The sequence below is a fragment of the Flavobacterium proteolyticum genome, assembly GCF_015223105.1.
GTDB lineage: Bacteria > Bacteroidota > Bacteroidia > Flavobacteriales > Flavobacteriaceae > Flavobacterium > Flavobacterium proteolyticum.
Window position 1 is genome coordinate 115,344 of the sequence record NZ_JADFTZ010000005.1, and the last position, 57,671, is coordinate 173,014.

54 protein-coding genes (2 of these 54 cut by a window edge) are annotated in these 57,671 nt (G+C 33.5%); 23 read left to right on the forward strand and 31 right to left on the reverse strand.

Annotation, left to right across the window (positions count from 1 at the left end):
* Positions 1 to 366: the 5' portion of a D-alanine--D-alanine ligase gene (locus tag IM755_RS10580; protein WP_194096609.1), read on the reverse strand. It extends 609 nt beyond the left edge of the window; the window shows 366 of its 975 coding nt (coding positions 1-366); its start codon is at positions 364 to 366; its stop codon lies off the left edge, out of view.
* A 179-nt stretch (positions 367 to 545) separates the two neighbouring features.
* On the opposite strand from IM755_RS10580, the gene IM755_RS10585 reads away from it, so the two are divergent.
* The 3 genes from IM755_RS10585 to yaaA all read left to right on the forward strand — a co-directional run bounded on the left by IM755_RS10585 (position 546) and on the right by yaaA (position 3,127).
* A complete protein-coding gene (locus IM755_RS10585) occupies positions 546 to 1,205 on the forward strand; it encodes a PASTA domain-containing protein (RefSeq protein WP_194096611.1) in 660 nt (219 codons plus the stop codon).
* Positions 1,192 to 2,229 carry an RluA family pseudouridine synthase gene (locus IM755_RS10590; RefSeq protein ID WP_194096613.1) on the forward strand — a complete coding sequence of 346 codons (1,038 nt, stop codon included), beginning with the start codon at positions 1,192 to 1,194 and terminating at the stop codon, positions 2,227 to 2,229. Before IM755_RS10585 ends, IM755_RS10590 begins: the two co-directional genes overlap by 14 nt.
* A 139-nt stretch (positions 2,230 to 2,368) precedes the next feature.
* The gene (yaaA, locus tag IM755_RS10595; protein ID WP_194096615.1) at positions 2,369 to 3,127 is read left to right on the forward strand and encodes a peroxide stress protein YaaA; all 759 of its coding nucleotides are present in this window, start codon (positions 2,369 to 2,371) and stop codon (positions 3,125 to 3,127) included.
* Between the two features lie 59 nt (positions 3,128 to 3,186).
* Here the strand turns inward: yaaA and IM755_RS10600 are convergent, their stop codons facing one another.
* From IM755_RS10600 to IM755_RS10650, 11 genes are all read right to left on the reverse strand, one after another.
* Positions 3,187 to 4,710, reverse strand: coding sequence for a flotillin family protein (locus IM755_RS10600; protein WP_194096616.1), 1,524 nt, complete (start codon positions 4,708 to 4,710; stop codon positions 3,187 to 3,189).
* Positions 4,711 to 4,722: 12 nt separating this feature from the next.
* Positions 4,723 to 5,280 (reverse strand): NfeD family protein, encoded by a 558-nt coding sequence (locus IM755_RS10605; protein WP_194096618.1) that lies wholly within the window; start codon positions 5,278 to 5,280, stop codon positions 4,723 to 4,725.
* A gap of 84 nt (positions 5,281 to 5,364) precedes the next feature.
* A complete protein-coding gene (trpA, locus tag IM755_RS10610; RefSeq protein WP_194096619.1) occupies positions 5,365 to 6,126 on the reverse strand; it encodes a tryptophan synthase subunit alpha in 762 nt (253 codons plus the stop codon).
* Between the two features lie 153 nt (positions 6,127 to 6,279).
* The gene (gene trpB / locus IM755_RS10615) at positions 6,280 to 7,467 is read right to left on the reverse strand and encodes a tryptophan synthase subunit beta (RefSeq protein WP_194096621.1); all 1,188 of its coding nucleotides are present in this window, start codon (positions 7,465 to 7,467) and stop codon (positions 6,280 to 6,282) included.
* Positions 7,457 to 8,092, reverse strand: a complete 636-nt coding sequence (locus IM755_RS10620) for a phosphoribosylanthranilate isomerase (RefSeq protein ID WP_194096622.1) — start codon at positions 8,090 to 8,092, stop codon at positions 7,457 to 7,459. Before IM755_RS10620 ends, trpB begins: the two co-directional genes overlap by 11 nt.
* On the reverse strand, positions 8,089 to 8,874 hold the full coding sequence (gene trpC, locus IM755_RS10625) for an indole-3-glycerol phosphate synthase TrpC (RefSeq protein ID WP_194096624.1): 786 nt from the start codon (positions 8,872 to 8,874) through the stop codon (positions 8,089 to 8,091). Before trpC ends, IM755_RS10620 begins: the two co-directional genes overlap by 4 nt.
* A 2-nt stretch (positions 8,875 to 8,876) precedes the next feature.
* Positions 8,877 to 9,869, reverse strand: a complete 993-nt coding sequence (gene trpD, locus IM755_RS10630; protein ID WP_194096626.1) for an anthranilate phosphoribosyltransferase — start codon at positions 9,867 to 9,869, stop codon at positions 8,877 to 8,879.
* A 92-nt stretch (positions 9,870 to 9,961) separates the two neighbouring features.
* Complete coding sequence (locus IM755_RS10635) at positions 9,962 to 10,528, reverse strand: anthranilate synthase component II (RefSeq protein ID WP_194096810.1); 567 nt, start codon at positions 10,526 to 10,528, stop codon at positions 9,962 to 9,964.
* Between the two features lie 9 nt (positions 10,529 to 10,537).
* Positions 10,538 to 11,938, reverse strand: coding sequence for an anthranilate synthase component I family protein (locus IM755_RS10640; protein WP_194096628.1), 1,401 nt, complete (start codon positions 11,936 to 11,938; stop codon positions 10,538 to 10,540).
* Between the two features lie 207 nt (positions 11,939 to 12,145).
* Positions 12,146 to 14,548: an alpha-ketoacid dehydrogenase subunit alpha/beta gene (locus tag IM755_RS10645; protein WP_194096630.1), complete on the reverse strand. Its 2,403-nt coding sequence runs from the start codon at positions 14,546 to 14,548 to the stop codon at positions 12,146 to 12,148.
* 183 nt (positions 14,549 to 14,731) lie between these two features.
* Positions 14,732 to 17,482, reverse strand: coding sequence for a gluzincin family metallopeptidase (locus IM755_RS10650; RefSeq protein ID WP_194096632.1), 2,751 nt, complete (start codon positions 17,480 to 17,482; stop codon positions 14,732 to 14,734).
* Between the two features lie 244 nt (positions 17,483 to 17,726).
* On the opposite strand from IM755_RS10650, the gene IM755_RS10655 reads away from it, so the two are divergent.
* Positions 17,727 to 19,727 carry an endonuclease gene (locus tag IM755_RS10655; protein WP_194096633.1) on the forward strand — a complete coding sequence of 667 codons (2,001 nt, stop codon included), beginning with the start codon at positions 17,727 to 17,729 and terminating at the stop codon, positions 19,725 to 19,727.
* 109 nt (positions 19,728 to 19,836) lie between these two features.
* Entirely contained in the window at positions 19,837 to 20,265 is a 429-nt protein-coding gene (locus IM755_RS10660) for a hypothetical protein (protein ID WP_194096635.1), read from the forward strand.
* 35 nt (positions 20,266 to 20,300) lie between these two features.
* On the opposite strand, the gene glmM is transcribed toward IM755_RS10660, so the two are convergent.
* Entirely contained in the window at positions 20,301 to 21,689 is a 1,389-nt protein-coding gene (gene glmM, locus IM755_RS10665) for a phosphoglucosamine mutase (RefSeq protein ID WP_194096637.1), read from the reverse strand.
* Positions 21,690 to 21,789: 100 nt separating this feature from the next.
* Between glmM and IM755_RS10670 the strand changes: the two genes are divergently transcribed.
* From IM755_RS10670 to IM755_RS10695, 6 genes are all read left to right on the forward strand, one after another.
* Positions 21,790 to 22,386, forward strand: coding sequence for an acyl carrier protein phosphodiesterase (locus tag IM755_RS10670; protein ID WP_194096639.1), 597 nt, complete (start codon positions 21,790 to 21,792; stop codon positions 22,384 to 22,386).
* Positions 22,373 to 23,038: a DNA alkylation repair protein gene (locus IM755_RS10675; protein ID WP_194096641.1), complete on the forward strand. Its 666-nt coding sequence runs from the start codon at positions 22,373 to 22,375 to the stop codon at positions 23,036 to 23,038. Before IM755_RS10670 ends, IM755_RS10675 begins: the two co-directional genes overlap by 14 nt.
* Before the next feature lie 53 nt (positions 23,039 to 23,091).
* Entirely contained in the window at positions 23,092 to 24,909 is a 1,818-nt protein-coding gene (locus tag IM755_RS10680) for a chloride channel protein (RefSeq protein ID WP_194096643.1), read from the forward strand.
* Between the two features lie 14 nt (positions 24,910 to 24,923).
* Entirely contained in the window at positions 24,924 to 25,364 is a 441-nt protein-coding gene (locus IM755_RS10685) for an acyl-CoA thioesterase (protein WP_194096645.1), read from the forward strand.
* Positions 25,365 to 25,435: 71 nt separating this feature from the next.
* Positions 25,436 to 28,267: an excinuclease ABC subunit UvrA gene (gene uvrA, locus IM755_RS10690; RefSeq protein WP_194096647.1), complete on the forward strand. Its 2,832-nt coding sequence runs from the start codon at positions 25,436 to 25,438 to the stop codon at positions 28,265 to 28,267.
* Between the two features lie 88 nt (positions 28,268 to 28,355).
* Entirely contained in the window at positions 28,356 to 29,081 is a 726-nt protein-coding gene (locus IM755_RS10695; RefSeq protein WP_194096649.1) for an LOG family protein, read from the forward strand.
* A 37-nt stretch (positions 29,082 to 29,118) separates the two neighbouring features.
* On the opposite strand, the gene IM755_RS10700 is transcribed toward IM755_RS10695, so the two are convergent.
* Positions 29,119 to 29,982 (reverse strand): alpha/beta hydrolase, encoded by an 864-nt coding sequence (locus IM755_RS10700; protein WP_194096651.1) that lies wholly within the window; start codon positions 29,980 to 29,982, stop codon positions 29,119 to 29,121.
* A gap of 154 nt (positions 29,983 to 30,136) precedes the next feature.
* Here IM755_RS10700 and IM755_RS10705 point away from each other — a divergent pair, with 154 nt between their 5' ends.
* From IM755_RS10705 to IM755_RS10730, 6 genes are all read left to right on the forward strand, one after another.
* Positions 30,137 to 30,949, forward strand: coding sequence for a M48 family metallopeptidase (locus IM755_RS10705; protein WP_194096812.1), 813 nt, complete (start codon positions 30,137 to 30,139; stop codon positions 30,947 to 30,949).
* A gap of 65 nt (positions 30,950 to 31,014) precedes the next feature.
* The gene (locus IM755_RS10710; RefSeq protein WP_194096653.1) at positions 31,015 to 32,310 is read left to right on the forward strand and encodes an MFS transporter; all 1,296 of its coding nucleotides are present in this window, start codon (positions 31,015 to 31,017) and stop codon (positions 32,308 to 32,310) included.
* 150 nt (positions 32,311 to 32,460) lie between these two features.
* On the forward strand, positions 32,461 to 34,923 hold the full coding sequence (lon, locus tag IM755_RS10715; RefSeq protein WP_194096655.1) for an endopeptidase La: 2,463 nt from the start codon (positions 32,461 to 32,463) through the stop codon (positions 34,921 to 34,923).
* A gap of 120 nt (positions 34,924 to 35,043) precedes the next feature.
* Positions 35,044 to 36,063, forward strand: coding sequence for a type IX secretion system protein PorQ (gene porQ / locus IM755_RS10720; protein WP_194096657.1), 1,020 nt, complete (start codon positions 35,044 to 35,046; stop codon positions 36,061 to 36,063).
* Positions 36,064 to 36,222: 159 nt separating this feature from the next.
* Positions 36,223 to 36,906: a (d)CMP kinase gene (gene cmk, locus IM755_RS10725; protein ID WP_194096659.1), complete on the forward strand. Its 684-nt coding sequence runs from the start codon at positions 36,223 to 36,225 to the stop codon at positions 36,904 to 36,906.
* Positions 36,907 to 36,927: 21 nt separating this feature from the next.
* Positions 36,928 to 37,392: a hypothetical protein gene (locus IM755_RS10730; protein ID WP_194096662.1), complete on the forward strand. Its 465-nt coding sequence runs from the start codon at positions 36,928 to 36,930 to the stop codon at positions 37,390 to 37,392.
* 46 nt (positions 37,393 to 37,438) lie between these two features.
* Here the strand turns inward: IM755_RS10730 and IM755_RS10735 are convergent, their stop codons facing one another.
* The 8 genes from IM755_RS10735 to truA all read right to left on the reverse strand — a co-directional run bounded on the left by IM755_RS10735 (position 37,439) and on the right by truA (position 45,566).
* Complete coding sequence (locus IM755_RS10735) at positions 37,439 to 38,410, reverse strand: MlaD family protein (protein WP_194096664.1); 972 nt, start codon at positions 38,408 to 38,410, stop codon at positions 37,439 to 37,441.
* Positions 38,411 to 38,418: 8 nt separating this feature from the next.
* Positions 38,419 to 39,165, reverse strand: a complete 747-nt coding sequence (locus tag IM755_RS10740) for an ABC transporter ATP-binding protein (RefSeq protein WP_194096665.1) — start codon at positions 39,163 to 39,165, stop codon at positions 38,419 to 38,421.
* Positions 39,166 to 39,167: 2 nt separating this feature from the next.
* Positions 39,168 to 39,953 (reverse strand): MlaE family ABC transporter permease, encoded by a 786-nt coding sequence (locus tag IM755_RS10745; RefSeq protein WP_073583580.1) that lies wholly within the window; start codon positions 39,951 to 39,953, stop codon positions 39,168 to 39,170.
* Positions 39,954 to 40,091: 138 nt separating this feature from the next.
* Positions 40,092 to 40,232, reverse strand: coding sequence for a hypothetical protein (locus IM755_RS10750; RefSeq protein ID WP_194096667.1), 141 nt, complete (start codon positions 40,230 to 40,232; stop codon positions 40,092 to 40,094).
* A 33-nt stretch (positions 40,233 to 40,265) separates the two neighbouring features.
* Positions 40,266 to 41,207: a toll/interleukin-1 receptor domain-containing protein gene (locus IM755_RS10755; RefSeq protein WP_228063938.1), complete on the reverse strand. Its 942-nt coding sequence runs from the start codon at positions 41,205 to 41,207 to the stop codon at positions 40,266 to 40,268.
* A gap of 205 nt (positions 41,208 to 41,412) precedes the next feature.
* A complete protein-coding gene (lpdA, locus tag IM755_RS10760; protein WP_194096670.1) occupies positions 41,413 to 42,801 on the reverse strand; it encodes a dihydrolipoyl dehydrogenase in 1,389 nt (462 codons plus the stop codon).
* A 227-nt stretch (positions 42,802 to 43,028) separates the two neighbouring features.
* The gene (locus IM755_RS10765) at positions 43,029 to 44,780 is read right to left on the reverse strand and encodes an ABC transporter ATP-binding protein (RefSeq protein ID WP_194096672.1); all 1,752 of its coding nucleotides are present in this window, start codon (positions 44,778 to 44,780) and stop codon (positions 43,029 to 43,031) included.
* A gap of 39 nt (positions 44,781 to 44,819) precedes the next feature.
* The gene (gene truA / locus IM755_RS10770; RefSeq protein WP_194096674.1) at positions 44,820 to 45,566 is read right to left on the reverse strand and encodes a tRNA pseudouridine(38-40) synthase TruA; all 747 of its coding nucleotides are present in this window, start codon (positions 45,564 to 45,566) and stop codon (positions 44,820 to 44,822) included.
* A 97-nt stretch (positions 45,567 to 45,663) separates the two neighbouring features.
* On the opposite strand from truA, the gene IM755_RS10775 reads away from it, so the two are divergent.
* The gene (locus IM755_RS10775) at positions 45,664 to 46,158 is read left to right on the forward strand and encodes a metallophosphoesterase family protein (RefSeq protein WP_194096676.1); all 495 of its coding nucleotides are present in this window, start codon (positions 45,664 to 45,666) and stop codon (positions 46,156 to 46,158) included.
* 121 nt (positions 46,159 to 46,279) lie between these two features.
* On the opposite strand, the gene IM755_RS10780 is transcribed toward IM755_RS10775, so the two are convergent.
* The gene (locus IM755_RS10780; protein ID WP_111567593.1) at positions 46,280 to 46,690 is read right to left on the reverse strand and encodes a DUF4293 domain-containing protein; all 411 of its coding nucleotides are present in this window, start codon (positions 46,688 to 46,690) and stop codon (positions 46,280 to 46,282) included.
* A 187-nt stretch (positions 46,691 to 46,877) separates the two neighbouring features.
* On the opposite strand from IM755_RS10780, the gene rho reads away from it, so the two are divergent.
* Positions 46,878 to 48,629, forward strand: coding sequence for a transcription termination factor Rho (gene rho, locus IM755_RS10785; protein WP_194096678.1), 1,752 nt, complete (start codon positions 46,878 to 46,880; stop codon positions 48,627 to 48,629).
* Positions 48,630 to 48,690: 61 nt separating this feature from the next.
* Here the strand turns inward: rho and IM755_RS10790 are convergent, their stop codons facing one another.
* The 6 genes from IM755_RS10790 to IM755_RS10815 form a co-directional block, all read right to left on the reverse strand.
* Positions 48,691 to 49,179, reverse strand: a complete 489-nt coding sequence (locus IM755_RS10790) for a hypothetical protein (RefSeq protein WP_194096681.1) — start codon at positions 49,177 to 49,179, stop codon at positions 48,691 to 48,693.
* 22 nt (positions 49,180 to 49,201) lie between these two features.
* Positions 49,202 to 49,594, reverse strand: a complete 393-nt coding sequence (locus tag IM755_RS10795; protein WP_194096683.1) for a DUF1801 domain-containing protein — start codon at positions 49,592 to 49,594, stop codon at positions 49,202 to 49,204.
* Between the two features lie 139 nt (positions 49,595 to 49,733).
* The gene (gene tpiA / locus IM755_RS10800; protein WP_194096686.1) at positions 49,734 to 50,483 is read right to left on the reverse strand and encodes a triose-phosphate isomerase; all 750 of its coding nucleotides are present in this window, start codon (positions 50,481 to 50,483) and stop codon (positions 49,734 to 49,736) included.
* Between the two features lie 110 nt (positions 50,484 to 50,593).
* Complete coding sequence (locus IM755_RS10805) at positions 50,594 to 51,097, reverse strand: TlpA family protein disulfide reductase (RefSeq protein ID WP_228063939.1); 504 nt, start codon at positions 51,095 to 51,097, stop codon at positions 50,594 to 50,596.
* Between the two features lie 147 nt (positions 51,098 to 51,244).
* A complete protein-coding gene (locus IM755_RS10810) occupies positions 51,245 to 52,318 on the reverse strand; it encodes a DoxX family protein (protein WP_194096688.1) in 1,074 nt (357 codons plus the stop codon).
* 60 nt (positions 52,319 to 52,378) lie between these two features.
* A complete protein-coding gene (locus tag IM755_RS10815) occupies positions 52,379 to 52,918 on the reverse strand; it encodes a DUF1599 domain-containing protein (RefSeq protein ID WP_194096690.1) in 540 nt (179 codons plus the stop codon).
* 89 nt (positions 52,919 to 53,007) lie between these two features.
* Between IM755_RS10815 and folP the strand changes: the two genes are divergently transcribed.
* The 3 genes from folP to IM755_RS10830 are packed head-to-tail and all read left to right on the forward strand — an operon-like array spanning position 53,008 to position 55,096.
* Positions 53,008 to 53,829, forward strand: coding sequence for a dihydropteroate synthase (gene folP / locus IM755_RS10820; RefSeq protein WP_194096692.1), 822 nt, complete (start codon positions 53,008 to 53,010; stop codon positions 53,827 to 53,829).
* 3 nt (positions 53,830 to 53,832) lie between these two features.
* Positions 53,833 to 54,570, forward strand: coding sequence for a hypothetical protein (locus tag IM755_RS10825; protein ID WP_194096694.1), 738 nt, complete (start codon positions 53,833 to 53,835; stop codon positions 54,568 to 54,570).
* 55 nt (positions 54,571 to 54,625) lie between these two features.
* The gene (locus IM755_RS10830) at positions 54,626 to 55,096 is read left to right on the forward strand and encodes a hypothetical protein (protein ID WP_194096696.1); all 471 of its coding nucleotides are present in this window, start codon (positions 54,626 to 54,628) and stop codon (positions 55,094 to 55,096) included.
* A 127-nt stretch (positions 55,097 to 55,223) separates the two neighbouring features.
* Here IM755_RS10830 and rlmH read toward each other — a convergent pair whose 3' ends face one another.
* Together rlmH and IM755_RS10840 are read right to left on the reverse strand one after the other, a co-directional pair.
* Positions 55,224 to 55,697 carry a 23S rRNA (pseudouridine(1915)-N(3))-methyltransferase RlmH gene (gene rlmH, locus IM755_RS10835; RefSeq protein ID WP_194096698.1) on the reverse strand — a complete coding sequence of 158 codons (474 nt, stop codon included), beginning with the start codon at positions 55,695 to 55,697 and terminating at the stop codon, positions 55,224 to 55,226.
* Between the two features lie 53 nt (positions 55,698 to 55,750).
* Entirely contained in the window at positions 55,751 to 57,226 is a 1,476-nt protein-coding gene (locus IM755_RS10840) for a TonB-dependent receptor (RefSeq protein ID WP_194096818.1), read from the reverse strand.
* Positions 57,227 to 57,342: 116 nt separating this feature from the next.
* Here IM755_RS10840 and IM755_RS10845 point away from each other — a divergent pair, with 116 nt between their 5' ends.
* Positions 57,343 to 57,671, forward strand: partial view of an MBL fold metallo-hydrolase gene (locus IM755_RS10845; protein ID WP_194096700.1) — the 5' portion only. The gene runs 436 nt beyond the window's last position; the window shows 329 of its 765 coding nt (coding positions 1-329); its start codon is at positions 57,343 to 57,345; its stop codon lies beyond the right edge, outside the window.

Here is a 57,671-nt window from a genome sequence, read left to right on the forward strand (position 1 = left end):
AACCGATAACATATCGCGTTTATTGAATGTTAATGCTGCTTGATAATAATCGCAAGAAGTTTGAGGAATATTTAGTAATTCAAAATATGCTTGCATCAAACCATCTTCACCTGGAGTTCCGTGAATTGCATTAAAAACGACATCAAAATTGATTTTTGAGCCATTAACCGTTACAGAAAAATCGTTTTTATCCATTGGGAATTCGGCATCATTTTCGTCCACATAAACCCATTTTTCTTTAAAAATATGAATACGATACGGATTAAATTTAGCACGATTAATATTGTTAAACACAACATTTCCGCTAGTTAACGAAATTTTGTACTCGCTAGAGTAACCTCCCATGATAATGGCAACGTTTTTCATTTTGAAATTCTAAAAGTGATACACAAAATTACATTATTTATTGAGATTTTACGTTCTTTTATTCGATTACCAAAGAAATATTTTTGCAATTCATTCGTTTTAAAAGGGTGAAGAAATCAAAATGAATTGCTTCGTAATTTCTTTTTGAATTTTATATCTTTGTCAAAATATCATTTTGTATGAGTTTATTTAAATATTTAACTAGTAGAACATTTTTTACTCAAGCTTTTTTAGCCGCTGCAATAGTTGTGGGTTTTACTTTTTTAGTGATTCAGTTTTTAGATTTTAGAACCAATCATGGTCAGGAAATCAAAGTGCCTGATTTATCTAAAATGAAACTAGAAGTAGCTGAAGAAAAACTAAACGAATTGGATTTAGAGGTTTTCTTGTTAGATACAGTTGAATTTAATGCTGATTTTCCTCCTTTTACGATTTTAGAACAAGATCCAAAAGCAGGAAGTTTAGTAAAAGATGGTCGTAAAGTTTATGTAAAATTAAATGCAGGTGAATTTACTGATATCACGATTCCTGAATTTAAAGATAAAACGTTCCGACAAATTTCGGCTACGATAAAATCATTAACCTTGAAAGAAGGAAAAATTACATATAAACCGCACATTGCTAAGGATATCGTATTGCAAATTTATCAAAATGGAAGACGCTTGAGAGCAGGAGATAAGGTTAAGAAAAGTTCAACTTTAGATTTTGTATTAGGTGATGGAAAAGAAGTGTTTAATGAAGAAACATTTAGTTCAGAAGAACCAGCAGATACTTTACCACCTGCAGAAGAAGGAGTAACGGAACCAGTAGAATTTAAAGATACAGATGGCGGATTATAATGTAGGAACCGAACTCGAAGACGAGTTATACGAACATCATCGTTTTGAAGCAAGTAAAGGACAATCGGCTTTACGTGTGGATAAATTTTTGATGAACATGATTGAAAATACCACCAGAAATAAAATACAACAAGCAGCAGAAAATGGTTCCATTTTAGTGAACGATGTTGCGGTAAAATCCAATTACAAAGTAAAAGCTGGTGATGTGGTTCGTTTAGTTTTAGCACATCCAACTTATGAGCAATTGCTAACACCTGAAAACATTCCATTGGATATTGTGTATGAAGATGATCAATTGTTGGTGATAAACAAACCAGCTGGAATGGTGGTACATCCGGGTCATGGAAATTATTCGGGAACTTTGGTTAATGCATTAGCGTATCATTTTAAGAATTTACCGATGAATAGTTCGGAAAGACCAGGTTTAGTTCACAGAATCGATAAAGATACCACAGGTTTGCTAGTAGTAGCTAAAACCGAACACGCAATGGCATATTTGACCAAACAATTTGCTGAGAAAACTTCGGAAAGAGAATATATCGCTTTAGTTTGGGGAAATATCGAAGAAGACGAAGGAACTGTGGAAGGGAATATCGGTCGTCATGATACGAATCGCATGCAAATGGCGGTTCATTCTGATGAAGAAAAAGGAAAACCAGCGGTTACACATTATAAAGTTCTAGAGCGATTTGGTTATGTGACTTTAGTTTCATGCCAATTAGAAACAGGAAGAACACATCAGATTCGTGTGCATATGAAACATATTGGTCATACTCTTTTTAATGACGAACGCTATGGAGGTGATTCCATCTTAAAAGGAACGACGTTTACAAAATACAAGCAGTTTGTTGAGAATTGTTTTAAAGTTTTGCCAAGACAAGCGCTTCACGCAAAAACATTAGGATTTGAACATCCCATCACAAAAGAATTTTTACGATTTGATTCTCCAATTCCACAAGATTTACAAGAATGTATTGATAAATGGAGGGTTTATTCAAAAGCGCAAACATTTACTGAAGAATAAAAGTTAATTTATGATATCATAGCCTCCAAGAATAGATAGTTTTTGGAGGTTTTTTTATAGTGTTATAACTATTTCTTATAAAACATCTCAACCAACATTTGTATATTTTCGTATTTTTGAAAAAAAGAAAGAATAAATTATGAAAATTGTTATATCACCTGCTAAGTCTTTAAATTACGAAAGTCCGTTACCAATTTCAAACTATACCGAACCTGCTTTTTTATCAAAATCGGAAACTATTCAAAAAACGTTGAAAAAGAAAAAACCTAAGCAACTTATGGAGCTTATGGATATTTCTGAAAAGTTAGCCGAATTAAATTGGCAACGTAATCAAGATTGGAGCGTTCCTTTTACTCCTGAAAATGCGCGTCCAGCAGTTTATGCTTTTGATGGTGATGTTTATACAGGATTAGACGTATATTCGTTACCAACCGAAAAAGTAGCTATTTTACAAGAAAAATTACGCATACTCTCAGGTTTGTACGGACTTCTAAAACCATTAGATTTGATGCAACCGTATCGCTTAGAAATGGGAACTTCTATTGCTATTGGAACCAAGAAAAACCTTTACGAATTCTGGAAAAAAAACATAACGGATGCTTTAAATAAAGAACTTACTAAAGATGAATTGTTTCTAAATTTAGCTAGTAATGAATATTTTAGTGCGGTTGACACAAAAGCATTAAAAGTTCCAGTAATTACTCCTGAATTCAAAGATTACAAAGATGGAAAACTAAAAATGATTAGTTTCTTCGCTAAAAAAGCAAGAGGTTTAATGGTACGCTACATTATTGATACGAATGCTGAAACCATTGAAGATTTAAAAGGGTTTAACTACGAAGGGTATGCTTTTGATGCCAATTTAAGTAAAGGGAATACCTTGGTTTTTACGAGATAAATAAAAAAAAATCCCAAATTCATTACAAATTTGGGATTTAATAATATAAATTCTAAAAATTATTTCACTTCTTCGGTCGTCGGTGTAACTTCTGTAGAACTTGAAGCATCTTTTGGCATATCTTCACCTTTTAAATACGTTGGTAAATTCAAACCAGCCATATTGAATAAATCATTTAATGGAGGAACGGTTTTCATCATTCCTGAAACGAAATTCGCAGTCGAACCATTACCATCTGTATTATTTCCAGAATCCCAAACCGTGATTTTATCAATCTTGATATTCTTAACAGCTTCCACCTGAGTTTTAACCAATTCTGGTAATTTCTCGATTAATAATAATTGGAATGCTTTTGTTGGATCACCACCAGCAGCTCCAACTACTTCACGGTAACCTTCTGCTTGTTTCGTTAAGATTTCATACAAACCTTTTGCCTCTGCTTCCATTTTTGCAAAGATTGCATCAGCTTCTCCTTTTGCTTGCACTCTAATTCTCTCTGCTTCAGCTTGTGCATCGATAACTGCTTTTTGTTTTGCAATTTCAGCCGGAATTACAATGTTAGCATTTTGTGTTGAACGTTCTCTTTCAGCACGTGCAGCTTCCGCTTTTTGTTCTGCTTGATACGCTTCTTCCAATGCTTTTGCTTGTTGTACTTTTTCCGAAGCTAACGCAATACGTAATGCTTCTGCTTCTTTTTCACGTCTTGCTGCTTCTGATTGCGCAATGGCAATTTTAGCCTCATTTTCTCCTTGAATTGCAATCGCATTTGCCTCTGATGTTGCTACACGCGTATCTCTTTGTGCTTCTGCTTTTCCAATGCTTTCATCTCTAAAAGCAGCAGCAATACTTACTTCTCTATCTTTGTTCGTAACCGCAATTTTAACATCACGATCTCTGTGAGTTTCTGCAATTTGAACGTCTTTTTCTCTATCAGCCACTGCTTTTCCAGTTTCCCCAATTTTCTCTTGTTCCGCAACCGAAATTTTAGCTTCGTTTATCGCTTTTGCAGCAGCTTCTTTTCCTAAAGCTTCAATGTAACCTGATTCATCTTTAATATCGGTAACGTTAACGTTAATTAATTTTAATCCGATTTTCTTCAATTCAGAATCTACGTTTTTCGAAATGTTATCTAAAAATTTATCTCTATCCGAGTTGATTTCCTCAATCGTCATTGTTGCAATAACCAAACGCAATTGTCCAAATAAAATATCTTTCGCCAATTCCTGAATTTGCTCTGGCGCTAAACCTAATAAACGCTCAGCAGCCGTATTCATACTGTCTGTTTCAGTAGAAATTGCGATAGTAAATCGACACGGAACATCCACACGAATATTTTGACGAGAAAGCGCATTAGTTAAATTCGCCTCAATAGAAATAGGTTTTAAATCTAAAAATGAATAATCCTGAATTACAGGCCAAATAAAAGCACCACCACCGTGAACACACTTAGCCGATGTGCCACCAGTTTTTCCATAAATAACTAAAATTTTGTCAGAAGGACATCTTTTGTAACGCGAAATTAAGGTCACGAAAGTAACGAATAGCACAAAAGCGGCTACAACAATAATGATAATTTGTGTCATATAAATAAAGGATTAGATTTTTTCTACGATAACTAAATTGTGCTCCACAGCAACTACTTTTACAGCGCTTCCTGAAGTTAATTTTTCTGGTGAATTAGTAATTGCGTCCAATTCGTGAAAAGAACCATTCACGCTGATTTGAATTTTTCCTTTTCCAGATTTTGCTTCGGGAATGGTCAAATATACTTCAGCTGTTTTATTGATAGTGTTTTCAATTTTGAAACTATTATCTTCTGAAAGTTTCATTATTTGTTTGATAATTAAAAAGAAAACACCCACAAAAAGAATTCCAACTAATACCGAAATTCCAATTAGAATCGTTTTGTTTTCGATTGATTGATAAAACGAAATTCCTGTCCAACTAAATCCCAATAAAAAGTTGATTAAGTTACGAAGGGTAAATAATTCAAACGGCATATCACCATCGCCGCCATCAGTATCGGTATCGGTTTCAGAACCGCTTAATCCAATGAAAGTGGAAATGGTTTGTAATAGGAAAAAGATACTCACCGGTAACGCAATGTACCAAAAAGCCTTGAGTAGTGGCTCGTAATGTTCAAGAAAGTTCATAGTTGTCAGTTAGTTTTGTAATTATACGATTACATTTACAAAAAGTTACAATTTACAAAAAAAATACTATGAACTTTCCTAATTTTATTTGATTTTATTGACAAATTTAGAAATGTCTGAAATCGGATTATGTTTTAAAAAGTTGATAAAAGCACTTCCAATAATCGCTCCTTTTTGATATTGTGTAGCTTGTTGAAACGTTTCTTCATCTTTAATTCCAAAACCAACAATTTGTGGGTTTTTCAAGTTGAAATCAGCAATTCGTTTGAAGTAATCCATTTGTTCTGAACCAAATCCTGATTGACTTCCTGTAACCGCAGCCGAACTCACCATATAAATAAAACTATCGGAAATGGCATCGATTTCTTGGATTCTTTCTTCCGAAGTTTGTGGCGAAATCAAAAAGATGTTTTTCAAACGGTATTTTTCGAAAATCGATTTGTATTCGGTTTCGTAAACGAATAATGGTAAATCAGGAATAATTAAACCATCAATCCCAACTTCTGCACACTTTTGACAAAATTTCTCTATTCCGAATTGCATCATCGGGTTAAAATAACCCATTATGATTAAAGGAATTTGAACAGTTTTCCGAATATCTTTCAATTGTTCAAATAGGAGTGAAGTCGTCATGCCGTTTTCAATCGCAATAGTAGAACTTTCTTGAATGGTTGGTCCATCGGCTAACGGATCGGAAAAAGGCAACCCAATTTCAATCATATCTACACCGTTTTTTTCCAATTCTTGAATAATGGAAACGGTATCGTTCAATTTCGGAAATCCTGATGTAAAATAAATGGAAAGCAGTTTTTTATCTTCTTGTAATTTTTGGTTGATTCTGTTCATTTTTTTTTTGGTTTAAACGCTAAGACGCAAAGTTTTTCGCAAAGTGCGTAATGATTTTATTTAACATATAAGTCATATAAGATGATATATTAACTTTTTATAAAGTTTTTGAAAGTTCATGTAAGTTTTTAGCTAATCACTATTCACTAATTACTATTCACTAAACTTAAAATAATCAATATACGTATTCAAATCTTTGTCACCTCTTCCTGATAAGTTGATGATTACAATATCATTAGGTTGGAATTGTTTTTTATCCAAAACCGAAAAAGCATGAGCCGTTTCAATGGCTGGAATAATTCCTTCTGTTTTTGATACTTCTAATCCAGATTGCATGGCTTCGGAATCTGTTATTGCGATAAATTCTGCTCGTTTTGTATCATGTAAATGCGCGTGAAGCGGACCAACTCCAGGATAATCCAATCCAGCGGAAATAGAGTAAGGTTCGGTAATTTGTCCGTCTTCGGTTTGCATTAATAAAGTTTTACTTCCGTGAATAATTCCAATTTTTCCTAAAACTGAAGTCGCAGCACTTTCTCCAGAATCTACTCCATGTCCAGCAGCTTCCACAGCAATTAATTTCACCGATTCTTCATCTAAAAATTCGTAAAAAGCCCCAGCAGCATTGCTACCGCCACCTACACAAGCTATTACGTAATCTGGATTTTCTCTGCCTTCTTGTTTTAAAAGTTGGGATTTAATTTCTTTGGAAATCACACTTTGAAAGCGTGCCACCATATCTGGATAAGGATGAGGTCCAACCACAGAACCAATAATGTAAAACGTATCAATTGGGTTATTAATCCAATCGCGAATTGCTTCATTTGTAGCATCTTTCAAGGTTTTAGAACCCGAAGTTGCCGCTCGAACTTCTGCGCCCAACATTTTCATGCGAGCTACATTTGGTGCTTGTCTTTTAATATCGACTTCACCCATGTACACGATACATTCTAATCCCATCAAAGCACAAACCGTTGCCGTTGCCACGCCGTGTTGACCTGCACCAGTTTCAGCAATGATTCGGGTTTTACCTAAACGTTTTGCCACTAAAATTTGTCCGATAGTATTGTTGATTTTGTGTGCTCCTGTGTGACACAAATCTTCTCGCTTTAAGTAGATTTTGGTGTTGTATTTTTCGGATAATCGTTTGGCAAAATACAAAGGCGTTGGACGACCTACAAATTGTTGCAATAAGTCTTTAAACTCTTCTTGAAAAGAAGGTTCGGCCATTATTTTAAGATAGTTTTCTTTTAATTCTTCCACATTTGGGTATAGCATTTCAGGAATAAAAGCGCCTCCAAATTGGCCGTAAAATCCATTTTCATCAACATTATATTTCATATAGCAATTTTTTAAATTTTTGTAATTTGATTTTATTTTTGATTCCAGGTTTTTTCTCAAAACGACTGTTAACATCAATTGCGTAGCATTTTTTTGCAGCGGGTGATTTTAGAAATTCTTTTAATCCGTCAATTTCTGTAGTTCCAATTCCACCACTTAAAAAGTAAGGAACATTAAAGTGATAGTTTTCCAAGACATTCCAATCGAAAGTAATGCCATTTCCTCCCGGTAATTTTCCTTTGGTATCAAAAAGAAAATAATCGACAGCTAATACATATTCTTTAACCACAGAAAAATTGAAATTCGAATCCATAGAAAAAACTTTGATGACTTCGACACCCAATTTTTTTACGTTTTTACAAAAAATAACCGACTCATTTCCGTGTAATTGAATGATATCTAATTGATATTGGTTTATTTTAGAAGCAATTTCTTGTATGGACGCATTTACAAAAACCCCAACTCTTTTTGTAGTTTCATGAAGTTCAGGAATCGAATCCAAAGTCATATTTCGTTTTGATTTTCCCCAAAAGATAAAACCAAGATAATCAGGATTTAAAGCCGATATTTCCTTAATATTTTCGGTTTCTTTCATGCCACAAATTTTTAGTTTTATGTTTTTCATATCACTAATTTTTGAATGAATTTTTGAGCTTCCAAACCAGGATTTTCGGTTTTCATAAAATGTTCGCCCATTAAAAATCCTTGATATCCAAATTGTTGTAATTCTTTCACTGCTTCAATTCTATTAATTCCACTTTCAGATACTTTTACAAATTCATCTGGAATTTTAGTAGCTAATTCTTTGCTGTAATCTAAACTCACTTCAAAAGTTTTTAAATTGCGATTGTTTACGCCAATCATATCTAAGCTTGGCATAATTGATTTTTCCAATTCTTCCAAATTGTGAACTTCTAACAATACTTCTAAACCTAAACTTTGTGCAAATTCTGAAAGTTGCTTTATTTCTTCTCGAGTCAAAACCGCTGCGATTAGTAATATTACATCGGCTCCATGCGCTTTAGCCTCCAAAATTTGGTATTCGTCAACAATGAATTCTTTTCGTAACAAAGGAATATTTACCGAAGCTTTTGCTAATAACAAATCATCCAAACTTCCACCAAAATATTTCGCATCCGTCAAAACTGAAATTCCGCAAACACCAGCATTTTGGTACCCTAAAACAACATCTTCAATGGAATGATTATTATTGATAACCGATTTCGATGGCGAACGACGTTTATGCTCCGCAATAATTCCAGAAGCGCTGTTTCTTAACAATTTACTCATAGAATACGTGCGAGAATTGAATAAAACCGAAGCTTCCAATTGCGAAACAAGAATTATGTTTTTCTTTAATTCGACTTCACGCTTTTTGTCGGTGATGATTTTATCTAAAATGTTCATGATTAATTACTTATTGCGATTAATTTTTTTAATTTTTCCAATGCTTTTCCGCTGGCTAAACTTTCTTGTGCTTTGGATAAAGCTTCATCATAATTCGATTTTTCAACGGTTTGAATAGCGATAGCAGCATTTGCACAAACTACATTGTTTTGCGCCGAAGTTCCTTTTCCAGAAATGACATCAAAGAAAATTTTAGCTGATTCATCAACAGTTGTTCCGCCTTTGATGGTTTCTAGTTTGCATTCAGGTAATTTGAAATCGGATGGTTTTAAAATTTGTTCGGATGCATTCGAAATGAATTTCACTTCATCGGTTAAGGAAACTTCATCAAATCCGCTTAACCCATGTAAAATGGAATAGTTAGTAGCAGTGTTTTGATATAAATAGGCATACATTCGGGCTAATTCCAAACTAAAAACGCCTACCATTTGATTTTTGGGAAACGATGGATTTACCATAGGTCCCAACATATTAAAAAACGTTTTCACGCCTAATTCTTTTCGAATCGGACCCACATTTTTCATAGCAGGGTGGAAGAGCGGAGCGTGTAAAATAGCGATATTTGTTTCTTCAATAGATTTGGTTAAGAAATCAGAATCATTAGTGAATTTTACACCCATTTTTTCCATCACATTGCTTGAACCTGAAATTGAAGAAACACCATAATTTCCGTGTTTTGCGACTTTAATTCCTGCTCCAGCTACGATAAATGAGGCAAGAGTAGAAATATTGAAAGTATCTTTTCCATCGCCACCTGTTCCACACAAATCAATCGTGTTGTATGCGGAAAAATCAATTGGAATACACAATTCTAATAAAGCTTCACGAAAGCCTGCTAATTCTTCAATCGTAATGCTTCGCATCATGTAAACCGTCATGAAAGCTGCAATTTGACTTGGATTATAACTTCCCGAAGAAATATTGACCAAAACATCTTTAGCTTCTTCTTTATTTAGGATTTCGTGTTGGATTAAACGATTTAATATATTTTTCATTTCATTTATTTTTAAATTGGACATAAGTTGGGCTGTACTTCACTGATTTTGTGTTAGTGAAGCAAGAAATTAAGCGTGTATGTTGTTTCTAATTAATGGCTAAGCCAATTTTCTAGAATTTTTTTTCCGTAAGGAGTTAAAACACTTTCAGGATGATATTGAACGCCTCGAATATCAAAATGCGCGTGTTTCATTGACATAATTTGACCGTTTTCATCTGTAGAAGTTACGATTAAATCAGTAGGAAGGTTTTCATTGGAAATGACCCAAGAATGGTAGCGTCCTACTTCGAATTCGTTTGGTAAATCTTTGAAAATAAAGTCGTCTTCGGTTTTGATAACTTTAGTAGCGACACCGTGATACACTTTTTCTAAGTTGGTTAAATTTCCACCAAAAACTTCTCCGATAGCTTGCAAACCTAGACAAACTCCGAAAATACTTTTTGTTGAAGCATATTTTTTGATAACGTCTTTCAATAAACCTGCTTCATCTGGAATTCCTGGTCCTGGCGAAAGTAGAATTTTATCGAATTTTTCTAACTCATTCAATTCAAACTCGTCGTTTCTGAAAACAGTTACTTTAGCGTTCAAATCCTCTAAATAGTGGACTAAATTGTACGTAAAACTATCGTAATTGTCTATAACTGCTATTTTCATGATGTCTTCTGTTTAAATGTTTTCTGCTAAATCTAAAGCTTTTTGCAAAGCGCCTAACTTGTTGTACACTTCTTGCATTTCGTTTTCTTCGGATGAACTTTCTACAATTCCGGCTCCAGCTTGAAAGTGTAAGGTGTGATTTTTACTCAAAAAGGAACGAATCATAATGGCATGATTAAAATTGCCTTCAAAATCTAATACTCCGATGGCGCCACCGTAGAAACTTCGGTTGGTTTTTTCGATGTTTTCGATCAATTGCATGGCTTTTACTTTTGGTGCTCCTGTTAATGTCCCTGCTGGGAAAGTCTTCGCGACTAATTCCATAAAAGTATGATTTTCTTTTAATTTTCCTGATACTTTTGACACCAAATGAATCACGTGAGAGAAAAATTGGACTTCCTTGTATTTGTCTACTTTTACTTCGTGACAACTTCGGCTTAAATCATTTCTTGCTAAATCGACTAGCATGACGTGTTCGCTATTTTCTTTAGTGTCTTCGCCTAATTTTTTGGCTAATTCAGCATCTTGTTCGTCGTTTCCTGTGCGTTTGAATGTGCCTGCTATTGGATGAATTTCGGCAAAATTGTTTTTGATAACCAATTGTGCTTCTGGTGATGAACCGAATATTTTGAAATTTCCATAATCAAAATAGAACAAATAGGGAGAAGGATTGATGCTTCGTAAAGCGCGATATACATTGAATTCATCACCTTTAAACCCTTGGGAAAATCTTCTAGAAAGTACTAATTGAAATACATCGCCACGTAAACAATGTTTTTTAGCTAACGAAACGTAGTTTTTGAATTCGTCATCACTTAAGTTAGAAGTTCCGTTTCCTGATTTTTGAAACGAAAAAGAAGCAAAGTTTTTCGCTTGTAATAATTGTTCAATTTCAGCGATATTATTGCTTCCGTCAAAACTATGACAAAATAAATACGCTTCGTTTTTGAAATGATTAATAGCGATAATGTTTTGATAAACAGCGTAAAAGATTTCGGGAATTTCGTTTTCCGTTGATTTTTTTGCAATCGAAACTTTTTCAAAGTATTGAATGGCATCGTAAGCTAAATAACCAAATGATCCTTGTGTAATAAATTTAAAATCTGACTTTTCTGTTTCAAATTGATTTGAAAAGTTTTCGATTTCTTTTGTAACATTGACATCAGTATCAATTGGAATAATTTCTGAAAACCCATCTGGAAAATTCGTTTCAATTTTTTGATTTTCTACTTTTATAGAAGCAATCGGATTGAAACAGATGTATGAAAAACTGTTGTCATTCGCATGATAATCAGAACTTTCTAGCAAAATGCTATTCGGAAATTTATCACGAATTTTCAAGTAAACACTCACTGGCGTAATGGTGTCGGCAAGAATTTGTTTGTAGTTGGTATGTAATTTATATTTTTTCATTTGATTTTGAATTTTTGGCAATAAAAAAAGGCTTGTCGTGATTGACAAGCCTTTTCTATGTATTTGGTTTTAAATGATACTATAGCAGGTTTCGCTCACGAAGTTCGACGTAAGTTAGACCACCACCAAGTATTATTTAAAATTGAAATCATGTTCTTAATTGTAAGTTGCAAATATTTCTAATTAATTTTCGAATAAACAAATTTTTTAATATAAACTTGGATATTTTGTTGGATTTGCCTCATTCATAATCGCATATACTTTCTCAAAAATGTCTTCTGTTGAAGGTTTTGAGAAGTAATCACCATCGGTTCCATAAGCAGGTCTGTGCGCTTTTGAAGCTAATGTTTGAGGTGCGCTATCTAAATGTTTGTAAGCATTTTGATTCTCCACAATTTCTTGTAAAATGTATGCACTTGCTCCACCAGGAACGTCTTCGTCAATTACTAATAAACGATTGGTTTTCGCTACCGATTTCACAATATCGTGATTGATATCGAAAGGTAATAACGATTGAATATCAATGATTTCTGCACTAATTCCAACCGATTCTAACTCATTTGCTGCTTGTTCAACCAAACGTAAAGTTGAGCCATAAGAAACTAAAGTAATGTCAGTTCCAGTTTTAATCGTTTCAACTACTCCGATTGGTGTTTTGAATTCGCCTAAATTCGTTGGCATTTTTTCTTTTAAACGGTAACCGTTCAAACATTCAACCACTAATGCAGGTTCGTCAGTTTCTAACAAAGTGTTATAAAAACCAGCGGCTTTGGTCATGTTTCTTGGAACTAAAACGTGAATTCCTCTGATGGCATTGATAATCATTCCCATTGGTGAACCTGAATGCCAAACGCCTTCTAAACGGTGACCACGAGTTCTGATGATTAACGGTGCTTTTTGGCGACCTGCTGTTCTATATTGTAATGTTGCTAAATCATCACTCATGATTTGAATAGCGTACAACAAATAATCTAAATATTGAATTTCGGCAATTGGACGTAATCCTCGCATTGCCATTCCGATTCCTTGACCTAAAATTGTAGCTTCACGAATTCCTACATCGGCAACACGTAATTCTCCGTATTTCTCTTGCATGCCTTCCAAACCTTGGTTTACGTCACCAATGTTTCCTGAATCTTCACCAAAAATTAACGTTTCTGGATATTTTGAGAAGATAGCATCGAAGTTGTCTCTTAATACTAAACGTGCATCCACATCTTCTGCAGTTGCATCGTAAGTTGGAGCTACTTCTTTGGTTTTTAAAACCGTTTTATCCGATTGCGAAAATAAGTGAGAACTGAATTTCGGTTGAATTTTCTCCGTATAATTTTCAATCCAAGTTGCTAAAGTAGCACGAGAATTTTCTTTAATAATCATGCGCAACACTTTACGAGCTGCTACTAAAATATCTTTACGAATTGGTTCTTTTATTGAAGCAACATCATTAGCGATTTTCTCAATAAAAACTTTGTTTTCACTTTGTGAAGCGATGGTATTTAGCAAACCAACTAATTCTTGTTGTTCTGTTTTGATTGGAGCAGTAAAGTTTGTCCAAGCGGCTTTTTTGCCTTCTAAAACGTCTTTTTTAGCTTGGCTGTCAATCTCATCTAATTCTTCTGAAGTAGCGATATTGTTATCAATTAACCAAGTTTTCATTTTAGCTACACAGTCAAATTCTGCTTCCCAAGCCAAACGTTCTGCATTTTTGTAACGCTCATGACTTCCCGAAGTTGAATGACCTTGCGGCTGCGTTAATTCGCTTACGTGAACTAAAACAGGAACGTGTTCTTCACGTGCAATTTGCGATGCTTTTTGGTACGTTTCTACTAAAGCTGGGTAATCCCAACCTTTAACGCGTAAGATTTCGTAACCGTTATTTTCTTCATCACGTTGGAAACCTTTTAAGATTTCAGAGATGTTTTCTTTTGTTGTTTGATGACGAGCGTGAACTGAAATTCCGTATTCGTCATCCCAAACGCTCATTACCATTGGCACTTGTAAAACACCAGCAGCATTGATAGTTTCAAAGAACAAACCTTCAGAAGTAGAAGCATTTCCGATTGTTCCCCAAGCCACTTCGTTTCCGTTTTCAGAAAAATTAGTTTGGTTGATGCCTGAAACATTTCTATATATTTTTGAAGCTTGAGCTAATCCTAACAAACGCGGCATTTGCCCAGCAGTAGGAGAGATGTCAGAACTCGAATTTTTTTGTTGGGTTAAGTTTTTCCAATTTCCGTTTTCGTCTAATGAATGGGTTGCAAAGTGTCCGCCCATTTGACGTCCAGCACTCATTGGATCAAAATTAATATCGGTATGGCCATATAATCCAGCGAAGAATTGCTCGATATTCATAGCGCCAATTGCCATCATAAAGGTTTGGTCACGGTAATATCCTGAACGGAAATCTCCATTTTGAAACGCTTTTGCTAAAGCTAATTGAGGTACTTCTTTACCATCGCCAAAAATTCCGAATTTAGCTTTACCTGTAAGCACTTCTTTTCTTCCAAGAAGACTACATTCTCTACTAATTCGGGCGATTTTATAATCGTTAATGACTTCTTTTTTGAAATCTTCAAAAGAAACTACTTCCGATGTTGTTGCTGTTTTCATAAGCCGTTTGTACGAAATTGATAATTCAACAAATTTAATTAAAACGACTTATAAAACAATACAGGAAGTGATATTTTTTTAATTATTATTAAATTATCAATAGTTTTGATTTGAAAAACGCAATGAATTCATTAAAAAATGATTTTTAATTATTGAATTATCAAATAAATAGATAAAAATCTGTTAAAACCATTTTCTAGTAAATAAAGAAACTAATATTTTTGGACTTAAGGTTACTACAAAACGAATTTTTTCACCATATTTATTTGAGTTTAACTCCAATCCATTTGAAGAATAAACAGGTAAAAAAAGTTCAAAATAATCGGGAACTAAGTTTAGATGTAATCCAGAATCGTAAACAAATTTCGCACTTGAATATTGATTTTTAAACATTCCGGCATCACCATATATTTGTATCCAGTTCCAAATATTGAAGGTTCCGTTAACAGTTGTCATCCATTGGTTTGCAAATCTTGTATCTAGTTTAGATTTGAATCCACCTTCAGCATAAACGTATTGTTGGCTGTATATTCCAGTTGTTTCGCTTCGTCCAAGTAAATTATAATCGAACATATAATCATTTGGTCTGTCTAGTCCAAAACTAAAAAAATCGGTATTTACACTTCTGTACATAAATGCTCCAGCGAAGAAACGAAAGCTAATTTGTCTGTTGTTTTCAAATAATTTTCGATAATGAATTTCGGTAGAAATTTTGCCAAATGAATTGGCAATTTGCAAATCATTTAATAATGAAAAATGCTTCGTTCCTTCCGATTGATAATTTCCGTATTTAGCATTGAAAATATTATAGTTTTGTGTGTTTAAGTCTGTTACAAAAGGGGATTTTTCTCTGTTTACATAAACCTGTCTAAGTTGAACAAATTCATTTTTGTTAACTCTAAAATTTTCATCTCTGAATCGAAATTGAACTACAGGTATAAAATTTGTATAAAAAGCATCTTTAGTGTAATGAAATCGACTTCCTGTTACCATATATCGGATGTTATATAACTTGCCTTTTTCGCGAATATTATCATCAATAATAGCAGAAAATTTACCAACAATTGAGCCTGTATTACTAGAATACATAGGAGTTACGCTGAATGTAAATGGTTTATTCAATATAGATTTATTATTGATTCGCATTCCTAATGCAATACCATCATAGATATTAAATTCTACTTCAGGAACATAGAAGATTTGATTGTAATAAGGTTCTTCCAAATCTCTGAAAAATATTAGTTTTAAAGGACGATTATTAAAGAAGAAACCTTTTAAAGATTTCCAGTTGTTTCTTAAGTTGTATTCTGGAACTTCGTTGTTATAATTTAGTGTTATTTTATCAGCGTCCAATCTTGGTAATACAATAGTTGAATCAGTTTTGATTTCTGTCAACCACAGTTTATTAACCACTTCATTATTTTTTAATTGGTATAAAGAAATTGGAACATTAGTGTTTGTTTTGTTGATGATATTAACAGAAATAGAATCTTTTGTTTTGGTAACTTTTCCAAATTTATAATCGATTAAATCGCGTGTTTCAATTACCGTTCTAAAGAACCAATTGATGTCTTTGGGACTATTTTTTACCAAAACAGTCTCAAACTGACGAGAATTTGTTCCAAAAAACTGATTTTCTTGAATGTATTCTTGAATACTTTTATGAACAATATCGTTTCCTAAATAACTGTCTAAATATTTTAAACTTAAGCCAGCTCTGTATTTGCTTGCAATTTGTTCATTGAATTTTATCAAGCGATTTTTTGGCTCGTTCAAAGGTTGATCTAAATTTTTACGCGCCATCAACATATATAAATAGTTGTATTGTTGGTTGAAATCAAGATTGATAAAATGATACGGTTTTAAAATTTTTAGGTGGGCAACATTTCCAGTCATTTTTAATTCAGGAAAATACTCATCAGCATATTGCATCATTAAGAACATTTGAATTCCATCTGCAATCCAATAATCACGTCTTTGATTAAGATTAAGATTCTCTTTTAAGTAATTGTTTAAATAGGTTTTTAAAAATTTCAACTCAAACATTAATTCATTAGAAAACGGACTCAAAAAGCTAGGCAATTGATTTAAGCCATAAAACGGTTGACGCGCATAGTCTTCCTGAGTAATTATAATTTTAGAAGTTAGAGGCAATCCTAATTTTGAAGCTGTAAAACGGCTTACTTTATCAAAAATTATTGCTTTGTCAATTTCTTTTACTCTAGCATCTTCAATTCCACAACTTACTTCAATAATTTCATTTCGGTAAGTTTGATAGGTACTTTTAGGTTCTATTGTAATGACAACTTCATTTTTGTTTTTAGAATTTAGGAGAACTTTTTTAGTATCAATAAGTTCAACAGAATTAATTTCTTGAAGGTTACTAGATAAAGTATAATCTTTTGGAAGTTCAAATTCAATTTCAAAATCAGAAAAAGCATTTGGAATATCATCTAAATTTTCATTGCTGTATTGTATGAATTTTTTATGCTCAAATCGAGCGGGATTTAAATACCAGTTTTTTAATACAATTCGTCCATCATTATTGTAGCCGTATTTGGTAAATTTTGAATCTGGAATTTTAACAATATAAACCAATGTGAAAGTTTGTTTCGAACAAGGTAAAATAGGCTGATTAAGTTCAAGTTTTATTAAATCTACTTTGCCCTTAGGTCGGTTCCAATTTATTGCTTGAAAATCGTTGTCTACTATGGTTTTAATTTCTGTGAAACCTCTTTCTTTTTCTGTTGCTAAATGAAAAGCTCTCACAAATTCATCAGAATATTTTTTTGCTAATGCAGAAGATTTTGAAGAAAAAGCATTGTTCCAATCATTAAGAATGATATGATTTAAGGTGTCATTACTAGTGTTATTGTATGTTAAAATTTGTTTAATCAATAGCGTTTTTTCTTCTGTGTTAACTCTAACTGTCATTCTAGTAGAATGTTGCGAGATAACAAGAATTGGAAATAAAAGAAAGATTATTTTAAATATAAATTTCAAAATAGATTAATCAGTTTATTGTTAGATGACAAAAAATTCAAAAAGTTGCTTAATGACTGCAAAATATAAAAATACTCGTACAATAGCCTTAAAAAACACTTAAAATTAATGCATGTTGTTAAAAAATACAGGTATTTTCGCTTTTATATTCGTATTTTTGATAAAAATAGTTTTTATGCCCCTTAAAATTTACACTTTTTTCTTCCTGTTTTTAGGATTGTTTTCTTATTCTCAAGTATTCATTAATGAAATAGATGCCGATACACCTAGTACAGACCAGCTTGAGTTTGTTGAACTAAAATCAGTAACACCGAACTTTTCTTTGGATGGTTACGTTTTGGTTTTTTTTAATGCAGGAAGTACATCTCCTTACTCAAACTCTGTTAGTTATTACGCAATTGATTTGGATGGATATGAAACAGATTTCAACGGAATTTTTCATATAGGAAATAATCAAGTTTCTCCAGCTCCATTGAAAATTTTCCCAAATGCAACAGTTCAAAACGGACCTGATGTTGTGGCTCTTTACTTAGGGAACGACTCCGATTTTCCTCTAAATACATTGGCATCAACTACAAATTTAGTTAATGCTTTAGCATATACAGGAAATGCATCACAACAACCAACCGCTATGATGACGACTTTAGGAATTACGGTATGTACTAATGAAAACGCAAATGGCTTAGTGACTTCGCAATCTATTCAAAGAAAAAACGATGGAACTTATGAGGTAAAATCGCCAACTCCTGGGATGAATAATGATGGTAGTGGTATCACGCCAAATTATATAACCGTTTCATTTCCACAAACCAGTTTTAATGAAGGTGATAGTTTTAATATTACTTTCACAACTAGTCAGCCGGTTCAGAATGAAAACTTAATTATGAATTTCACATTGGCTAATGGAAACTTTACTAATCTTGATTTTTCTGGAGGTTTAACTGTTATGATTCCTGTTGGACAAACAACAACTCAAAATGGTATAATTATCTCTAATGATGGATTTGATGAAGGTGATGAAGAAATGAAATTTGTTTTACAGCCTTTACCAATTGGTTACGTGTCTTATAACAATAACATGATCTTTAGGGTTAATGATGCTAATTTTACAACTGATCCATGGGGAACACCCTTAAACCCAACATACACTGTTGTTGCTCCAACTACACCTCCAGGTTATTACAGTTCTTTAGAGGGTTTATCAGGAAATGCATTAAAGCAAGAATTACAAAATATTATTGCAAATCCAGCCGTAGTAAGATTACATAGTTACGCTGATATTTGGGAGATTTTAAGAACATCCGACCGAAATCCTCTAAATAACAATCAAGTTTGGTGTATGTATATTGAAGCTCCTATGGCAAAATTGGATCAGCAAAATACAAGCAGTATTATTGGTAAATGGAATAGAGAACATATTTTTCCGCAATCAAGAGGGGGATTCAGTGTTGCTGAAGGCGATATTGCTGATGGAATAAATGTTTGGCTTCCAACAAACGCCACAGCTACCGTTGATGGAGTTTCTGATGCACATCATATTAGAGCCGAGAATGGTCAAGAAAATTCATCCAGAAATAATAAAAATTTTGGAACGGTTAATTCATCTACTGTTTATGCCGGACCAACGGGAACTCAAGGCTCTTGGCGTGGTGATGTTGCTAGAGCTTTATTTTACATGGCAGTTCGATTTGAAAGTTTAAATGTGGTAAACGGCGATCCAGTAGAATTGAGCAGTGGTAATCCATCTTATCAAATAGGAGATTTAGCTACTTTATTATCATGGAATACAACCGACCCAAGAGATGATTTTGAAATGAATCGCAACAATTACATCTACACTTGGCAAATGAATCGTAATCCGTTTATTGATCATCCTAGTTTAGCAGATTATATTTTTGGAGCGAATTTTGGGCAACCTTGGTCAGCTACTTTATCAACTCAAACTCCAATTGATAATAGAGTAGCGGTTTATCCTAATCCTGCTTCAGATTATTTAATTGTTTCTGGTTTAGAAGGAACTTCAAAAATTGAAATTTATACGGTTACGGGTCAATTGGTGCAAACAGAAAATTTCGAAAACGAAACTCGTATCAATTTAGATTTGAATGCAGGAATTTACTTGGTTAAGGTTACAAATGGAGTTCAAAGTACCACCAAAAAAATCATTATGAAATAGTCTTTTTTCTGTTTTGAAAAAATGTTAAAATGAGTTAAAAATTACTAATAACATAATTTTTGGCAGTATTATTGGTTTAATAAATAAATAACTATTAAATTTAATGAATATGGAAACTATTAAGAACAGAATAGCAACGCTTTTTGGGGTATTAATTTTAGTATTTATGTTGGTTGTGCCAACAGACGTTTTTTCACAAGGACCACCACCTTGGGCGCCGGCTCATGGATATAGAGCAAAAACAAGACATATTTACTTTCCTGACCAAAATATGTATTATGACATTCAAAGAGGAACTTACATTTATTTTAGTAATGGGAAATGGTCGGTAAGTGTAAAAGTGCCTTCAATTTTTGTAGGTATTAATTTAGGTAGAAGTACTCAAATAGAATTAGATTTTTATGGAGATAGACCACAACGCTATAATTACTCGCACAAAACAAAATATAAAGTAAAAAAACACTACCATCAAAACCATAAACACAATAAAGGTAATGGTCACCCAGGAAAAGGCCATGGAAAAGGCCACGGTAAATAATAAAAAAAGCCAGAGTAAAACTCTGGCTTTAATATTTAAATTCCTGCTATTTTTTTTAATTCTTTAACGAATCTTTCAGCTAAAACATCCGCTTCATTTTGTGTTGGAGCTTCTGTATAAATTCTGATGATTGGCTCTGTGTTTGATTTTCTTAAATGCACCCATTCTGTTGGGAAATCAATTTTTACTCCATCAATTGTAGAAATATTTTCCGATTTGTATTTTTCGGTTAACGTAGCTAAAACAGTATCAACATCAATTTGAGGAGTTAATTCAATTTTGTTTTTACTCATAAAATATTGAGGAAAGCTAGCTCTAATTTCAGCAACCGTTTTATTTTGGTTAGCTAAATACGTTAAAAATAAAGCCGCACCCACGATACTATCTCTACCATAATGCGATGAAGGATAGATAATTCCACCATTACCTTCACCACCAATGATTGCGTTAGTTTTCTTCATTAACTCTACCACATTTACTTCTCCAACAGCACTTGCTTGATAAGTTCCACCATGTTTTTCAGTAATATCGCGTAAAGCACGAGAAGACGACATATTAGAAACTGTATTTCCTGGAGTTTTCGATAAAACATAATCCGCAACAGCAACTAAAGTATATTCTTCACCAAACATTTCACCATCATTTGAAATGAAAGCCAAACGATCTACATCAGGGTCAACAACAATTCCGAAATCAGCTTTTTCTTCTACAACCAATTTACAAATATCACCCAAATGTTCTTTTAAAGGTTCTGGGTTGTGAGGAAAATGCCCGTTTGGTTCGCAGTATAATTTTACCACTTCAACGCCCATTTGTTCTAATAAATTTGGGATAATAATTCCACCCGAAGAATTTACACCATCAACAACTACTTTGAATTTCTTAGTTTTTACCAAATCAGCATCAACCAAAGGCAATTCTAAAACTTCATCAATGTGAATATCCATGTAAGCATGGTTTTCAGTAACTTCTCCTAATGCATCTACATCAGCAAAGTCAAAGGCTTCTGCTTCTGCAATTTCTAGAATTTTTGCTCCATCGGCACCACTTAAAAATTCGCCTTTTGCATTCAATAATTTAAGAGCATTCCATTGTTTTGGATTGTGAGAAGCCGTCAGGATAATTCCACCATCTGCTTTTTCCATTGGAACAGCAATTTCAACTGTTGGGGTAGTGGACAAGCCTAAATCGATAACGTCAATTCCTAATCCAACTAAGGTATTTACAACCAAATTATGAATCATAGGACCCGAAATTCTCGCATCTCGACCAATTACTACTTTTAGTTTATCTTTTGCTGTGTTTTGTTTTAGAAAGGTTCCGTAGGCAGAAGCAAATTTAACTGCATCTACTGGGGTTAAATTATCACCTACTTTTCCGCCAATGGTTCCGCGAATTCCTGATATCGATTTTATTAATGTCATGATGAATTGAAATTTGAAATACAAATATATTAAGATGTAGTTCGCAAAGTCGCAAAGTCGCAAAATATTTTTTTATATATTTACGAAAATAACTTACAAAATGAATTTTCTAGCTCATATCTATTTGTCGGGTGAAGATGATTTTGTCAAAATTGGCAATTTCATGGCAGATAGTATTCGAGGTTCTCAGTATTTAGATTATCCAGAAGCTATTCAAAAAGGTATTTTATTGCACCGTCATATTGATAGTTTTACGGATGCGCATCCCATATACAGAAAAAGCAAACATCGTTTGCACGAAAAATACGGACATTATTCGGGTGTGATTATGGATATTGCTTACGATCATTTCTTGGCAAAAAATTGGAGTAAATATTCTAATGAAAAGTTAGAAGATTATGCCGCTGATTTTTACCGATTGATGCAAGATAACTATGAAATTCTAACCGAAAGAGTAAAAGGAATGTTGCCTTATATGATTGGACGAAATTGGTTGGTAAGTTATGCAACAATTGCAGGTTTAGAAATGATTTTTTTTCAAATGGATTATCGAACCAAACATCGAGCACACATGCAAGAAGCAATTGTGGAAATTCAAGATTTTTATACTGAATTTGAATCGGAATTTTTTCAGTTTTTTGAGGAATTAGTACTTTCGTGCCAACAAAAATTAAAGGAACTCAATGAAATTTTGTAGTGATTTAGAAGCTGATTTTCGAAAAGCATCCAATAGAGAATTAGCAATTCCTATGGAAAATTACATGAAGAATAATTTCTCGTTTTTAGGAATCAAAACGGAGCAAAGACGAGCGATTTTCAAATCAAACTATGAACAAAATAAAGCTGAAGTCAAATCAAACTTTAGAGCAATTGCTTGGGAATTGTTCCAAATGAAAGAACGCGAATTTCATCAAACAGCAATAGATTTATTGGTAAAAGAGTTCAAGAAAAATTTTGTTTTGGAAGATATTCGATTGATTGAAAAAATAATTATTACCAATTCTTGGTGGGATTCAGTTGATACGATTGCGAAATATATTTTAGGTGGTTATTTGTTGCAATTTCCTTCAGAGACTTTAAAAGTAATTGAACGTTTTTCAAATTCTAAAAATATGTGGTTAAATCGAAGTGCTGTTTTATTTCAATTGAGTTATAAAGAAAAAACCAATTTCGAAATTTTAAAATCAGAATGCGAAAAACACAAAGATTCCAACGAGTTTTTCATTCAAAAAGCAATTGGTTGGGCATTACGCGATTATAGTAGATTCAATCCAAAAGGAGTCGAATCATATGTAAGTTCAACCAATTTGAAACCATTAAGTAGGAGAGAAGCTTTGCGTTTGATTTAATTAAGTTTTATTTTTCAGATTAAAGATTTACCTTCGTAAAATACTTCAAGACAATGCCAAGAAAGAAATCTTTTTCACTTAAAACGTTTATTCATAAAACATTCCGACGTTTAGAGCGATTTGTTTTTCTTTTGAAATCGTTACTAACACCAAGGCAGTTTATATATTTTTCGTGTGTTTTAGTTGGGATTTCTTCTGCGGTGGCAGTAATTATTTTAAAAACATTTGCGCATTGGGTTTATAAATCGTCTCAAAAATTAGATGATATTTTCCATCTTCCTTATAGTAATAGTACGTTACCAATTATTGGAATTATCATTACGGTAATTATCGTTAAAAAGGTTTTGGATGGTTCTATAGAAAAAGGAACTGCTCAAATCATGTATGCCGTAGCTAAAAAGCGCGGAATTATGCCTAGAAAGCAAATGTTTGCCCAAATTATAACCAGTTCCTTTACAGTAGGAATGGGAGGAAGTGCCGGATTAGAGTCACCCATTACTATTACCGGAGCCGCTTTTGGTAGTAATTATGCGCAAAATTATCGTTTAAGTTACAAAGACCGAACGCTATTATTAGCTTGTGGTGTCGCTGCTGGAATAGGTGCTGCTTTCAACGCTCCAATTGCAGGAGTTTTGTTTGCTATCGAAGTAGTTTTGGCCGAAATTAGTATTACTGCATTTATTCCGATTATGATTAGTGCGGCTACAGGAGCTTTAGTTTCAACCGTAATGTTGAATGAAGATATCTTGTTTTCGTTTAAAAAAGTGCAGTTTTTCGATTATCACAATTTACCCTATTATATTTTATTAGGAGTTTTAAGTGGTTTAGTTTCGATAAATTACGCCCGAACTTTTAGAAAAATCGAACATTATTTTAGCGGATTAAAATTTAACATCATCAATAAAGCTTTGTTAGGAGCAGGAATTTTAGGTGTACTGATTTTCTTGTTTCCTTCTTTATTTGGTGAAGGATATGAAAGCATTAAACTTTTAGCCGACAGTAATCCTGAACGCTTAGTTCAAAATACTGTTTTTGAACGCTTTGAAGATTCAAAATGGATTTTGTTATTGTTTGTCGGTGCTACCATGTTAATTAAAGTTTATGCAACAAGTTTAACATTAGGAGCAGGAGGAAATGGTGGGAATTTTGCTCCTTCACTTTTTGTAGGTTCGTATTTAGGATTTTGTGTAGCTTATTTTTTTAATATCATAGGTTTTGCCAAGTTACCAATTGGAAATTTCACTCTTGTAGGAATGGCCGGAATTTTAAGTGGATTATTTCACGCACCATTAACTGCAATTTTCCTTATTGCCGAAATTACGGGAGGTTACAACTTGATGGTTCCGTTAATGATTGTTTCTTCGGTAAGTTTTGCAATTTCAAAACGCTTTGAACCCTATTCTTTTGATATTAAAAATTTAGCAGATAAAGGCGAAGTTTTTACGGATAATCGCGATGCAAATATTTTGAATTCTATTGATGTTGCGAAATTAATTCAAACTGATTTCAAACCCATTTCGGTTAGTAATACTTTAGACGAATTAGTTGAGAAAATCCAACAATCTGATGCTGATATTTTCCCTATTTTGGATGAAAAAAATACGCTTTTAGGCTTGGTATTGTTAGATGAAATCCGACCAATTGTTTTCTCACAATTCAAAGTAAAATACACTTCTACAAACGAAGTCATGCAACCTCCAAAAGAAATTATTTTCTATGATGAAACTTTAGAAACCATCATGGAAAAGTTTGACACATCAGGTTGTAAAGTGTTACCGGTTTTAAAAGATGGCATCTTCCTTGGATTTATATACAAACAACTTATTCTTGAAAAATACAGAATGCGTTTAAAATCAATGATTATCGAATAATTTAACATTTACATATGTCTACAATACATCTTCAGGATTTCAAATTTTCATTACCTTTAAGCATTCGCTGGAATGATTTAGATCCATTAAATCACGTTAATAATGTATATTATTTTGAGTATTTTCAAATGGGTCGCGGTTACTATATGCCAACAGCATGTCCTAAATGGGATTGGACCAAACACATGTTTGTAATTGCACATATTGAATGCGATTATTTTAAAGAATTAAAATTAACGGCTGCTGAACCAACGATCAAATTAAGAACATCTTCATTAGGTGCTAAGAGTTTTGAAATAGAATATTTAATTACCAGTTTTGATAAAGAAAATAACGAAGTTATTCATGCAAAAGGCAAAAGTGTTCAGGTTTTAATTGATACAACACTAGGCAAATCTATTGAAATTCCTGATTGGTTACGAGAGGCAATTATGGATTATGAGCCCGCTTTGTAAATCAATTTTAAATTTAAACACATTAGTTATTCTACATTCAAAATAGTATCTTTGCGTTTTGCCAAAAAAACATGCAACACACAGAAGAAACAATTGAAATTATTGGAGCGAGAGCTCATAATCTTAAGAACATAGATGTTACCATTCCACGAGAAAAACTTGTGGTTATTACTGGTTTATCGGGATCAGGAAAATCGTCATTGGCTTTTGATACGATTTATGCGGAAGGACAACGAAGATATATAGAAACGTTCTCTGCTTACGCTCGACAATTTCTTGGCGGATTAGAACGCCCTGATGTAGATAAAATCGACGGACTTTCGCCTGTGATTGCTATTGAGCAAAAAACCACGAGTAAATCACCTCGTTCTACTGTGGGAACAATTACCGAAATTTACGATTTCTTACGTTTATTGTACGCTCGTGGCGCTGATGCTTACAGTTACAATACGGGAGAAAAAATGGTTTCGTATTCTGATGAGCAAATAAAACAATTGATTTTAGAGGATTTCAATGGAAAACGCATCAATATTTTAGCACCGGTGGTTCGTTCTCGTAAAGGACATTATCGCGAATTATTTGAGCAAATTGCGAAGCAAGGTTTCTTAAAAGTTCGTGTGAATGGCGAAATTCGTGATTTAGAATACGGCATGAAAGTCGATCGTTATAAAACGCATGACATCGAAATCGTAATTGATAGAATGGCGATTGATACAGAAGAAGACACTGATAAGCGACTTTCAGAAAGTATCAAAACTGCGATGTATCATGGCGAAGATGTGATGATGGTCATCGAACAAGAAAGTAAAGAAGTACGTTTTTACAGTCGTAATTTAATGTGTCCGTCTTCCGGAATTTCGTATCCAAATCCGGAACCGAATAATTTTTCATTCAACTCTCCAAAAGGTGCTTGTCCGTGTTGTAACGGATTAGGAACGGTGAATGAAATCAATCTTCAAAAAATTATCCCAAACCCGAAATCATCGATTAAAAATGGTGGTTTTGCTCCTTTGGGCGAATATAAAAGTTCATGGATTTTCAAGCAATTGGAAATTATCGCACAAAAATATGATTTCAAAATAACTGATGCTATTGAAACCATTCCTCAAGAAGCAATGGATATGATTTTGTATGGTGGAAACGAGAAATTCTCAGTCGTTTCAAAGGTTATGGGAATCACAAAGGACTATAAAATCGATTTTGAAGGAATTTCAAATTTCATCAAAAATCAATACGATAATTCCGATTCAGCTAGTATCAAACGTTGGGCAAAAGAATTTATGGATGAAAATGATTGTCCAGAATGTGAAGGAACGCGTTTGAGAAAAGAGTCATTATATTTCAAACTTAACGGAAAAAATATTGGTGAGTTAGTCCAAATGGACGTTGCCGAATTATCCGAATGGTTTGCCGATTTACCAAATCATCTTTCTGAAAAACAACAAGTAATTTCAACTGAGATTTTAAAAGAAATTACGGCTAGATTACAATTTTTATTGGATGTAGGTCTGAATTATTTATCCTTAAACCGAAGTTCAAAATCACTATCGGGCGGAGAAGCCCAACGCATTCGATTGGCAACGCAAATTGGGTCTCAATTGGTTGGGGTACTGTATATTTTGGATGAACCAAGTATTGGTTTGCACCAAAGAGATAACGAACGCTTAATAAAATCATTAGAAAGTTTACGCGACATTGGTAACTCAGTAATCGTGGTTGAACACGACAAAGACATGATTGAACGTGCCGATTATGTTATTGATATTGGTCCGAAAGCAGGTCGTTTTGGTGGACAAATCATCAGTAAAGGAACGCCGAAAGAATTGTTGAAAGAAAATACCATTACGGCTCAATACATGAGTGGTAAAATGCAGATTGAAGTACCGAAAACACGTCGTGAAGGCAACGGAAAATCCATCAAACTATCAGGCGCAACAGGAAATAATTTGAAAAATGTTTCGATTGAAATTCCATTAGGAAAATTGGTTTGTGTTACCGGAGTTTCAGGAAGTGGAAAATCAACTTTGATTAACGAAACCTTGTATCCGATATTAAATGCGCATTTTTTCAATGCTGTTAAAAAACCACAACCTTACAAAAAAATAGAAGGTTTAGAACATATCGACAAAGTAATCGACATCGACCAAAGTCCGATTGGAAGAACACCGCGTTCGAATCCAGCGACTTATACAGATGTTTTCTCTGAAATAAGAACTTTGTTTACTCAAGTTCCTGAAGCGATGATTCGTGGTTATAAACCAGGAAGATTTAGTTTTAATGTAAAAGGCGGTCGTTGCGAAACTTGTGAAGGTTCTGGAGTGCGAACGATTGAAATGAGCTTTTTGCCTGACGTTTATGTAGAATGCGAAACCTGTATGGGGAAACGTTTCAACAGAGAAACATTGGAAATTCGTTACAAAGGGAAATCAATTTCAGATGTGTTGAACATGACGGTAGATGAAGCAGTAGATTTCTTCGAAAATATCCCAAAAATTTATCGAAAAGTAAAAACCATTCAAGATGTTGGATTGGGGTATATCACATTAGGTCAGCAAAGTACAACGCTTTCAGGTGGTGAAGCACAACGCATCAAATTAGCAACGGAACTCTCTAAAAAAGATACAGGAAATACGTTTTATATTCTAGACGAACCTACAACAGGATTACATTTTGAAGACATTCGGGTGTTAATGGATGTTATAAATAAGTTAGTTGATAAAGGAAATACGGTGTTGATTATCGAACATAATTTAGATGTTGTAAAATTATCAGATTACATTATCGACATTGGTTACGAAGGTGGAAAAGGTGGCGGAGAAGTTGTAGCTAAAGGAACTCCTGAGGAAATTGTGAAAAATAAAAAAAGTTATACCGCGCAGTTTTTGAAAAAAGAATTATCTTAGCAACCTAATTACTACACACAACAACACTGCTAAAACTTTATTATTTAATCGTAATAGTTTGTTTACAAACAAATTAACTAAAATTACTATGGCAGCAGATCAGTACGAAAACGAAGAACACAGAATTCAAGAGAAATTCAAGCAAAAAACTTGGAACGAAATAAGAACCAATGATTCATGGGCAATTTTTAAAATCATGTCGGAATTCGTAAATGGTTACGAATCGATGGGAAGAATTGGTCCTTGTGTCTCTATTTTTGGTTCAGCAAGAACAAAACCAGAAGACAAATATTATTTATTAGCTGAAAAAATCGCTTATAAAATCAGTAAAGCGGGTTACGGTGTAATTACTGGTGGTGGTCCTGGTATCATGGAAGCAGGAAACAAAGGAGCTCATTATGGAGGCGGAACTTCGGTAGGTTTAAACATCGAATTGCCTTTTGAGCAACACTTTAACCCGTATATCGATAAAGATAAAAACTTAAACTTTGATTACTTCTTCGTAAGAAAAGTAATGTTCGTAAAATATTCACAAGGTTTCGTTGTAATGCCAGGAGGTTTTGGAACCTTAGACGAATTATTCGAAGCGGTTACGTTAATTCAAACGAAGAAAATTGGAAAATTCCCAATTATCTTAGTAGGAACCGAATTTTGGTCAGGTTTGTTAGATTGGATTAAAAATGTCATGATTGACAAAATGAAAAACGCGAGTCCAGAAGATATGAACTTAATCAAAGTAGTTGATACAGAAGATGAGGTATTAGAAGCATTAGACAACTTTTACAAAAAATACAATTTGTCTCCAAACTTCTAAAAAAAAAGCAAAAGTCCTTCAAACTGAAGGACTTTTTTTATTTTGAAATGAATTCTTTGATTTTGTTTATCACAGCTTCATCGCCTAAAATTTTACGATGGCCTAAACCTTCTGTAATCATCAATTCTGAACCTTGTAAATGTTCATGAATATGATAAGCTGCTTTCACGGAAACATCATCATCTTCTTTATCATGCATAATTAAAACTGGGATTTTAATTGTTTTAGCAGCTTTGTATGCTGAATAATCATCCATTTTTCCAACAAATCGTTTTTCAAAATGATCTCTTAATTTGGTTCCGTATTCTGGTTTTAATTGTAATTTCTTGATAAAATCATCAATAATATCTTGAATGATATCGCCAGCTCCAATAGTGACCGCTTTTTTAACATTCAGATTTTGCTTTATAGCATTCAAAACCGACATCCCACCAAGCGAATGTCCAATCGCATATTCAAACGAACCATATTGTTTCTCTAACTCTAAAATGGAAGCAATAAATTCGGTCATTATCGAATAATTACCTTTTGATTTTCCATGTGCTGGAGCATCAAAACTTATGGTCATGTAGCCCATTTTTAGAAGCTCGTCCGCAATTTTTACTAATTGCGTTCCTCTACCAGACCAACCATGAACTAAAAGTACTTTTTTATCGCTTTTGCCATATTCATACACTACGATTTCTTTGTTTATCTCAGGAATCATAATACTTTTTTGAACACTTTCGCGTTCCATATGTAATTCACGTTTTGGTAATTTATGACGAATGGGAGTTGTAAAAAGTTTAGCCGCAAATTTAGTTGTTAGACTTGATGAAATAGCTTGTAAAAATTTAGCTGTATACAAAATAGGTTGAGGTATTTCAATAACTTGCGATTGTTTTTGTTTCTTTTTGGACATATTCAGAAATTTTGTGCAAGTTACAATTTATATGATGTTCGGTTTAAAATTTGATTATAAAATATAGTTAAAAAATGACGCAAAAATTGAATCTGACAAACAGCTTAAAATTAAAAAAAGATGTAATTTTGTAAAAAATCGATTACTTATGAATATGAAATTTAAAATTGTAGTACTTCTTGCTTTTGCACTTGTGATATCGTGTGCTAAAAATCCATTTACAGGAAAGAGTACTTTAGCGTTAGTCCCTAATAGTGAAATTTTGCCTTCAGCTTTTCAACAATATAATCAGTTTTTATCTGAAAATAAAGTAATTACGGGTACAAGCGATGCGAAAAGAGTAGAGACAGTTGGATCTAAAATTAAAGTTGCCGCTGAACGTTGGTTAAATGCTAACGGATATGCTAATTATTTAGAAGGATACGCTTGGGAATATAAATTAGTAGATAGCAAAGAAGTAAATGCTTGGTGTATGCCTGGAGGAAAAATTGTTTTTTACACGGGTATCATGCCAATTTGTAAAGACGATGCCGGTATGGCAACTGTTATGGGACATGAGGTAGCACATGCTTTAGCCAATCACGGTCAACAACGAATGAGCGCAGGTGTTTTACAACAAGCTGGGGCAGCAGGAGTAGCGGTAGCTACAGGAAATAAATCTCAAGAAACGCAACAAATAGCAATGACAGCTTATGGTGCTACTACTCAATTTGGTGGAATGTTACCATTTAGTAGAGCGCATGAAAGTGAAGCAGATATGATTGGATTAACTTTAATGGCAATTGCAGGATATAATCCTGATACGGCTGTAGCATTTTGGGAAAGAATGGCGCAACAATCTGGAGGACAAGCACCACCAGAATTTATGAGTACACACCCTAGTAATGCAACTCGTATTGCTAAAATTAAAGAATTAATACCAAAAGCTAAAGCAGAAGCAGCCAAGTTTGGTGTTACTTTTAAATAATTAAAAAATTACTATTATATTTGAATCCCGACATTGTCGGGATTTTTTATTTTAAAACAATTGCTATGCAACAACTTCAAAAAGGAGATTCAAAACTTTTAAATGCTTGGGCTTTTTACGATTGGGCGAATTCAGTTTATGCTTTGGTGATTTCTTCAACTATTTTTCCATTGTATTATGGAGCTTTATTTCGTCAAAAAAATATTGAAGAAATTGTTCTGTTTGGATTTTCTATTCGAAGTGAGGCTTTAATCAGTTACGTTACCGCTTTAGGATTTTTAATCATTGCTTTTATATCGCCATTATTATCAGGAATTGCCGATTACTTAGGAAATAAGAAGTTTTTCTTGAAACTTTTTTGTTATGTAGGAGCTATTTCTTGTATGTCTTTATATTTTTTTGATATAGACGAAGATAAAATTGTTTTAAGTTTAGTTTCGTATTTACTTGCTTTAATAGGTTTTTGGGGAAGTTTAGTGTTCTATAATTCCTATTTACCCGATATTGCTCACAAAGAACAACAAGATAAAATAAGCGCAAAAGGATTTAGTTTGGGTTATGTGGGTAGTGTTGTTTTGTTATTGATTTGTTTAGCAATGGTATTATTGTCTGAAGAAGCTAAAGCAATGCAAATGATGCGTTATTCTTTTCTTTTAGTAGGTATTTGGTGGTTAGGCTTTAGTCAATACACTTATTACTACTTACCAAATAATAAAAATGATAATAAACTGCATAAGAATGTACTATTCAATGGTTTTAAAGAGTTACGAAAAGTTTGGCAACAAATAAATCAATTGAAATCCTTACGACGTTATTTAGGTGCATTCTTTGTCTATAGTATGGCAGTTCAAACTATTATGATTATTGCGGCTTATTTTGGAGAAAAGGAAGTGCAATGGGGAAGTGATAGTAAGCGGACCATGGGATTAATTGTGAGTATTTTATTAATTCAATTAATTGCGGTTTTAGGAGCTTGGCTAACATCAAAACTTGTTGCTAAATATGGAAATATCAAAGTATTAATACTTTTAAATTTCTCTTGGATTTTAATTTGTACTTATGCCTATTTTGTTGTTTCTCCAAATGATTTCTATATTGCTGCCGCTTTTGTAGGATTAGTAATGGGAGGAATTCAATCGTTATCCCGTTCTACTTATTCTAAATTTATTCCTGAAGACGCAAAAGACACGACTTCGTTTTTCAGTTTTTATGATGTAGCGGAAAAAATTGGTATTGTAATCGGTATGTTTACCTATGGTTACATTGCTGATGTTACAGGTAAAATTCAAAATGCCATCTTATTTTTAATTTTATTTTTTGTGGTAGGATTACTTCTTTTGTTACGAGTTCCTAAAAAGTAAGGTTCTTGGCACACATCTTGAACTATTACTTTTGAAATTGCTATTTAAAAATATTTTATGATTTGATTATCAATAAAATAGCGCTTTTCTGCGTACCTTTGAATGGTATTTCAAATGATAATTACTGACAAAAAGACCATAAATATTATTATGCCGAATCAAAAAATACTAGCGCTTGACAATTTGTCACTTCAAGAAATGGATCCAGATGCGGAATTGATTCCGTTAATGACGCCTGAAGATGAAGAAGAAATGAATAATGAGGCTCTACCTGAAGATATTGCCATTTTACCTCTACGAAATACCGTTTTATTCCCAGGAGTGGTTATTCCAATTACTGCCGGAAGAGATAAATCGATTAAATTAATCAATGATGCCAATGCCAAAGGAAAAATCATTGGTGTAGTGGCGCAAATTGATGAAAATGTTGAAGAACCTACTCCAAACGATGTACATCATATCGGAACAGTAGCTCGTATCATGCGCGTTTTAAAAATGCCTGATGGAAATACTACTGTAATTCTTCAAGGGAAAAAACGTTTCGAAATTGAAAGTTTTACTCAGGAAGAACCTTATTTGAGAGCTACAATTAAAGAAGTTTCAGAAGAACGACCTGATGCTAAAAATGTTGAATTCAAAGCAATTGTAGAATCGATTAAGGAATTGGCTATCCAAATTATCAAGGAAAGTCCAAATATCCCAACAGAAGCTACTTTTGCAATCAAAAACATTGAAAGTAATCCGTTTTTGATCAATTTTGTTTCTTCTAATATGAATCTTTCGGTTGAAGAAAAACAACAATTATTATCGATTCCAAATTTAAAAGACAGAGCGCTTGAAACTTTGCGTTTCATGAACTTAGAGCTTCAAAAATTAGAAGTTCGCAACGATATTCAGTCAAAAGTCCGTTTCGATTTAGATCAACAACAGCGTGAATATTTCTTGCAGCAACAAATGAAAACCATTCAAGAAGAATTGGGTGGTGTTTCCTATGAAGCAGAAATTGAAGAAATGCGTGCCAAAGGGAAAAAGAAAAAATGGGACGATAAAACAGCGCAACATTTCGAAAAAGAATTGTCTAAGTTGCAACGTACCAATCCAAATTCACCAGATTTTGGTATCCAACGCAATTATATTGAGTTATTTTTAGAATTACCTTGGAACGAATTTACCAAAGATAATTTCGATTTAAAACGCGCTCAAAAAATTCTAGATAGAGATCATTATGGTTTAGAAGATGTTAAAAAGCGAATTATCGAACATTTAGCAGTTTTAAAATTGCGAAATGATATGAAATCGCCAATTTTATGTTTGTACGGACCTCCAGGAGTTGGTAAAACGTCAATTGGAAAATCTATTGCTGAAGCTTTAGGACGAGAATATATTAGAATGTCATTAGGTGGTTTACGTGATGAAGCGGAAATTCGCGGTCACAGAAAAACCTATATCGGAGCTATGCCAGGACGAATTCTACAAAATATTAAGAAAGCAAAAACATCAAATCCGGTATTTGTTTTAGATGAGATTGATAAATTATCTTCAAGTCATAACGGAGATCCATCTTCGGCTTTATTGGAGGTTTTAGATCCAGAACAAAACAAAGAATTTCATGATAATTTCTTGGAATTGGGGTATGATTTATCAAAAGTGATGTTCATTGCGACTTCAAATAGTTTGTCAACCATTCAGCCAGCACTTCGCGACCGTATGGAAATTATCGAAATGACAGGTTATACAATTGAAGAGAAAATAGAAATCGCTAAAACACACTTGTTGCCAAAACAATTAAAAGAACACGGATTAACGGCTAAAGATTTACAAATTGGTAAAAAGCAATTAGAAAAAATCGTAGTAGGTTACACTCGTGAATCAGGTGTTCGTGGTTTAGAAAAGAAAATCGCTCAAATGGTGCGTCATGCAGCAAAATCGATTGCTATGGAAGAACCATATAACGTAAAAGTTTCGGATGCTGATATTTTAGAAGTATTAAAATCACCACGTATGGAACGAGATAAATACGAAAATAACGATGTAGCTGGAGTAGTTACTGGTTTAGCGTGGACATCAGTCGGTGGTGATATTTTATTCATCGAATCTTTAATTTCGAAAGGAAAAGGTGCGATGACGATGACGGGAAATTTAGGAACGGTTATGAAAGAATCGGTTACGATTGCTTTAGAATATATTCGTGCTAATGCTGAATTTTTAGGAATTAATCCAGAAGTTTTGAATAATTATAATATTCATATTCACGTTCCAGAAGGAGCAACGCCAAAAGACGGACCAAGTGCCGGAATTGCGATGTTAACTTCGATGGTGTCTTCTTTCACCCAAAAACGAGTGAAAAAACACATCGCCATGACAGGTGAAATCACACTTCGTGGAAAAGTGTTGCCAGTCGGCGGAATCAAAGAAAAGATTTTAGCTGCGAAAAGAGCAAACATCAAAGAAATCATTTTGTGTAAAGAAAACAAACGTGATATCGAAGAAATTAAAGCGGATTACATCGAAGGTTTAACGTTCCATTACGTTGATCGAATGAGCGAAGTTTTAGACATTGCTATTACAAATCAAAAGGTGAAAAACGCTAAAGTTTTAGAAAGTAAAAAGTAATTTCAAAACAATTAAAATACGAACTCTCAATAATTCATTTATTGGGAGTTCTTTTTTTGTTTCCTAACCGATATAATTTTATCTTCGCAGTTGCGTTATAAGTAAGATTAACATCAAAAAATGCTAAGAAAACTCGTATTCCTTTTATCCCTACTGCTATCGGCTGCTACATTTGGCCAAATAGGAGGTAAGAGCGTATATCAGTTTTTGAACTTAGCACAATCGCCTCGACAAGCGGCTTTGGGTGGAAAAACGGTTACTGTTGTGGATTACGACGTTAACCAAGCGTTTTACAATCCAGCAACGATTAACGAAAAAATGCACAATCGTTTATCGGCTAATTATGGAAGTTACTACGGAGAAGTTTCTTATGGAACTGCTGCTTATGCTTACACGTATGACCGCCATTTGCAAACTTTTCATGCAGGAATTAGTTATATCAATTACGGAACATTTGAAGGAAGAGACGAATTAGGAAATTTAACTTCTGATTTTACAGGAAGTGAAGCTGCATTATCACTAGGTTATGCCTATAATTTACCTTGGACCGATATGTATGTTGGGGCAAACGCCAAATTAATTTCCTCCACTTTAGAAAGTTATAATTCTTGGGGAGCAGCCGTAGATTTAGGATTTTTGTATGTTGATGTTGATAACGATATCAATTATGGATTGACGGTTCGAAATTTAGGATTTCAAATAAAACCTTATCAAGATACAAATGAAAAATTACCTTTAGCTATTGATGCTGGAATTTCGCAATTGATGCTGCATGTACCGATTCGTTGGCATGTTACGTTAGAAAACTTACAACAGTGGAATATTGCTTTTTCTAATCCCAACAGAGCACAAGGAAGTTTAGATGGAGGTTCGGAAGAGGAAAAAGTATCGTTTTTCAATAACGCTTTACGTCACGTAATTTTAGGAGCCGAATTATTTCCAGAAAAAGGATTCAATTTAAGATTAGGTTACAACTTTAGAAGAGGCGAAGAATTACGAATTGTAGACAAACGTAATTTCTCCGGAATATCAGTTGGTTTTGGATTGCGATTTGGAAAAGTGAAATTCGATTATTCGTATTCCCGATATACCATCGCTGCCAATACGAGTTTGTTTGGTTTGATGATTGATTTGAATTAGGGAAAAGTAAAAAGTGAAAAGTAAAAAGAGGTTAGCTTAAATGAACTTAATTATTCACAAAATATTACTTAAGAAAAACTTATATGACTTATATGTTTAAAAAAAGTCAATAGATTTAATAATAAAAAACTTAGCGCCTTGGCGTCTTCGTGGCAACATATGAAAAAAATTACCATAGCAATTGACGGTTTTTCGTCAACAGGAAAAAGTACATTGGCTAAGCAATTGGCTAAAGAGTTGGGTTACGTTTATGTAGATACAGGTGCGATGTATCGCGCGGTAGCTTATTATGCGATGCAACACAATTTAGTTTCTGAAACGCATTTAGATGCAGCAGGATTAGTAGCTCAATTACCAAATATCAATTTACGTTTTCAATTCAATCCTACTTTAGGATTTGCTGAAATGTATTTGAATAACGAGAATGTAGAAACGCAAATCAGAACCATCGAAGTTTCGCGTATGGTAAGTAAAGTAGCCGAAATTTCAGAAGTGCGTGCAAAATTAGTCGAACAACAACAAGCCATGGGTAAAGACAAAGGCATTGTGATGGATGGAAGAGACATCGGAACCGTAGTTTTCCCTGATGCCGATTTGAAATTATTCATGACAGCAAGTTCAAAAACCAGAGCACAACGCCGTTTTGATGAATTAGTAGAAAAAGGACAACACATTACTTTCGAAGACGTACTTCAAAACGTTGAAGAACGCGATTATATTGATACGCATAGAGAAGATTCTCCTTTAGTAAAAGCAGATGATGCTATTGAAGTAGACAACTCAAGCTTGACCAAAAAAGAACAATTTGAATTGGTATTAAATTTGGTGAAGGAAAAATTATAAATAACCTAAACAAATAACAACATGAAATTTTTAAGCAATTCTCTAAAAGTGACTTTTGTATTAATGTCTATTTTATTTTTAAATGGATGTAGTAATGATGAAGAAAGTGACAAAACAACCGCAAATATTGAAGGTGTTTGGCAATTAGGAAGAATGTATGGAAAAGCAAATTACAATGGAGTAAATACTAATTTAGAAGGTGATTCTGAAGGAACAATGGAGTTCAAAACGGACGGGACTTATGACAATGATGTTATTAGTGCATACATAACTGTTTCGATTCCTTCTATGAATTATTCTGAAACAACACCTATCGAAGCTTCTTCAACTTCGGGTGAATATTTTTATGACGTAACAACAGATAATTTAGAAATTGATGGCGAAATGTCAAAAGTTGTGGTTTTGAATGCTAATTATATGAAAATTAAAACATTAATCAACGATAGTGGTGTAACAGGAGAACTTTTTACCGAATATCATCGATAATATAACCTATTAAAAAAGCTGTCACTTTAAAATGACAGCTTTTTTTTTAATTTACTTTTGCTTTTTCCTTCGCTTGTTTCTTAAAATAACCTCTAAATAAGAAATTGTGTTTCAAAGCTTCTAAATCTTCATTCAACTTGATACTCGCTTTATTCAAATTGGTCATGGTAGAATCAATTTGTTTTACCAATTTCGGATCATTTGAAAGGTAGTTTAAAGCGCCTTTTCCTTCTTTAACATTGGTAATGGTACCATTTAAATTAGTCACTACTTTATCAATTTCATTACTTGATTTCTCTAAATTGATTATAATTTTCTTCATTCTATTCGCCACAACCGTATCGTTTAATGTACCGATAACATTGTCTTTTCGATTTAATTCATTGATTAACTTATTCAAACTAGCCACTGATTCCGAAGTTCCTTTACTCGTAATTCGCAAATAATTCATCGTTTCTTGAAGATTTTTCGACATTATCGTATCGCGAATTAACATTCCAACCGTTCCTTTTCCTTGTGTGATTTCTTGTGTGATTTTTAATAAATCAGCGGTTAACATGGCGGCATTTTCATTCGTTACATTTAAGGTTTCTAACATCGCATCAGTTCCAATTCGGCTATAGGATTGAATCGTATCGCCATTTTTAACTTTTAGAGCTTCGCCTTTTCCAGGAATAATATTGATAATCATGTTGCCCACCAAACCATCCGAACTAATGGTAGCAATCGCATTTTTCTTGATGTGTTCCATAATTTTGTTATCAATAATCATATGAACACTAATAGTCGTATCGTTAATCATTTCGATTTCTTTCACCGTACCAATATCAATTCCGGCATAACGAACATTATTTCCAGGTTGCAATCCATTCACATTAACAAAAACAGCCTTCAAATGTGAGGTATTACCAAACATATTTTGCTTATTTCCAATAAAATAAATCGCAGCTAAGAAAACTAATGTTCCAATGATAACAAAGATTCCGAGTTGTATTTTTTGTGAATTTGATTTTTCCATTGCTAAAACTATTTAAAAAATGCTTGTACTTTCGGATCGGTTGAATTAGCTAATTCGTCAAACGATCCTTCTATATAATTCACTCCATCTATCAATAAAATCATGCGATTGGCAATAACTTTTGCACAATCCACATCATGTGTAATGATAATCGATGAGGTGTTGTATTGTTTTTGTATCGAATTCATCAAAAGTACAATTTCTTTTGACGTAATCGGGTCTAAACCGGTTGTGGGTTCGTCGTATAAGATAATTTTGGGTTTTAAAATTAAGGTTCTGGCTAAAGCAATTCTACGTTTCATTCCGCCCGAAAGTTCGTTCGGCATCAAATCAATGGCATGGGCTAAACCAACACTTTCTAAGGCTTCCATCACCAAAGGCGTAGTGTCTTCAATAACTCCAAATTTTTTCGTGTGACGACGCAATGGAAACTCTAAATTCTCACGAACGGACATCGAATCGTACAAAGCGCTTCCTTGAAATAAAAATCCAATTTCGGTGCGTAATTCATCTAAATCTTCTTGTTCTAGGTTGTTGATTTCTTCATTCATGACTAAAATCGAACCGCTATCAGGTTGTTCTAAGCCAATTACACATTTAATCATCACCGATTTTCCCGAGCCCGATTTTCCCATCACCACTAAATTCTCTCCTTCATAGAGTTCTAAATCGAAACCATTCAAAACCACATTGCTGCCAAATTGTTTGTGCAAATCTTTGATGGTGATAATCGCTTTTTTGGTTGGAGTTGTCATGGCTATAAATCGTAAAAAATGTTCGTTACAAAAACTGCTACAAAGTCAATAATAAAAAGCAACATCGAAGTATAAACTACAGCTGCATTTGCTGCTTTTCCTACGCCAGCCGTACCTTTTTTACAGTTGTATCCTTTGTAGCAACCCACTAAACCAATCGCAAACCCAAAAAAGAAGGTTTTGATGGTAGCCGGTACAATATCGCTGTATTCTAAAATATTAAAAACCTGATTGAAATATAACGTAAACGACACATTTCCTTTGATGTTTTCCACTAAAAACGAACCGTAAATAGCAATAAAATCGCCTACGATTACGAGTAATGGCAACATCAACGTAGTCGCTAAAATTCTCGTAATGACTAAATATTTGAAGGGATTGGTTCCCGAAACTTCCATCGCATCAATTTGCTCGGTTACTTTCATGGAACCTAATTCGGCACCAATACCTGAGCCAATTCTTCCAGCGCAAATTAAAGCGGTGATGATGGGACCAATTTCTCGAATAATAGAAACACTCACCATAGACGCCATCCAAGAAACGGCACCAAATTCCTGCAACGTAGGTCGCGATTGCAAGGTAAAAACCAAACCAATGATAAAACCCGTAACGCTAACTAACAACAAGGAGCGATTTCCAATATAAAAACACTGACGTAACAATTCTTTGAATTCGTAAGGAGGTTTCCAAAATTCTTTGAAAAAACGCCCTGCAAAGTAGGAGAGTTCGCCCACTTCGATGAGGAAGTTTTGTAAAGCTTCAGTAAGATTGTCGAAATATTTTTTCATGAAGCATCTTAATTACAATCAAATATAGTGATTTTTAGTCAGATAAAATAGGATGTTTGTAAGAGTTGTAGTAAAAAATCCGACTTGTGGTGGAGTCGGATTTTTGTTTGTTATTCGTGTAGGAGTGATGCAATCAGGTTAATCAGGTTTGTTATTAATATTATCTTGTTCTTTATTCTGATTGTATTTTTCAATGTCACGTTTTGCTTTATTCCCGTATTTACGAGAATAATAGGCTCCAATTAAAACTACGATAAGAAATAAAATTTGTTGTGTCATTGTAGTGATTCTTTGAATTTCATGTTATCATTCTTAAAATGGTAAATCATCATAGTCTTGAACTTTTACTTTTTCAAATGATTTTAGACTTAAACCTTCAAGCTCATATTTCCATGCTATTTCGTTAAATGGATTTAAAAATTTTATTTGTTTAAGATTTTCGTTTTCAATTATTTTTTCTTGTAAATATTCAATTTTTTCTTTTGGTAAATCTTTAATTTTTTTAAGTGCATTTAATCTTTCAATTCCTTGGCTAGCTGTGTTTGAAAGTAGAATTAATTCCACAAGAGTATTTAAATATTTTGATTTTGTTTTTTCGTTTCTTGATATAATTTCAAATATTCCTTCTGCTACTTGTCCTATGTTTTTTCCAATTGCTTGAAATCCTTGATATTTTCCAATAAATCCATAGGGATCAAGCCCTTTGCGTATAGGTATAATCAATACATTTCTACCAACTGCAACCCCCACTTCTTGGTCGGTCCAGTTACTCTCTTTAAAACCTTCCATTAATACTGCACAAAAAGCATCCATTGTGAATAGTCCTTTTTCGATTTCGCTTTGCCATTCCTTTGTTGGTTCAATATCTTCGTGAGCAACAAATGATGAAATTCCATATTTTTCAAGTTCTGTCTTTAAAATTGCAATTGTTGCTTTAAAACTTGCTAGGTGACTAATAAAAAGTTTAAAATGTCCTGGTTTCCAGAATGTAGCTTCACTTTCTTTTACTAAATTAGAATTTAAATAATTAGTTTCATGTTCAATTCCTAATTCGGTAGCAATTTCTAATATGATTTCATCTTGTACTTTTGGCAAAACCTCTCTTACATAAACGTATTTACTATTATAACTTGGTTGATGATTGGTAGGTATTCCGTAACTTTCAAAATAACTATCAATTTCACTGAATTTCATTCTCTCTTGAAGTTCTCTACCAATTTTATCGATTAATTCTATTTTTTGTAATTTTTTCATATAATTTATTCAAACATGTAGATGTTTATAAGTGTTAAATGCAAATTTTGTCTATTTATCAAGATAATTTATAAACACTTTAGTTTCTCAAATATAATCAATTTTTCCTACAAACCCTTTCCAAGTTATCAACAAAAAAATCCGACCTGCTTTCACAAATCGGATTTCTCTATATACTTTGTACTTTTACCTTTGTACTTTTTACTTATAAGTGAATTACTTCACCGTAAGCATCAGCTACAGCCTCCATAACAGCTTCACTCATGGTTGGGTGAGGGTGAACTGCTTTTAAGATTTCGTGTCCTGTTGTTTCTAATTTACGGGCTACAACTGCTTCAGCAATCATATCGGTTACTCCGGCACCAATCATGTGGCAACCTAACCATTCGCCGTATTTAGCATCGAAAATTACTTTTACAAATCCATCTGGAGTTCCAGCTGCTTTTGCTTTTCCTGAAGCTGAGAATGGGAATTTACCAATTTTCAATTCGTATCCTTTTTCTTTCGCTTGTTTTTCAGTCATACCCACAGAAGCAATTTCTGGAGTAGCATACGTACAACCTGGGATATTTCCGTAATCTAATGGCTCAACATGTAAACCAGCAATTTTCTCCACACATAAAATACCTTCAGCAGAAGCCACGTGCGCTAAAGCTTGTCCTGGCGTTACATCACCAATTGCGTAGTAACCTGGAACGTTTGTTTGGTAATAAGCGTTAACTAAGATTTTATCTCTATCGGTAGCAATACCCGTTTCTTCTAATCCAATGTTTTCGATGTTGGTTTTAATTCCAACTGCTGATAATAAGATATCTGCTTCTAAAACTTCTTCTCCTTTTGCAGTTTTAACGAATGCTTTTACCCCGTTTCCAGAAGTATCAATTCGTTCAACAGAAGAATTCGTCATTACGTTGATTCCTGCTTTTTTCAACGAACGCTCAAATTGTTTTGAGATGTCTTCGTCTTCTACTGGAACTACGTTTGGCATGAATTCTACAATCGTAACTTCAGTTCCCATTGCGTTATAGAAATGAGCAAACTCAACTCCAATCGCACCAGAACCCACAACAATCATTTTCTTTGGTTGCTCAGGTAATGTCATTGCTTGGCGGTAACCTATTACTTTTTTACCATCTTGTGGTAAGTTTGGTAATTCGCGAGAACGTGCTCCTGTTGCAATGATGATATGATCTGCTGAATATTCAGTAACTTTTCCGTCAGCAGCAGTAACGTCTACTTTTTTACCTGGTTTTACTTTTCCAAAACCATCAATAACGTCGATTTTATTTTTCTTCATTAAGAATTGAACTCCTTTGCTCATTCCTTCTGCTACATCACGAGAACGTTTTACAACAGCAGAAAAATCTTTGTCGAATTCTTTAACGGTTAATCCGTAATCTGAAGCATGTTTTAGGTAATCAAAAACTTGAGCCGATTTTAATAATGCTTTCGTTGGAATACAACCCCAATTCAAACAAATTCCACCCAAATTTTCTTTTTCGATAACGGCTACTTTGAAGCCTAATTGTGATGCTCTAATAGCAGTTACATAACCACCAGGACCACTTCCTAAAACTATGATATCGTATTTCATTTTTAAAAGTATTTCAGTTTTATTTATAAGTTGCGAATTTAAGGAATTATTTTAAAAGTTTAAACGCAAAGTTCGCAAAGTTTTACGCAAAGAAACGCAGAGGAAATCTTAACCACAAAGCACACAAAGAAAGCACAAGGAGCACAAAAAAATCAGCGATTATCCGTTCAATCTGTGTTATCCGCGTTCTAAAACTGAACACTAATCGCTGAATACTGAACACTACACTATTCAACCTCCACAGCAAATTGAGAATCGTACAATTTCTTATAATAACCATTTGGCTTATTCACCAATTCGCTATGTTTTCCGAATTCTACGATTTGCCCTTTATCCATAACGATGATTTTACTCGCGTTGATAACGGTTGCTAATCGGTGGGCGATTACGATAGAAGTTCTATCTTTAGTGATAGTTTCTGTAGCTTTTTGAATCAATTCTTCCGAATGCGTATCGATAGAAGATGTTGCTTCATCTAAAATTAGAATACTTGGATTACTCACATACGCTCTCAAAAAGGCAATCAATTGGCGTTGGCCCGAAGAAAGCATCACACCACGTTCTTTTACGTTGTAATCGTAGCCTTCTGGTAAAGACATGATGAAATCGTGCACACCAATTTTCTTAGCGGCTGTGATTACATCATCTCTAGTAATTGCGTCGTTATGAAGTGTAATATTGTTGTAAATGGTATCAGCAAATAAGAATACATCTTGCAACACAATAGCAATTTGCTTGCGAAGACTTTCTAATTTATAGTTTTTAATATTCTGATTATCAATAGTGATTTCGCCCGAATCAATTTCGTAAAAACGATTCAATAAATTGATGATGGTCGATTTCCCAGCACCTGTACTTCCCACAATAGCAATAGTTTCACCGGGTTGGACTTCTAAATTAATGCCTTTTAAAACTTCTTCGTTTTTGATATAACTAAAACGAACGTCTTTCAATTGAATTAAACCTTTAAAATGCGTCGCTTCAACCGTTCCATTATCTTGAACGTTTTCTTCTTTTTCTAAAATTTCAAAAACTCTATCTGCAGCGATAATTCCCATCTGCATCACGTTGAATTTATCTGCAATTTGACGTAATGGATTGAATAACATATTGATTAACATAGTGTAAGCAAACAAATCTCCCACAGTAGTTAATGTGTCACCATTAATGATGGAAATTCCGGCGTAATATACTATCGCACCAAGAGTTAATGATGAAACGATATCGGCAATAGGGAAGAAGATGGAGTTGTACAAAATGTTTTTCAACCAAGCTACATTGTGTTTTTGGTTGATTTCTTTGAACTTCTCTAATTCAATTGCTTCTCTGTTGAATAATTGTACGATTTTCATTCCTGTTAATCGCTCTTGAACAAAAGTGTTTAGGTTGGCTACTTCGTTTCGAACTTCGTTAAATGCGACTTTCATTTTCTTTTGGAAAACATCGGTAGCGTAAATTAAAACAGGCATTGCAGCTAATACGATTAATGATAATTTCCAGTTCATGAAAAACATAATACCTAAAATCACTATCATTTTCAGTACATCACTCACAATCATAAACAATCCTTGACTGAAAATACTAGCAATCGATTCGATATCCGAAACCGAACGCGTTACTAATTTCCCAACAGGTTCATTATCAAAATACTTCATTTTAAACGAAGTAATGTGATGGAATAATTTATCGCGAATATCTTTAATAATGTCTTGTCCGAGCCAGTTTGCCCAATACGTAAAGTAAAATTGCGCCAATACTTCTAATAAAAGCACCACCGCCATTAAAACTACGTATAAAAGTAATCCGTGTTTGTCTTCGGGTTTGATGTATTCGTCAACCGTTTGTTTCAATAAATACGGACGCGCTGCAGCGAAAATAGAAAGTAAGATAGCCCAAACGATTACCCAATTGAACCTTTTTTGGTAAGGCTTCGCATAGTGCAATACTTTTTTTAGTGAATTGGATTTGATGAGCTTCATTTATCTATTTTCTATATTCTTTGTTCTATTTTCTAAAATCTATTTTCTGTCTTCAATATAAGGATATCTAACATTCACCAAATACAATCCGTGTGCTGGAACTGAAAATCCGGCTTTTCCTCTGTTTTTACTTTCGATAATCGTTCTTAAATCAGCGACTTCAATTTTTCCTAAACCAATGTTTACCATAGTTCCTACAATCGCTCTCACCATATTGCGTAAAAATCGATCAGCAGTGATGGTAAAGATAAGCTGATTTCCCGATTGTTTCCAATTCGCTTCCGAAATTTTACAATTAAAGGTATTCACATCGGTATGCACTTTAGAAAAACACTCAAAATCAATGTATTCAAATAAAATTTTACACGCTTCATTCATTTTGTCCAAATCCAAACGATGCGAATGGTACCAACTTCCATCGGTAATAAACGCATCTTTAAACGCGTGGATGTAATATTCGTAAGTTCTAGAAGTTGCATCAAAACGCGCATGAGCATCATCTGCCACTTTAAAAAGACGATACACTACAATCGACTGCGGTAAAAACGAATTCAATTTGTGTGTCCAATAGTCGGAATCCAATTCCAATTTGGTTTCAAAATGCGCAAACATTTGCTTGGCATGTACACCTGAATCGGTTCTTCCGGCACCTACGATGGCGATAGTTTCTCTGAAAAGGGTAGAAAGCGCCTTTTCCAAAGTTTCCTGTACCGAAGTGGCGTCAGGCTGACTCTGAAATCCGTGGAAGTTTTTTCCGTTGTAGGCAAATTCTATGAAATATCTCAAAATTGGGTGTTCGGTTTTCTTAAATAGCATGCAAATTTACGAAATTCAAAAGTAAAGTTCCTTTCAAATTGTGATAATAAAAACTTAATTTTGTCTTATGAAGAAAATTCTCTTGTTATCCGACACGCACAGTCACATTGATGACGCCATTTTGAAATACGTCAACCAAGCCGATGAAGTTTGGCACGCAGGCGATATTGGAAATTTAGAAGTCACAGATACGATTAAAAAATTAAAACCACTTCGTGCCGTTTATGGCAACATCGACGATGAAAAAGCACGTTTAGAATTCCCATTAAACAATCGTTTTTTCTGTGAAGGAGTTGATGTTTGGATTACCCATATTGGCGGTTATCCTGATAAATATAATCAGGCAATTCGAGCTGAAATCACAAAAAATCCTCCTAAATTATTCATTTGTGGTCATTCGCATATTCTAAAAGTGCAATTCGACAAGAAGTTGAATTTATTACATATGAATCCTGGCGCATGTGGAAAATATGGTTTTCACCAAGTACGAACGATGTTGCGTTTTGAAATTGATGGTGATAAAATCCAGAGTTTGGAGGTGATTGAACTAGGGAAGAAATAATTCTTAAACTTCAATATTCGTTGTTCCAAGTTCGTTATTCATCTGTTCTTTTCTAAAACAAAAAAATCCGAAACTTTCGCTTCGGATTTTTTCTTCGCACTAATAAACTAAGATGATAGGTTTATCGTAATCGATCAACAGATTTTACGAGATCTTCGTCCTTTTTAATTGCCTTGTTGGCCAAGACTAATAAAACGATAGAAATTGCAGGAAGAAACATCCCAATACCCTTCTCTGAAACTATAGTTTCTCCGGATAAGTTTAGCGAGCGATACACAAAAAATCCTAGTAAAATAAAGTTAAATATCATGTTCAATCTGTTTAACACAAATTGATGTTGTCTCTTTTTAAAATTGATAATACTAAAAACCGCTAGTAAAGCTGAAACCACGAAAAAAATGATGTACAATAAAGAAGAAGTAAAAAACACTTCTTTTTTATCTGTAGTTGTCCATAAAGAAAATACAAATGGCAAAGCGCCCATCGCAATAGCGCTGATAGCCATATAAACCGTTTGAATTCTTTGTATCATTTTTGTATTGATTTGTTGAGCAAAAATAGTATTTCTTTTCAATTAAAACTATTGTTATATTCAAATTTATTCGTATTATTGCAATGTATTAGTCGTAAGTACTTCATTCTGCGACACCTTACACCTCAAAAAAAATCTATCATTTTTTTGTTTTAACCCTATCAACAATTTTATTCAACTTATATCCATGTTTGATATTGAAGTATTAAAGGAGATGAAACTCTCTGATTTGCAAGAGATTGCAAAAGTTGCGAAAATTAATAAATACCGTTCGCTAAAAAAAGACGATTTGGTATATATGATTTTAGATTTGCAAGCAGCTAAACCAGAAGTTATTAAATCAGATTTAGCTCCTGAACCAACGACAGAAAAGCCAAAAGAAAAAAGGGCACGAATTGCTCCAAAAAAAGGAATTGCGAAAGCTTCAGAAGTTAAAAAAGACTTGTTTTCTGAACCTGTAAAAGTCGAAGCCACCCAACCAGAGAAGAAAGAAAAAGAAGAAGTTTCTGAATCAGCTCCAAAGCAAAACCTAAAACAACCTCGTAAAGAGTTTAAAAACAAAAAGCCTTTACCAGAAAATAAAAATGAAGTAACTACTTCAGAAGAAAAAGCAACTACCGAAGCCGTTGCAACCGAAATTACTCCAAAAGAAAAGATTCAGCCTAAAAATCCAAATCACAAGGCAAATCAAAATAATCCCAACCATCCTGATTACAAAAAGAATGTTGCACCAGAAGCATCAAATGGTAATAATGGGAACACCAACAAAAATCAAAACCAACACCAGAATAAAAAACAAAATTTCAGAGAACCTGATTATGAGTTCGACGGAATTATTGAAAGTGAAGGCGTTTTAGAAATGATGCCTGATGGTTACGGATTTTTACGTTCGTCAGATTACAACTATTTAGCGTCTCCAGATGATATTTATTTGTCAACGTCTCAAATTCGTTTATTTGGATTAAAAACAGGAGACACAGTAAAAGGAGTAGTGCGCCCTCCGAAAGAAGGAGAGAAATACTTTCCATTAGTAAAAGTGTTGAAAATCAATGGTCATGACCCACAAGTAGTGCGTGATAGAATTGCTTTTGATCATTTAACGCCAATATTTCCAAAAGAAAAATTCAATTTAGCAGAACGTAGTAGTACTATTTCGACTCGTATTATTGATTTGTTTTCGCCAATTGGAAAAGGACAACGTGGTATGATTGTAGCCCAACCAAAAACGGGTAAAACCATGTTATTGAAAGATGTTGCGAATGCTATTGCTGCCAATCATCCTGAAGTTTATCTAATTGTTTTATTAATTGATGAACGTCCGGAAGAGGTAACCGATATGCAACGCAGCGTTCGTGGTGAAGTAATTGCTTCAACTTTCGACAGAGAGCCACAAGAGCATGTTAAGATTGCTAATATTGTTTTAGAAAAAGCAAAACGTTTAGTAGAATGTGGTCACGATGTAGTGATTTTATTAGACTCGATTACGCGTTTAGCAAGAGCTTATAATACAGTTCAACCAGCATCAGGAAAAGTATTGAGTGGTGGTGTAGATGCGAATGCCTTACAAAAACCAAAACGTTTCTTTGGAGCGGCTCGTAATGTAGAAAATGGTGGTTCGTTGAGTATCATCGCAACTGCATTAACAGAAACCGGTTCTAAAATGGACGAAGTAATCTTCGAAGAATTCAAAGGAACAGGAAATATGGAATTACAGTTGGACAGAAGAATTGCCAACAAACGTATTTTCCCTGCAATCGATTTGGTTTCTTCAAGTACACGTCGCGACGATTTGTTATTAGACGAAAATACCATTCAAAGAATGTGGATTATGCGTAAATACTTAGCCGATATGAATCCAGTAGAAGCTATGGATTTCATCCACGACCGTTTCAAGAAAACCAGAAACAACGAAGAATTCTTAATTTCGATGAATGAATAAAAACAGAAACTCCGATGAAAATCGGAGTTTTTTTATGGGTTTATTTTTGAATAGTACTTATTTACATTGGAGCATTTGTCATAAAGTTATTAAAATCTCCAGTTGATAAATTTATGGTTCCATAAAAATAACAATTACCACCTCCTAAAACATTAAAACCTTCAGTTTTCCATTTATCATTGTCAACCCGACAAAAGCAACTTACAAATACTTCTTTTTGTTTTGTTTTTTTGTTAATATAAGGAAAGTATTGTCTTTTATAATTATTGAGGCTAACAATTAAATTTGGCCACTCAGTTGGTGTATCGTGAAACATTTTCTTTATGTCAATGTTCATTTTTTCTACAGCTTTTGGTAAAATTTTATTTACTTCTTCAACTTCTTTTTTAGTTAGAAACGTTGGTGTTGCTCCTTCCCATGAATATGTTTCTAAAATAGCAATATAAATTTCACCTTTCGAGTTTTTAATCCATTTTTCGGATTTTTCTGAGTCACTTTTATTACAATTAATAAAAGATAGAATAGATAAAAGCAAAATAATGATTTTCATAACAAATTTCTTTAAATATAATTTACTTTAACCTTTTCAAAACGCCTTTTCGTTTTACAATATTCTTGTAATCCCACTGAATTTCTTTTGCTTTTTGAAGCCAAATTTTTAAATCGATTGTGTCAATTTCGTTAACCGAATTATAAAAAATAGAAGCGTCTTGAAATTTACCGCCTAATACATTCAATTTATTTTCATCAAACGATTTTCCGCTCCAAAATAGTAATCGGATGCCTTTCTTTTGTTTGCTGTACCCTACAATGGGATTGCCATCTAAAAACCAAACGGGATGTGCATGCCAAATTTTATTTTCCGCTTCTGGTAAATAGAAGTTGATTTGTTCTGCCAATGCATTACAAATTAATTGGTCCTCTGTTGATTGAGAGTTGTTGTAAGCTTGTACATCTAAATTCATAAGAATGTTGTTTCAATCAAATGTAATAAAAAACTCCGATGAAAATCGGAGTCTTAAATGCTATTTTAGAAACACAGATTTAAATAATTTAAAAATCAGTGTAAATCCGTTAAATCTGTGTTATCCGCGTTCCAAAAAATTAAAACCCATTCACAATTGCCAAAAAGTCATCAGCTTTTAACGCAGCGCCACCAATTAATCCGCCATCAACATCAGGTTTTAAGAAGATTTCTTTCGCGTTGTCTGGTTTTACACTTCCACCGTATAAAATGGTTAAGTTGTCTGCGATATCAAATCCGTATACTTTTTCAACTAATGTTCTAATGAATTTGTGCATTTCTTGCGCTTGTTCTGGAGATGCGGTTTCGCCTGTTCCAATCGCCCAAACCGGTTCGTATGCTAAAACAATATTCGCCCAATCTTTCTTTTCTAAATGGAACAATCCATCTCGTAATTGATTCTCAACAATATTAAAATGGTTATTAATTTGTCTGTCTTTTAATTCTTCACCAAAACAGAAAATAATTCGCATTTCATGTTTTAAAGCGGTATCCACTTTACTAGCTAATAAAGCATCTGTTTCATGAAAATACGCACGTCTTTCGCTGTGACCAAGAATTACCGTTGTTACTCCAATATCAGTTAACATAGAAGCAGCAATTTCGCCTGTAAAAGCACCACCTTCCGCTTGGTGCATGTTTTGTGCTGCTACCGTAATTCCTTTTCCATTCGTGATTTCAACTGCTTTTGATAGGTTGACAAACGTTGGAGCTACAATAATTTCAGTAGTAGTATTTGGTTTTTTAGCGATAATTTCTTCTAATAATGCAACAGTTTCTTTTTGCGTTTTGTGCATTTTCCAGTTTCCAGCAACGATATTTTTTCTCATTGAAATTTCATTTTTAATAATTTCAAAAGTACTAATTTGTTTGTATTATTAGTATTTTTTGGTCACCTCTTTGTAATAAATTTACGCAAAGGTTTGCGAAGATTCGACTATTATTTGACTTTATTTAATACTTCTTTTATTTTGTCAAAATCTTTTTCAATGGCTCTGTATAAAACAATTTTACCAGTTTTGTCCACTATTAAGTATCTTGGAATCCAATCTACATTTAATGATGTTCCAAATGTTCCTTTCATGTTATCACCAATGAAATAATTTTCACCTTCTACTTCGTATTTTTCGATTCCTTGAATCCATTTTTCAACTGTTTTGTCAAAGGATAAGTTAACAAAAACAACATCTTTACCATAAGTTTGGTTTAATTTTTTTACTTCTGGCATGGCTTTAATACAATCTGAACACCATGAAGCCCAAAGTTCTATGAATATTGTCTTTCCTTCGTGTTTTTTTACGATTTCTTGAAAAGTAATTGGTTTATCTTCGGTTGTTTTTAAAACATAATTAAGACTTTCATTTTTAAAAGTCGTTTCTTCTTTTTGTGCACATCCTAAAGTACTGATTAGCATAGTTGCTAAAACGAAAATTTTCTTTATCATAATTTTACTTTTTATTTATCTTAAACACATAGGTACATAGTTTTAGTTTAATTGATTTCTTTTAAAAGTGTTTAAAGAATAAAATACTCAGATTTTATCACATTAGTCAACACTTCAAAATTATCTATGTTTCTATGTGTTTAATAATTATTTTTTTAATTCTGAATACGGTTTTTTAATTAATTTTTTGAATTCGGCTCCATTGAATTTATTTTCATTGATGCCGTCGTAGTATTTGAATTCGTTACCATTCCATAAATATTTCACTCCTGGCGTATCTCTTCCAGTTCCTAATTCGGTCCAAAATGGAATCACATCAATCATTTTGTAAGGGAATTTAGTTCCTGCGAATTCAAAGAAGGTTGGAACTTTCTCTGGTTCTTCATTCATAAAAATCACGTAAATAGGAGGAAAGTTCTTGTCTTTTTTACGCATTTCGTTCAACTCTTTTGCAGTATCCATACAATGGTCGCAACCAGGAACAAAATAGCACAGAATCTTTTTATCGGTATCAATTCCAGGGAAATATTTCTCGTAACCCGATTTTACTTTTTTAGGAGTGTCTTCAGTTTTCTTTTCTTCTACTTTTTTAACGGTATCTTTTACTATTTCATCTTTTGGTTCTTCTGTATTTAAGACAGAAGTAGAATCTACAATTATACCTAAATTCTCTTGAATTTCAGAAGTTGGTTCTTCCACAACTTTTTCAACTGGTCTTATTGGAGCCACCATAAAAAGCCCTAAAATACAACCTAAAGCAACCGATTTCAACAACCAAAAATTCGATTTTCCATCAGCAGGTACTAATTTGAATAACCAAACTAACAATCCAATCGCAATGATATTTTTGATAATGGCTTCTACTGGTGTCATTGGAATTAATTCTCCGAAACAACCACAATTTCCTGCATTTCCGCTTACGAAAGTGGTGTAGCTTAAGTGAATTGTGAAAACCGCTAATAATAAAATCGTAGCAGGAATCGTGATTTTTTTCAAGTAATCTTTTAATAAAATAGCAATTCCCAAAGCAAATTCAATTCCGATTAAAATTCTTGAAAAATAAGGAGCAAAACCTTCTGAAAATCCTAGTGGATACAATTGTTTTACTTCAAAAGTGGAAATTGCAAAATACGGCGAAGGATATAATTTGGCTACAGCCGAAACAATAAATAAGGCAGAAATGATTAGGCGTAAAATCCAACTTAAGTTTTCTTTTTTCATGCTTTTTTTGATTTTTGATAAAAATACAATTTACAAAAAAGGTAATGTGTTAACGACTTGTTATTTATTTTCCATTAAAATCAAGGCGAAAACCGAATAGTTTATCATGTCTTGGTAATTGGCATCAATTCCTTCCGAAACTAAAGTTTTTCCTTTGTTGTCTTCGATTTGCTTCACGCGAAGTAATTTTTGAATGATTAAATCGGTTAAGGAACTGATTCGCATATCGCGCCAAGCCTCGCCATAATCGTGATTTTTGTTTTCCATTAAGGCTTTCGTTTCCGCGATTTTTTCATCGTATAATTTCACTGCTTCATCAGCAGACATATCTGGTTGATTGGCAACTCCTTTTTCCATTTGAATCAAAGCCATCGCACAATAATTGATAATTCCGATGAATTCAGAAGTTTCATCTTCATCTACTTTACGGACTTCGTTTTCTTGTAAGCTGCGAATTCTTTGGGCTTTAATGAAAATTTGGTCGGTTAAAGAAGGCAAACGTAAAACACGCCATGCCGTTCCGTAATCATGTGCTTTTTTTGAAAATAAATCGCGACAAACCGCTATAACTTTATCATATTGTTGAGAAGTATTCGACATTATTTGCTTTATATTTGTGTGAAATTTTTCAAAAGTAAGCATTTAAGTGAAAAGTGAAAAGTGAAAAGTGAAAAGAAATACAAATTAAGATGAATATCAATTGTAACGGAAAATTAATCGATATATCAACTCCAAAAGTAATGGGGATTTTGAATGTGACGCCCAATTCGTTTTACGATGGTGGCAAGCATAAAGAAATCAATTCGATTATTCATCAGGTTGATAAAATGCTTTCGGAAGGAGCTGATTTTATTGATATCGGAGCCTATTCGAGTAAGCCAAGTGCCGAATTTGTCTCGGAAGAGGAAGAAATCAAACGTTTGGTTCCGATTGTGAAATCATTGGTTGAAACGTTTCCTAATATTGTTTTATCGGTTGATACGTTTCGAGCTCAAGTTGCGAAAGCTTCAGTAGAAAATGGCGTAGCGATGGTTAATGACATTGCAGCAGGTTTGTTAGATGATAAAATGTTGGAAACCGTTGCCGAATTGAAAGTGCCGTATATTATGATGCACATGCGAGGCAACCCGCAAACGATGCAAAGTCTAACTGATTATAAAGATATTGTGAAAGAAATGATTTTCTATTTTTCAGAGCGAATTCAAAAGGCGAGAAGCTTTGGAATTTCGGATATTATCATTGATCCTGGATTTGGTTTTGCCAAAACATTGGAACAGAATTATGAAGTGTTGCATAAAATGGAATTATTTTCGATGTTAGAATTGCCATTTTTAGCGGGGATTTCAAGAAAATCGATGATTTATAAAGTGTTAGAAAGTTCGCCACAAGAAGCCTTAAATGGAACTTCGGTTTTGAATACAATTGCGTTACAAAAAGGAGCTAAAATTCTTCGAGTTCACGATGTAAAAGAAGCGGTGGAATGTATAAAATTAGTCAGTAAATTAAAATAAAGAATGAAGAAATTAGTTGCTATTGTTGCCTTGATGGGCTTGTTTTCTTGTAATAACGAAGAAGTATTGTTGCCTCAAGAAAATGTTTCGGTTCTAAAAGAAATGACCGATCATTCGCCTATTTATATGTTTTTCAAAACGGAAGAAAATCCAGATGACAAAGAAAAATTAGATACGATTGTAGAAGTGAATCGTAAAAATGCTATTGCTTCTACCAATTGGGTTTTTAATATCGACAAACGTTTGCCGTTGAAATTAGTCATTCCAGAAGTGATGAATTTGCAAGACAAAAAGAAACGCAGTTCGCATTCAAAAGAAGGAACAATGAACGTTTTTACGTATTCGGATAGCGTGGCTAAGAATTTAGCGTTTTTCCCTTTTACGGATGTAGAGTTTAAATACAGAAAACATTTTTCTAAGTTTTTCATTAAAAAACACGCCGAACATTATAGAAACTTTCACAATTTTACCGTAAATTTCAATAAAGACAACAAAATTACCGTTGATGGTGTAGATGTTACAAGAGAAGAGTTTGTAGATTACATAAAAGAATTTGCTGATTTCACAAGTGATGGTAAAATCACGATGTTACATTTGAACTTTGATAATCGCTTAACGTATGGCCAATACATTCAAAATAAAATTTTGGCATGGAAAGCAACAAACAACGAAATCCAATTGTCTTCTTTTGAGTTTGTGTATGATGAGAAGAAGTTGCCGGAATGTGGGTGTAAGTTGTAGTTGGTAGTTTGAAGTTGGGAGTTTCGAGAATCCAACTTAAAAAAATTAATAGTTTATGAAGATTAAATACGTAATTATAATTCTTATACATTTTCTAGTTTTTTTTGTCAATGGTCAAAATAGAAGTGTTTCTGGTAAAGTGATTTCTGAAGATTTAGAACCGCTAGCAGGTGTGCAAATTAGAAATTCTGATAATGAACTTGTTGGAGAAACAGATTTTGATGGTCAATTTAATATTATCATTTCTGAAAAAAATGATAGTTTATTATTTTTCTATGCAGGTATGGAATTTACTGACATAAAGTTGAAAGAAGATTGTGAAAATGTAGAAGTTATCATGATGTATTATGTAATTTATGATTTTATTTCGTCAAAAAAAATTGACAGACTACGAAAGAAAAGATATAAAAAATTGAATGAAAAACTTTTACTTGCAACGGATAAGGGGATTTTTAAGAATAAACATAGCTGTTATGTGAGAAATTTTAAACCACTTCAACCAGATTTAGATAGAATAGGGAAGTAGTTTAAAAAATAATAGTATATAATAAATCAGTTTATCTCTCAGTTTTTACTATACATTCTCATTCAGAAGAACATTTTTCTTGGCAAAACTAATTCCTTTTACCCTTTACCTTTATCCTTTTACCTTATCACTGATGATGATACGGTTCATTTCTTAAAATCGTAAAGCCTCTATAAATTTGTTCAATTACGAACAAGCGCACCATTTGATGCGAAAACGTCATTTCGGATAAGGAAACTTTACCTTGTGCTTTTTGGTAAACGGTTTCACTAAATCCGTATGGACCACCAATTACAAAAACTAAGGTTTTAATTCCTGCATTCATTTTCTTTTGTAAAAAGTCAGAGAAACCAACGCTGCTAAAGGTTTTGCCGTTTTCGTCGAGTAGAATTAATTGGTCGGTTGGTGTAATTTTGGATAAAATCAATTCGCCTTCTTTTTCTTTTTGTTGGGCTTCCGATAAGTTCTTTACGTTTTTGATATCGGGAATAATTTCCAAATCAAATTTCACGTAAAAAGACAAACGCTTGGTATAATCATCGATTAAGGTTTGAAGCGCTTTATTATCTGTTTTTCCGATAGCTAAAAGACGAATGTTCATGTGGTTGGTTTTGTGAAATGAAAAATCACTCTTTTTAGGAGTGATTTTCGATATTAGTTAATTTCTTCTGTTTGCTTCTCTTTGAAGTCGATTTCGCAAGCGTAAGAAAATAGTTTTTCTTTTTTAATGATATCCGCAGTTCCTTCAGGAAGCATGTCTTCCCAACCGGATTCGCCTCTACAAATCATTTTTAAAATTTTTCTAGAGAAAATATCTAAGTTTTTTTCATCGTAGTCTTTGATATCGATTACTTTTCCGTTGAATTTGAAGAATTTGTATAATTCTTTCATTCTAGGATGTACTTTTAAGTTTTCTGAAGTGATAACGTTTCCATTATCATCTTTCATTGGATATAAGTACACTTTTAAATCGCGATAGAATAATTTTCCAAAAGCTTCCAATATTCCTCCTGATAAATGGCGGTAGTATTTCTCGTCGAAAATTTCAACTAAGTTATTTACTCCCATAGCTAATCCCATTCTTGCTTTTGAATAGTTAGAGAAGTATTCTACAACTTTGAAATATTCTTGGAAGTTCGAAATCATTACGTTTTTACCAAGTTTACAAAGTAACTCTGCACGGTCAAGGAAATCGCGTTCGTCAATCTCACCTTCGGCTTTTAAGTTGGAAAGCGTAATTTCAAAAACAACAAATGTGTTGTCTTCGGCTACTTTATTTTCTTTGATAAACATGTTGTATGATTCCTCATACATGTCCATATTTACTTTAGTAACAGGTCTAAAACTTCCTCTTAAAGCCAAGATATTTTTTTTGTATAAAACAGCCGCAGGTAAGATGTTTTTCCCATCAGGACCAAACATTACGGCATCAGTCATTCCGTTTTTAACCAATTGTAAACTCATCAAACGATTGTCTACATTGGCAAATCTTGGACCTGAAAAGTTAACGGTATCAATTTCTAATTGATCTTTATCTAAATGGTCGTATAAATAACGAAGTAATTTTTTTGGGTCATTGTATTTATAGAAAGCACCATAAATTAAATTTACCCCTAAAATTCCTAGAGTTTCTTGTTGTAATTTGGCATCATTTTCTTTGAAACGAATGTGAAGAATAATTTCGTTATAATCTTCATCTGGTTCTACTTGATATACAATTCCAACCCATCCGTGACCTTTAAATTGCTTTGCAAAGTCGATTGTAGCAACCGTATTAGCATAACTAAAAAACAATTTATTTGGATGTTTGTCTCTACTTAAACGTTGTTCAACAAGATTAATTTCGTGAGTTAGCATTTTGCGAAGACGACTTTCTGTTACATAACGACCATCAGATTCTTCACCATAGATAGCGTCACTAAAGTCTTTATCGTATGCCGACATGGCTTTTGCAATAGTTCCAGAAGAGGCTCCAGCTCTAAAAAAGTTACGTACTGTTTCTTGTCCTGCTCCAATCTCTGCAAACGTTCCATAGATGTTTTCATTAAGATTGATTCTTAATGCTTTATCTTTAATGGAAGGGATTTGCTCTATCTCTTTATCTCCACGAACTTTAATATCTGTAACCATGCTTTTCATTAAAATATATTTTGGGGTACACGAGAATAATAATTCTCTAATTGCAAAGTTAATCATTTTATAAAAACTACCATAATTATTGTTATTTTTGTGCAAAAGATAAGGTTGTGAAAATTTACTTTTTAGGAACAGGTACGTCTCAAGGAATTCCAGTAATTGGAAGTCATCACTCGGTATGTTTGAGTTCAGATGAGAAAGACAAGCGATTACGTGTCTCGGTTTGGATTGAAACCGAAGATACTTCTATTGTTATCGATTGTGGCCCCGATTTTAGACAACAAATGCTAAATTCCAAATGTCCTAAAATTGACGGATTATTATTTACGCACGAACATGCGGATCATACTGCGGGTTTAGATGATATTCGTCCGTTCTTTTTTAAACAAGGTGCAATTGCAATTTATGCTCATGAACGTGTTTTGAAGAATTTAGAACG

Bases quoted from the DNA above. Each gene is read 5' to 3' on its own strand.
- IM755_RS10650 (WP_194096632.1), bottom strand. From the start codon at position 17,482: ATGACAGTTAGAGTTAACACAGAAGAAAAAACGCTATTGATTAAACAA.
- IM755_RS10740 (WP_194096665.1), bottom strand. From the start codon at position 39,165: ATGACAACTCCAACCAAAAAAGCGATTATCACCATCAAAGATTTGCAC.
- IM755_RS10605 (WP_194096618.1), bottom strand. From the start codon at position 5,280: ATGAACTTTCTTGAACATTACGAGCCACTACTCAAGGCTTTTTGGTAC.
- IM755_RS10680 (WP_194096643.1), top strand. From the start codon at position 23,092: ATGCCAAGAAAGAAATCTTTTTCACTTAAAACGTTTATTCATAAAACA.
- IM755_RS10705 (WP_194096812.1), top strand. From the start codon at position 30,137: ATGAAATTTAAAATTGTAGTACTTCTTGCTTTTGCACTTGTGATATCG.
- IM755_RS10670 (WP_194096639.1), top strand. From the start codon at position 21,790: ATGAATTTTCTAGCTCATATCTATTTGTCGGGTGAAGATGATTTTGTC.
- IM755_RS10790 (WP_194096681.1), bottom strand. From the start codon at position 49,179: ATGAAAATCATTATTTTGCTTTTATCTATTCTATCTTTTATTAATTGT.
- porQ (WP_194096657.1), top strand. From the start codon at position 35,044: ATGCTAAGAAAACTCGTATTCCTTTTATCCCTACTGCTATCGGCTGCT.
- IM755_RS10600 (WP_194096616.1), bottom strand. From the start codon at position 4,710: ATGACACAAATTATCATTATTGTTGTAGCCGCTTTTGTGCTATTCGTT.
- IM755_RS10735 (WP_194096664.1), bottom strand. From the start codon at position 38,410: ATGGAAAAATCAAATTCACAAAAAATACAACTCGGAATCTTTGTTATC.
- IM755_RS10695 (WP_194096649.1), top strand. From the start codon at position 28,356: ATGGCAGCAGATCAGTACGAAAACGAAGAACACAGAATTCAAGAGAAA.
- glmM (WP_194096637.1), bottom strand. From the start codon at position 21,689: ATGACATTAATAAAATCGATATCAGGAATTCGCGGAACCATTGGCGGA.
- rlmH (WP_194096698.1), bottom strand. From the start codon at position 55,697: ATGAACATTCGTCTTTTAGCTATCGGAAAAACAGATAATAAAGCGCTT.
- yaaA (WP_194096615.1), top strand. From the start codon at position 2,369: ATGAAAATTGTTATATCACCTGCTAAGTCTTTAAATTACGAAAGTCCG.
- uvrA (WP_194096647.1), top strand. From the start codon at position 25,436: ATGCAACACACAGAAGAAACAATTGAAATTATTGGAGCGAGAGCTCAT.
- lpdA (WP_194096670.1), bottom strand. From the start codon at position 42,801: ATGAAATACGATATCATAGTTTTAGGAAGTGGTCCTGGTGGTTATGTA.
- cmk (WP_194096659.1), top strand. From the start codon at position 36,223: ATGAAAAAAATTACCATAGCAATTGACGGTTTTTCGTCAACAGGAAAA.
- IM755_RS10640 (WP_194096628.1), bottom strand. From the start codon at position 11,938: ATGAAAAAATATAAATTACATACCAACTACAAACAAATTCTTGCCGAC.
- IM755_RS10755 (WP_228063938.1), bottom strand. From the start codon at position 41,207: ATGAAAAAATTACAAAAAATAGAATTAATCGATAAAATTGGTAGAGAA.
- IM755_RS10585 (WP_194096611.1), top strand. From the start codon at position 546: ATGAGTTTATTTAAATATTTAACTAGTAGAACATTTTTTACTCAAGCT.
- tpiA (WP_194096686.1), bottom strand. From the start codon at position 50,483: ATGAGAAAAAATATCGTTGCTGGAAACTGGAAAATGCACAAAACGCAA.
- IM755_RS10830 (WP_194096696.1), top strand. From the start codon at position 54,626: ATGAAGATTAAATACGTAATTATAATTCTTATACATTTTCTAGTTTTT.
- trpB (WP_194096621.1), bottom strand. From the start codon at position 7,467: ATGAAATATAATGTTGATGAAAATGGATTTTACGGCCAATTTGGAGGC.
- IM755_RS10730 (WP_194096662.1), top strand. From the start codon at position 36,928: ATGAAATTTTTAAGCAATTCTCTAAAAGTGACTTTTGTATTAATGTCT.
- IM755_RS10620 (WP_194096622.1), bottom strand. From the start codon at position 8,092: ATGAAAAACATAAAACTAAAAATTTGTGGCATGAAAGAAACCGAAAAT.
- trpD (WP_194096626.1), bottom strand. From the start codon at position 9,869: ATGAAAAATATATTAAATCGTTTAATCCAACACGAAATCCTAAATAAA.
- IM755_RS10750 (WP_194096667.1), bottom strand. From the start codon at position 40,232: ATGACACAACAAATTTTATTTCTTATCGTAGTTTTAATTGGAGCCTAT.
- IM755_RS10660 (WP_194096635.1), top strand. From the start codon at position 19,837: ATGGAAACTATTAAGAACAGAATAGCAACGCTTTTTGGGGTATTAATT.
- IM755_RS10700 (WP_194096651.1), bottom strand. From the start codon at position 29,982: ATGTCCAAAAAGAAACAAAAACAATCGCAAGTTATTGAAATACCTCAA.
- IM755_RS10745 (WP_073583580.1), bottom strand. From the start codon at position 39,953: ATGAAAAAATATTTCGACAATCTTACTGAAGCTTTACAAAACTTCCTC.
- IM755_RS10840 (WP_194096818.1), bottom strand. From the start codon at position 57,226: ATGGTTACAGATATTAAAGTTCGTGGAGATAAAGAGATAGAGCAAATC.
- IM755_RS10810 (WP_194096688.1), bottom strand. From the start codon at position 52,318: ATGAAAAAAGAAAACTTAAGTTGGATTTTACGCCTAATCATTTCTGCC.
- IM755_RS10815 (WP_194096690.1), bottom strand. From the start codon at position 52,918: ATGTCGAATACTTCTCAACAATATGATAAAGTTATAGCGGTTTGTCGC.
- IM755_RS10655 (WP_194096633.1), top strand. From the start codon at position 17,727: ATGCCCCTTAAAATTTACACTTTTTTCTTCCTGTTTTTAGGATTGTTT.
- trpC (WP_194096624.1), bottom strand. From the start codon at position 8,874: ATGAACATTTTAGATAAAATCATCACCGACAAAAAGCGTGAAGTCGAA.
- trpA (WP_194096619.1), bottom strand. From the start codon at position 6,126: ATGAACAGAATCAACCAAAAATTACAAGAAGATAAAAAACTGCTTTCC.
- IM755_RS10675 (WP_194096641.1), top strand. From the start codon at position 22,373: ATGAAATTTTGTAGTGATTTAGAAGCTGATTTTCGAAAAGCATCCAAT.
- IM755_RS10825 (WP_194096694.1), top strand. From the start codon at position 53,833: ATGAAGAAATTAGTTGCTATTGTTGCCTTGATGGGCTTGTTTTCTTGT.
- lon (WP_194096655.1), top strand. From the start codon at position 32,461: ATGCCGAATCAAAAAATACTAGCGCTTGACAATTTGTCACTTCAAGAA.
- IM755_RS10710 (WP_194096653.1), top strand. From the start codon at position 31,015: ATGCAACAACTTCAAAAAGGAGATTCAAAACTTTTAAATGCTTGGGCT.
- IM755_RS10765 (WP_194096672.1), bottom strand. From the start codon at position 44,780: ATGAAGCTCATCAAATCCAATTCACTAAAAAAAGTATTGCACTATGCG.
- IM755_RS10590 (WP_194096613.1), top strand. From the start codon at position 1,192: ATGGCGGATTATAATGTAGGAACCGAACTCGAAGACGAGTTATACGAA.
- IM755_RS10645 (WP_194096630.1), bottom strand. From the start codon at position 14,548: ATGAAAACAGCAACAACATCGGAAGTAGTTTCTTTTGAAGATTTCAAA.
- IM755_RS10775 (WP_194096676.1), top strand. From the start codon at position 45,664: ATGAAGAAAATTCTCTTGTTATCCGACACGCACAGTCACATTGATGAC.
- IM755_RS10685 (WP_194096645.1), top strand. From the start codon at position 24,924: ATGTCTACAATACATCTTCAGGATTTCAAATTTTCATTACCTTTAAGC.
- IM755_RS10795 (WP_194096683.1), bottom strand. From the start codon at position 49,594: ATGAATTTAGATGTACAAGCTTACAACAACTCTCAATCAACAGAGGAC.
- rho (WP_194096678.1), top strand. From the start codon at position 46,878: ATGTTTGATATTGAAGTATTAAAGGAGATGAAACTCTCTGATTTGCAA.
- IM755_RS10805 (WP_228063939.1), bottom strand. From the start codon at position 51,097: ATGATAAAGAAAATTTTCGTTTTAGCAACTATGCTAATCAGTACTTTA.
- folP (WP_194096692.1), top strand. From the start codon at position 53,008: ATGAATATCAATTGTAACGGAAAATTAATCGATATATCAACTCCAAAA.
- IM755_RS10780 (WP_111567593.1), bottom strand. From the start codon at position 46,690: ATGATACAAAGAATTCAAACGGTTTATATGGCTATCAGCGCTATTGCG.